Source organism: Caulobacter sp. GW822-FHT07D08 (assembly GCF_058798735.1).
Genome location: NZ_JBXAKU010000007.1, coordinates 167,628 through 225,298 on the forward strand (window position 1 = coordinate 167,628; position 57,671 = coordinate 225,298).

A 57,671-nucleotide genomic window follows, 5' to 3' on the forward strand; every position below is an offset into this window, starting at 1 on the left:
GCTCCTGTTGCATGAGAACCTCTTCCGGGGTCAATTCCGGCGTCGTCAGGGTCGGCGTCGCGGACAAGGCCGCCCAACGCCGCTTCTGGCTGTTCGCCCGGCGAATCGAGTCGCGCAGCGCATTGCGGGCCATGACGAACAGGAACGCGCGCGGATCGGCGATGTCGTCGCGATCGTCCAGCCGGCAGAATTTCAGGAGCGCGCTCTGAATCGCGTCGTCCACGCCGTCTTGATCGGGTCCAAACCGACGCGTCAGGGCTGTCCGGATCTCGACGCCGTACCGCCCGAGCCAGTAGTTCGCGGACCGCCTCGCTGGCGTCTCGTCAGCGTCTCCATCGCCCTTGGCCAAAATCGCCACCACCCAACCCGAAAGGCGGGGCGTTTAGCGGCGGGGTGTGACAATCGTTTAAAACAGTCCTCTGCGCCTTGCGAAAAGCGCTCCCCGCGCCCGACTGGAGAAACGGACGCTGGCTCGCGTCCAGGAACGGGGCGTTCGGCCGCCAACTTGGGCGGTGGCGCGCGCCCGATCCCGAAGCCTCGCGCCTGGGCGACTACCGAGAAAGCCGCGCGGCGATGAAGTCATCGACGGCATCGGTATAGGCGCCGGGCAGTCCCAGCGTGCGATTGACGTCGGCATGGGTCAGATCCAGAGGCAGCACCGGCATGTCGCGCCCCGCCGCTCGCGCCAGGGCCTGGAACCGGCGGGCGTCGGCGCAGGGATCGTCGGGTCGCCTGGTCGAGCAGGCCAGCATCATGGGTACGGCCCTGGGCGTCCATTGGTCCATCGGCGAAGCCTTGGCCCAGTAGGTCGGATCGTCGCCGAACGCCTCGTCGTAAAAGCGGGGATGGCGACCCGCCATGGTCGTGGAGATCCGCATTGCGGCCGAATCCAGCACCACGGTCCCCGCCCAGGCTTTGCCGACCATGTCGGGACGCGAGGAGACCAGCGCCACCAGATGGGCTCCGGCCGAGTGGCCCGTCAGGATTACGCTGTTCGGATCGCCGCCCCAGTCGTCGGCATGTCCCTGCACCCATCGCACGGCCTGGGCGACGTCCTGGGCCTGCTCGTAGGCCATGGCGTCAGGCAGCATCCGGTAGTTGACGCTGACCACGATCCAGCCCTTCGTCAGCCAGTGTTTGAGCTTGTTCTCGACCGATCCCGTATTGGCCTTGTCGCCGATCATCCATGCGCCGCCATGCACCATGATCAGAATCGGCGCGTTGCGGGCGCCCGGTGGCGTGTAGACGTCCAATCGCTGGGCCGCGTCGGTCCCATAGGCGTCGGTCTGTTTGCGCGCGCCGGGCATAATGCCCCGCAGGTCGATGGGCCGCTCCTCCTCGGCCTTCTTCTCCAGCAGGCGCTGACGAAGTTGTCCGCGTATGCCGAGTCCCAGCTGCCGGGCCTCGACGACGCCGGCGCCCATCACGGCCAAAGCCGCCACGGCGATCGCCGCGGTAGTCAGGGGTTTGATCTTCATTTCAGGGCCTCGAGCTGGTCGCGGGCGGCGGCGATCTCGTCTCGGGACAGACGCCCATCGTGGTCGAGGTCCGCGCGGTCGAACAATGGAGCCGGTCCGTCCACGAACTCGGAGCGGGTCACGCGCCCGTCGCCGTTGCGGTCGGCGTGGGTGATGACCGTCTTCAGCGCCTTGGCCTTGGGGCGGTTCGACTTGGCCAGGCGGGGGAACTCCGACAGCGTCACCAGGTCATCGCCGTTGCGATCGAGACGATCGAACTGGGCTGATCGAGCGGCCTTGAACTCCTCGGGGGTGACATAGCCGTCGTGGTTGGCGTCGGCCTTCTCCAGCCCGCCGCCGAACGTGCGGGGGGCCGCGTGAGCTCCCGAGACGGCCAGGGCCAGGGCGGCCGACAGGATCAAGATCTTCACTTTCAAACTCCGGAAAGAGCGGCCCGCCGCGCGGTTTGGGGGCAATGGCGCGGCGGGCCGGGACGCGTTCGGTCAGGGACGGGTGATCAGGGGCGGTTCACCGTTCCGCTGACCGACCGCGTGGCGCCGTCATAGCCGGTGCGCGAATGGTCGTAGCTCACCGTGCCGTCATGGTTGTCGACGACATGGGTGCTGCGGCTGGCCGAGGCGCCATTGTTGAAGGTGCGGGTCGCCCCGCCCTGATAGGCGCCCTCGCCCCAGCTGGCGCTGCGATGGCTGGCGACGCCGCGGCCCGAATTGGTCTGGGTTCCGCGTGACACCGCGATCGCGCCCGGTTCGCGACTGACGTCGCGGCTGTGGAGATAGCCGTGGCCCCGCGCGCCCTGGACGTTGACGAAGCGGCCGTGCTGACCGGCCTGGGCGGGCGCGGCGATCATCGCGGCCAGCACGGAAAGGGTCGAGAGGCCTGCCGCCAGGATGGAAGTCTTGCGCATGATAGCTCCGTGGATTGTGTCGTTGTCCCTCGACGCCGCCACCTGACCATGGTCGTGCAATCGTCTGTTTGCGCCTGTCCGACGAACTGTATCGAAGTGTAAACGGGCCTGGTCGCGACTTCCGCCGAACCCGGGCTTGGGGCATTGGCTTGTCATGGCCGACAACACGCTGATCGCGGTCGTGGAAGACGACGCCGAAATTCGGGACCTGACCTTGGGGCTGCTGCGCCGCGAGGGCTACGAGGCGGTCGGCTGCGAGGACGCGTCCGCCTTCGACCGCCTGGCCGCCCGTCGCCGGGTTGACCTGGTCCTGCTGGATATCATGATGCCGGGCGAGGATGGCCTGTCGGTGTGCCGCCGGCTGCGGGCGGGCGGCGAGGTCGCGATCCTCATGGTCACCGCCAAGGGCGATGATATCGACCGGGTGATCGGGCTCGAGATCGGGGCCGACGACTATCTGGCCAAGCCCTACAATCCGCGCGAGCTGCTGGCGCGGGTGAAGGCGATCCTGCGCCGCACGCGCGAGGTTCACCGGGTGGCCAGCGCCCCGTCCGGCGAGGTGCTGGCCTTCGCGGGCTGGCGGCTGGACACCGCAAGCCGCGACCTGACCGATCCACAAGGCCAGGCCGTCGTGCTGACCGGGGGCGAGCATGACCTTCTGATGGCCTTCCTGCGCCATCCCCAGCGGGTGCTCAGCCGCGACCAGTTGCTGGACTGGACGCGAGGCCGCAGCGCCGAGCCTTTCGATCGCGCCATCGACGTCCTGCTCAGCCGCCTGCGCCGCAAGCTGGGCGCGGGCGCCGGCGGATCGGCCTTGATCAAGACCGTGCGGGGCGGCGGCTACCTGTTCAGCGCCCCGGCCGAGCGGGTCTGATCATGCTGCTGGTCGACAATCTCTCGACCCGGATGACGGCGATCCTGCTGACCGGTCTGGCGGTGATGCTGTTGATCGGCGCGGCGCTTCTGGTGTGGCCGCAAGGCGGCGGCGAAGGCGGCGTGCGCTTCTATCAGCTGCCCCGTCCCTCAGAGGCGCGGGCCATTGTCGAGGCGGTGGAAGCCAGCCCGCCGGCGGCCAGGGCCAAGGTGATCGCGGCCCTCGACACCGGGGTGATCCGCACGACCCTGCAGCCCGACTTCCCCCCTCTAAGGCTTCGCGCCCGGATCGCCGACGACCGCGACCCCGGCTACCAGGCCTATCGAAGCGCCCTGGGCGGTCGCGCGCTGCGCATCGACATCCGTCGCGGCGGCCGGCTGAGGGACGGCGCCCTGCCCGGCCGCCATGCGCTGCTGCTCTCGGTTCGGCTGACCGACGGCGAGGTGCTGGTCCTGCGCCGCCGCGCGCCCGAGACAGCCCGCCTGTTCTTCGGTCGCGTCTCGCTGGCGGCCGCCGCCCTGCTGGCGGTCACCTTGCTGATGCTGGCCCTGGCCGTGCGCCAGACCACCCGTCCCGTCAGCCTGCTGGCTCACGACGTGGCCCGGTTCGGTGACGACCTGAACGCCAAGGTCCTGCCGCTGCGCGGTCCGCGCGAGCTTCGCGAACTGTCGGCGGCGTTCAACACCATGCGCGACCAGATCCGCGGGCTGATGGACGAGCGCACCCGGATGCTGGCCGCCATCGCTCACGACCTGCGCACCTACCTGACCCGCCTGACGCTGCGGGCCGAGTTCATCGCCGACGAGACCCAGCGGGCCAAGGCCGGCGCCGATCTGACCGAGATGGCCCAACTGCTGGACGACACCCTGATGTTCGCTCGCCAGGACGCGGGTCGCGGCGACGGGGCTCGATCGATCGACCTGCGTCGCGAACTGGAAGCCCTGGTCGCCCTGCGCCGAGAGATGGGCCAGACGATCGTGCTCGCGCCAGACATTGCCGGCAAGGCCTGGTCCTCGCCCCTGGCTCTGCGGCGGATGCTGGACAACCTGATCGACAACGCCGTCCGCTATGGCGGCGCGGTCACGCTCGACGTTCGCCGCCTGGAAGGCCAGGTCGAGATCATGGTGCTGGACGATGGTCCGGGCCTGCCAACCGAGGCGCTGGCGACCCTTACGGCCCCATTCGAACGCGGCGAGGCCTCCCGCAACCGCCGCACCGGCGGCGCCGGCCTGGGTCTTTCCATCGTCCAAGCCCTCGCCAAGGGACAAGGCGGCCAGTTGGTCCTGAGCAACCGCTCAAAGGGCGGCTTGGCCGCGACAATCACCCTCCCGGCCGACGCGGCCTGATCCGCGGGTCGGCCTTGGGCGGTCAAGCCGCGCCCGGCCAGGAAGCGCTGCCGCGCCTCGAATATCAGTGGGCGTCACCAGCTCATTGGCCGTGCAGCAGCGCATCGAGCCGATAGGCCGAGACCGTCACCTCGCCGCGCGTCGCGACCAGGGCGCTTTGCGCGGCCAAGGCCTCGCGCTCGGCGTCGAGGAGATCCAGAACGGGCTTTTGGCCCACCCGCACTTCATTGCGGACACTGTCGAGCGCGCTGGTCGCGGCGCTGGCCTGATCGGTGGCGGCCAGCATCACCGCGCGCGCGGTGACCACATCGCCCCAGGCGCCGATCACAGCTTCGCGCACCTGAGCCCGCGCCACGTCCACGCCCGCCTGGGCGCGGCGAAGCTCCGCATTGGCCTCGTCGACGCGGCCGCTCACCGCGCCGCCCGAAAACAACGTCCATCGCCCCTGCACCCCGACGGTCACCCCGTCGGCGGCATAGCCGGGAAAGAACTGGTCGCGCGCCGTACTGGCGGTCGCGGTCAAGGCCAGGCTTGGCAGGCGTTCGGCGCGGGCGTAGCGGACCCCGGCCTGGGCCGCGCGCTCGGCCGCCTGGGCGGCCAGCAGAATGGGGCTGGATTGGGAAGCCATAGCGATCGCCTCATCGAGCGAGGCGGGCGTCGCGGGAGGCACGATCGCCGTCTCCAGGCCGTCGGGCTCCGCGCCGACCACCGAGACGAAGTGGGCCCGACTTCTGGCCAGCTGGCCTTCGGCCCGGGCCAGCGCCGCACGGCTCTCCGCCTGACGGGCCACGGCCTGGTCGAGCTCGGTGCGGGGGATCTCGCCGCCCTTGAAGCGAAGCTTCGCCTGGGCCGTGATGGTGTCCATCTGGACGACCTGCGCCCGGCTCAGGGCCAACAGGTCCTGGGCGCTGAGGACGCCGACATAGGCGGCCGCGACCTGCGCGCTCAACATGGAGGTCGCGCCGCCAAGCTCGGCCTGGGCGGCGGCCTCACCCTCGCCGGCTCGGGCGATGGCGGCGCTGACGCCGCCCCCGGTGAACAGCGGCTGGCGCAGTTGCAGCGACGCCGCGCGGGGCGACACATCACTCTGACCAAAGCCGAAGAAGCCGCCAAGATCGGTCGTTCCGCTGGCGCTTTCGCCGGACAATGTCAGACTGGGCAGGCGGCCGGCGCGGGCCTGGGCCAGGCGAGCAGAGGCCGCGTCGGACTGGGCCTGCACCTGGGCAAGTCCGGGATTGGAGCGCCGCGCCAGGGCGATGGCCTCGGGCAGACTCATGGCCGACGCGCCCAGGGGCGCGACGACACCGGCCAGCAAGGTCAGGGCGAGGACGGCGCGCATGGTGCTCACCGGAAGGCGACGCCCGGCTTGACGCCGAGCTTCTTGAAGATCATCGCGGCCGGGCAAAAGCCGGTGAAGGCGGCCTGGATCATGTTGAGTCCGGCGAAGATCGACAGGGCGATCCACCAGGGATGAACGAAATGGGCCAATCCGACGCCCAGAAGGACGACAAAGCCGGCGAAAGCCAGAACCATACGGTCGATAGTCATGGTCAACCTCCTCTAACGGCTCAGGCGCTTGCCTGGGCCAGGGCCTGGTGCGTCCAGGCGACGATCTGGGCCGCGGCCCGGCGGACCGGGCGATGACGGCCCCGTCCCACCCTCAGGGCTTGATCTTGTGGATGCCCATGACGTCCAGGGCGAGCTTCTCGTAGAAGGGCTCGCTCTCGCCGCGCTTGACCTTGGCCAGGAAGTATTTCTCGAACCCGACCTTGGCCAAGTGCACCCACTTGCCGCTGGCCGACCAGTTGACGTTGCGCGGCGGGATCTGGGGCTGGGCGACGAAGGCCACGCCGCCGTCGCCGAAATCGGCCAGGCAGATGGCGTTCCAGGTCGCCTCGCGGGTGGCGGGGTGGCCGTCCACGATGTCCTTGAGATTGTGCGCGATGGCCGTGACCATGCTCTCGATCATGAAGCCGGTCTTGGGCACGCCCACGGGCACAGGCGTCTTGCCGGTCGGGGCGATGGCCACGCAGACGCCCAGGGCCATGACGTTCTGATAGGTCGGGTTGCGCTGGTGCTTGTCGACGAGAATGAAGCCGCGCGGATTGGTCAGGCCGTCGACCCCATGGACGGCCGCCACGCCCCGGAACGCCGGCAGCATCATCGAATAGGCGAACGGCAGATCGTGGGTCGCCTTGACCGCGCCGTCCTCGCCGATCTCCTCCACATGCATCACGCCCGCCTCGACCGAAGCGACCTTGGCGTTGGTGATCCACTTGATGTGCCGCTGGCGCATTTCGCTTTCCAGCAGACCCTTGGTGTCGCCGACCCCGTCCAGGCCCAGATGGCCGACATAGGGCTCGGAGGTGACGAAGGTCATGGGAACCTTGTCGCGGATCTTGCGACGCTTGAGCTCGGTGTCGAGGATCATGGCGAACTCGTAGGCCGGCCCAAAGCATGAGGCGCCCTGGACCGCACCGACGATGATCGGCCCGGGGTTTTCGACAAAGCGGTCGAAGGCGGAGGCGGCGGCCTCGGCATGGTCGACATGACACACCGACTGGGTGAAGCCACCGTGCGGGCCAAGCCCCGGAATTTCGTCGAAGGCCAACTCCGGCCCCGTGGCGATCACCAGGTAGTCGTAGTCGAGCAGCACGCCGTCGGTCAGTTCAAGCTGGTTACGATCAGGCATGACCTTGGCCGCCCCAACGCCCCGAAAGCCAATGCCCCTCTTCTGGAACACTGGCGGCAGCTTGACCTCGATGGCCTCGCGCTTGCGCCAATGGACGGCGACCCAGGGGTTCGATGGCACAAAGTGGAAGGTGTCGCCCTGCGACACGACCTCGACCTGGGCCTTGTCGCCGACAGCCTGCTTGATCTCGAAGGCGGCGATCGCGCCGCCTAGTCCAGCGCCCAGAATGACGATGCGGGGCTTGGCCATGATCTCGTTCCTCCGACGCCGTGGTTCGTAGCCGAGATTGGGCTCACTCCACCGGCTCATGTTGATCTGGATCAGGTTTGAGCCCGAACCACCGGGATACCGTCACCCTATCGATGCTTGACTTAATATTCGCAAAGTCGCATATACGCAACTATGAATTTTGAGCCTCACGCCCTCAAGGCCTCCGCGGACGACGCCTGCGCCCTGCTCAAGGCGCTGGCCAATCCGCATCGGCTGATGATCGTCTGCGCGCTCGTCAACGGCGAGCAGTCGGTGGGCGCGCTCGCCCAGGCCCTGGGGGTTCGCGAAACCCTGACCTCGCAACATCTGGGGCTGCTGCGCCGCGACGGCGTCGTCTCGGCCCGGCGCGAGGGCCAGACCGTCTTCTACGATCTTCGCAGCGGTCAGGCCCGCGCCCTGGTCGAGACCCTGTCGCGTCTGTTCTGCGCGGTCCCCGAGACCGCCCCCTCCAAGGAGACCCATTGATGTTCGGATCGCCCAAGACCAAGGACCTCACCGCTCACCAGGTGAAGGCCGCCCTCGACGCCGAGAAGATTCTGCTGGTCGATGTGCGCGAGCCCGCCGAGTTCGCCGCCGAGCGCATTCCCGGCGCGGTTAATGTCCCGCTCTCCAGCTTCGACCCCAAGGCCCTGCCCGACGCCGGCGACAAGGCCGTGGTGTTCAGCTGCGGCTCTGGCAAGCGCTCGGCGACCGCCGTGGGCCACTGCCAGAAGGTCGGCCAGGCGCTCGACACCCACCTGACCGGCGGGATCATGGCCTGGAAGGCCGCGGGCCTGCCGACCGTCCGCTAGTGTGCTGGATTTGAAGTTCGCCCGCACTTGGATCAGGCTCCGAGCGAACTTCAAATCCAAAAAAGCACACTAGAAACATAAACTTACTAGTGTCCCTATCGATTCCGAAGTTCGTCGGAGCTTGCCACGAACGCTTGCGAACTTCGGAATCGGGACACTAGTCGACCATCACAAGAAAAGCTGGAGGGGACGCCATGACGGCGCGGCCATATCTGATCAGCGCCTTGGGAGCGGCCTTGCTGCTCAGCGCCTGTGGCGAGCCCAAGGAGGCGGCGACGCCGACGATCAGGACGGCGCCCGCCGCCGGCCGTCTGACGATCCGCGCCCAGGCCGTGGCGGACCTCAAACCCGTGCCGGGGACCCTGACGACGCGGGACATGGCCGAGGCCCGGGCGCGGATCTCCGGAACCTTGGTGGCCTTGAGCGTCAAGGAGGGCGACGTCGTCCGCCAGGGCCAAGTGATCGGCCGGATCAAGGATGACCGGCTAGCCCTGCAGACCGGGGCGTTCGACGCCCAGGTCGCCGCCGCCGCCGCCGAGGCGGCGCGCGCCCAAGCCGATCTGGCCCGCACGCGCGATCTCTTCTCGCACGGCGTCTACGCCCAGGCCCGCCTGGACCAGGTCGAGGCCCAGGCCAAGGCCGCCAACGCCAATCTGACGGCGGCCCGCGCCCAGCGCGGCGCCAGCGCCGAACTGGGCGCCCAGGGCGCGATCCTGGCTCCGGCCGCCGGCCGGGTCCTGGTCGCGGACGTGCCGGTCGGTTCGGTGGTCATGCCCGGTCAATCGGTCGCCAAGATCACCGCCGGTCCGCTCGTCGTGCGTATCGAACTGCCCGAAGGCCAGGCGCGCGCGCTCAAGGTCGGCGATCCCGTCGATCTGGCGGCCGAGGACCTTCGTGGCGTCGCCACGGGCGGGACCATCACCCAGATCTATCCGGCGATCAGCGGCGGACAGGTCACCGCCGACGTCACCGCCCCCAACCTGCCCGGCGACCTGATCGGCCGTCGCGTGCGCGCCGCCATCAAGATCGGGGAGCGCCAGGCGATCGTCATTCCAAGACGCTATGTCGTCACGCGGTTTGGCGTCGACTATGCGCGACTGGTCAGCGCCAATGGGGCGATCTCGGAATCGCCGATCCAGACCCGCGCGAGCGGCGCGCCCGACACCGTCGAGGTCCTGTCGGGCCTGCGCCTGGGCGACGTCCTCACGCCGGCGGAGACAGCCCGATGAACCTGGGCCTTTCCGGACGCCTGACCAAGGCGTCGATCAAGTCGCCCCTGACGCCGCTGATCCTGCTGGCGGCGATCGCCGTGGGCCTCTTGGCGCTCGTCTCGATCCCCCGCGAGGAGGAACCGCAGATCAGCGTGCCGATGGTCGACATCATGGTCGCGGCCCCCGGCCTGCGCGCGCCCGACGCCATCGAACTGGTCGGCAAGCCTCTGGAGACCATCGTCAAGAGCGTCGCCGAGGTCGAGCACGTCTATACCTTCGCCGACGACAACCAGGTGATGGTCACCGCCCGCTTCAAGGTCGGGGTCGACCCAGACGCCGCGGCCGTGCGCATCCACGAGAAGATCCGGGCCAACTATGATCGCATCCCCGCCGGCATCGCCGAGCCGCTAATCCAGACCCGCGGCATCAATGACGTCCCGAGCCTGGTCCTGACCCTGTCGCCCAAGCCCGGCGCCGCCGGCCAGTGGACCGATCAGGCGCTCTATGAGCTGGCGGGCAAGCTGCGCACCGAAGTCGCCAAGGTCGATGATGTCGGCCTGACCTTCATCGTGGGCGGCCGCCCGGAGGAGATCCGCATCGCGCCCGATCCCACGCGTCTGGCGCAGCACGGCGTGTCGCTGGGCGCGCTGATGGACACCGTGCGCCAGGCCAATCGCGCCTTTCCCGCCGGCCAGGTTCGCGGCGGCGGCCAGGCGATCGACGTCATGGCCGGCCGCAGCCTGACCAGCGCCATCGATATCGGCCTGCTGGCCCTGCCTTCGGCGAGCGGCCAGGCGGTCTATGTTCGCGACGTCGCCGACGTCATTCAGGGGCCTCGCGAGGATCAGGCCCGCGTCTGGCGCTACGCCCGCGTCGACGGCGCCTGGAGCCAGGCCCCCGCCGTCAGCCTGGCGATCGCCAAGCGCAAGGGCGCCAACGCCGTGGTCGTCTCCCAGGCCGTGCTCGCCCGCGTCGAGGCGCTCAAGGGCTCACTGCTACCCGACAGCCTGGACGTGGCCGTCACCCGCGACTACGGGGCCACGGCCAACGAAAAGGCCAATGAGCTGCTCTTCCACCTGGGCCTGGCGACCCTGTCCATCGTGGTGCTGATCGGCCTGGCGATCGGCTGGCGCGAGGCGGCGGTGACCGCCGTGGTCATCCCCACCACCATCCTGCTGACCCTCTTCGCCTCCAATCTGATGGGCTATACGATCAATCGGGTCAGCCTGTTCGCTCTGATCTTCTCGATCGGCATCCTGGTCGACGACGCCATCGTGATGATCGAGAACATCGCCCGCCATTGGGCCATGAACGACGGCCGCAGTCGGATCGACGCGGCGGTCGACGCCGTGGCCGAGGTCGGCAACCCCACGGTAGTGGCCACCCTGACCGTGGTCTCGGCCCTGCTGCCGATGCTGTTCGTCTCGGGTTTGATGGGCCCCTACATGGCCCCGATCCCGGTCAACGCCTCGGCGGCCATGGTGTTCTCGTTCTTCGTGGCGGTCGTCATCGCCCCCTGGCTGATGGTGCGGTTCGCCCGTAAGACCCTGGCCGCCGGCGGTCACGACCACGATGGCGAAGGCAAGCTGGGCGCGCTCTATCGCCAGGTCGCCAGCCGGGTGATCGCCACGCGCAGGAGCGCCTGGACGTTCCTGATCGGCGTGGGCCTGGCCACCCTGCTGGCCTGCGCCATGTTCGCCACTAAGACCGTAACGGTGAAACTGCTGCCGTTCGACAACAAGTCCGAGCTGCAGGTGGTGCTGGACATGCCGGAAGGGACCTCGCTGGAGGCGACCGGCCGGGCGCTGTCCGATGCGGCCGCGATCACCCGCACCCTACCCGAGGTCACGGCGATCGACGCCTATGCCGGAACCGCCTCGCCGTTCAATTTCAATGGCCTGGTGCGCCACTACTATCTGCGTAACCGCCCCGACCAGGGCGATCTGTCCGTCGCCTTGGCCGAGAAGGGCGAGCGCAAGCGCTCGAGCCACCTCATCGCCCTGGACCTGCGCGAGCGGCTGGCCAAGGTCGCCCTGCCCGCCAACGCGTCGATCAAGGTCGTCGAGGCCCCGCCCGGACCGCCGGTGATGGCCACCTTGCTGGCCGAAATCTATGGACCCGACGCCCAGACACGCCGCGCCGTGGCCGAGCGGGTCAAGGCCATCTTCAGATCCGTGCCCTATATTGTCGACATCGACGACAGCTACGGCCAAGCCCGCCCCGGCCTGCGGCTGGTCCCCGATCGCGATCGGCTCGAAGCCCTGAAGGTCGATGACCGGCAGGTGCTGGACTCGATCGGCGCGGCCTTCGGCGGTCAGGTCGTCGGCTACGCCCATCGTGGCGAGGGCCGCGACCCTCTGGAGATTTCGGTGCGCCTGCCGCAATCGGCGCGCAGCTGGGGCGAAGGCCTGGCGGCCCTGCCCGTGGCCCAGAGCCAGAGTGGCCGCCTCGTCGAACTGGGCGAGGTCGTCACCGCTTCCCAGGAGCCCGGATCGACCCACATCTTCCGCCGCGACGGCCGCGACGTCGACATGGTGATGGCCGAGCTGGCCGGCGCCTATGAAGCGCCGATCTACGGCATGATGGCTGTCGACAAGGCCATCAGGACCGCTGACTGGGGCGCCCTGCAGAGGCCCGACATCCGCATGAACGGCCAGCCGACCGACGAGCGCAAGCCCACCGTGCTGTGGGACGGCGAATGGGAGATCACCTGGGTGACCTTCCGCGACATGGGCGCGGCCTTCGGGGTGGCGATCCTGGGCATCTATGTGCTGGTCGTCGCCCAGTTCAAAAGCTTCCGCCTCCCCCTGGTGATCCTGACGCCGATCCCCCTGACCCTGGTCGGGATCGTCATCGGCCACATCCTGTTCAAGGCGCCCTTCACCGCCACCTCGATGATCGGCTTCATCGCCCTGGCCGGGATCATCGTGCGCAACTCGATCCTGCTGGTGGACTTCATCCGCCACAGCCAGACGGGCGGCCGGCCTCTGCGCGAAGTGCTGCTGGAGGCCGGGGCGATCCGCTTCAAGCCGATCGTCCTGACCGCCCTGGCGGCCATGATCGGCGCGGCGGTGATCCTGTTCGACCCGATCTTCCAGGGCCTGGCGATCTCGCTGCTGTTTGGCCTGGCCTCATCGACGGTGCTGACCGTGCTGGTCATCCCGGCGATCTACGTCGTCCTGCGCGACGACGAGCGTCCCGGACGCGCGCAAGCCTCGAAACCTTGACCCAGGATGGCGATCGCGACCTCGAGCCAGGTCGCCTTGAACCTTTATGCGTACCTTCTACATTAGGCAGATGAATAACTTAGCCCTCTCGGCGCCGGCCGACGATATCCAGGATCTGGCCGCCAGCGCCCATTCCGCGGCCAGGCTTCTGAAGCTCCTGGCCAGCGAGCAACGCCTGCTGATCCTGTGTCGCCTGATCGATGGCGAGGCCTCCGTCGGCGATCTTGCGGCTCATGTCGGGCTGGCCCAGTCGGCGACCTCGCAGCATTTGGCCAAGATGCGCGCCGAGGGGCTGGTGGCCACGCGACGCGAGGCCCAGACCATCTTCTACCGGCTGGACGACCCGGCCGCGGTGCGTGTGCTGGAGACGCTTTGCGACGTCTACCGCGGGACGAGCAAGACCTGATCGCGACACCGTCGATCGTCAGTATTGCGCGCGGATCTCGAGAGAGATCGTCCTTGGCCTTTGCGGCGTGCTCTGCCGCGACAGCTTCACGGTGAACGGATTGCCGTAGGCGAACGTATCGCCCGCGCCATCGAAGAGATTGTCGACCGCCAGGCCCAGGCTCAAGCGTTCCGATCGAAGTCGCGCGGCGACGCGGGTCGTGGCGTAGTTCCCCATGGACGGCGCGGTCGCGCCGTCGAAGCTGAGGCGCGAACGGCCGATATAGGCCGCCCGGACGTCAAGGCTCGCACGCCACCCCTCGCCCACGGATCGCTCGTAGTTCGCCCCGAGCGAAGCCGAGCCTCGCGGCACGCCCGCCAGGCCGAGGTCCTTGCGCCCGGGAAAGGCGGCGTTGACGGACTCCAGCTCCGGATGGTTCAGCAGGAAGCTGGCGTCCAGCCGCAGCCCTTCGTGGACATAGCTCCCTTCGAACTCCAGCCCGACGTTGCGGCCGTCGCCCAGGTTCGCCGTGTACGGCAGCCCCGAGGGCAAGAGCTGATCGCTCTGGATGTTCTTCCAAGACGCCAGGAACGCGGCCGCCCGCAGGCGCAAACGGCCGTCCAGCCACACGCCCTTCGCCCCGGCCTCATAGCTCCACAGCTCATCGCCGTCATAGCGGCGCTGCGGCTCGCCGCCGGCGGTGTCGAAGGTCTGGGTCGGGATCACGGCCGTGTTGAAGCCGCCCGAGCGATAGCCTTCGGCCGCCTGGACATAGATCAGCGTCGCGGCGCTTGGCGCGAACGACACCACCACCTTCGGCGCGAAGCCGAGGTAGTTCTGGGCGTCGCGGAACACGGCCTCGGCGCCCGTCGCCGTCGCCCGGCTGGACGCCTCCGACCGCGTCGCGAACAGTCGCCCGCCCAACGTCAGGCTCCAGCCGCCGCCAAGATCGCCGATCGCCTCGCCGAAGAGCGCGCCCTCGCCCAGCACGTCGCGGCGCTGTTCGCGGACCAAGGGCGCGGCCGGCCGATCGGCCAGGAAGATCAGGCCATCGCGCCCCTGTCGGGTGCGGGCGAGGAAGGCGCCGACCTGCCATTGAATCCGCCCCGCCGGCCGTGACGCCAGCGACGCCTCGGCCACGACCGCGCCGACATGGTTGTCGTCATCGAAGGCCATCGCCGCGCCTGGCGTAGCCGCGACGGGCGGCGCTGCGCTGGCGTCGTAGCGGCTGGAGAGATCGTGCCGCACGGCGGCCAGGGTGAACTTCGCGTCCTGTCCGAAAAGAAGGCCCTGGGCGCCGACATGAACCTCGACAAAGTCATTGTCGTGCGGCTCGGCGATCCGATTGCGACGCCCATAGGTCCCGACCCCGCGATCGGCGTACTGCGTGTCTTCGGAATCGATCGCCTGGGCGGCCAGGCCGGCCTCGGCGGTCCAGTCGGCGCCGAGCATCGTCCGAGCGGTCAGGCGGACGCCCGTGCGGCGCGTGACGTTCACATCCGTCCGCCCTTGGCCGAGATCGTCGATATAGCCGCCCTGGCGCTCGGCATAGCCGACCAGCCGAACCGCGGCCCGGCCATGCAGCAGCGGCATGTTGATCATCGCCGACGCCAGTCCTCCGGCCTCACCGCCGTGGGTGGTCGAAGCCGAGACGGAGGCCCAGGCGTCGAAGGCCTCAGGATCCGGGCGGTGCGTCGTCAGGTGCAGGACGCCGCCCAGCGAGCCGGCGCCGTAGAGAGCGCCCTGGGGGCCGCGAAGCACCTCGACCTGCCCGATATCGACCAGCAGCAGATCGGGGTCGGGGGCGTTGTAGGTCAGCCGCACATCGTCGAGATAGATGCCGACCATCGATTGGGTCTGGCCGGTCAGGGGTCCGTCCGAAAGGCCTCGCAGGATGACCTTGTCCCGTCCGGGTCCCAGGTTGGTCACCGTCATGGATGGAACCGTCAGCGCCAGGTCGGTGGCGTCGCGCACGCCCCGCGCCGCCGCGGCGCGCGCGTCGAGGACGCTGACCGAATAGGCCAGACGGTCGGCGACCGCCAGTCGACGGGTGGCGACAATCACCAGCTCGGACAGCGGCGGCGGCGTCTCGGCCGACGCCTGGACCACCGATGCGAGAGGCGTCCGCGTCGCCGTCGGCGTCGGCTGCGAGAGCGTGACCCTATAGACCCTCGGCGCGATCTGGCGAGCGTCGCATCCGGTGCCACGCAACAACGCCCTCAGCGCCGTATCGGGAGACGCGCGTCCCGAAAAGCCCGGCGACGGCCGGCATCCCTCGGCCATGCTCAGATCGATCGAAACACGCGCTTGCAAGGCGAACGCCGTGGCCGCCGCCTTGAAGGGGCCCGCGGGCGCAGAGAAGACCACCTTTTCGCCCGCGTGAGCGCATAGCGGCGGCGCGACGGCCAGGCCGATCGCCGACGCCATCCATAGGCGGCGCCACGCGCGGTTATGCAAAATCACGCCCCTCCAAGACCGTCAGGACGTCACCTTAGGACGATTTCCCCGTTCGCGCGATCGATGCTCAAACCCGCATAGGCGGCGAGCGCGCGGACCGCGGTCTCCTGGTCGTCCAGGGCGATCACGCCGGAGAAGCGCCGGGTCGCCGCCCCTGGCGAGATACGCACCGGCGTCGCGAAACGACGATTGAGGTCGGCGACGATATCGCCCAGCGTCTCGTTGTCGGCGACCAACTGCCCCTGGGTCCAGGCGAACGCGCCATCAGGCTCCACGCGCCGCACCTCCGATCGCGCCGCGCCCTGATCGTGACGCAGTTCCTGACCCACGGTGAGGCGGCTCGGCGGCCCTCCCCGTCCGTCTCGCTGGGCGACCTCGACGACGCCTCGGCGCACGGTGACCCGGACGCCGCCGACATCGTGGCGGATATTGAATTCGGTGCCGACCACCCGCACGCGCTGGTCGCCCACCCCAATCACGAACGGCCGGGAAGGATCCTTGGCGACATCGAAGCTGGCCTGCGCCAAGCCCATTTCGACTCGGCGGGTTCGCCACCCCAGCCGAACGCTGAGCCGGGAACCGCCGTCCAGCGTGATCCGGGTGCCGTCCGAAAGGTCGATGCGCCGCATCTCGCCCGGCTTGGTCTCGTAGGTGACCTGCTCGCCCCGCGCGGATTTCCAGAGCGCCGGGCCGCCAACCAGGACCGCCAGCGAGGCGGCGATCGCGCCGCCGATCCAGGCGCGCCGCGCCGGTCGCGCCGGTCGCGCCGTCCGTTCTGGAAACGCGATGACGTTCGGCCCCGGAGGCGTGAGCCCCGCCGCGATCTCGGCCTTCCTGAGATCGACATCGGCCATGATCAGTTCGGCGTCCTCGAAGGCGGCGAGCCGCGCTTCGGAGCCCTCGAGCCAGTCGGTCAGCGCCATCCAGTCCTCGGCCGTCGCCGTGTCGGACTGGACACGGAGCAGCCATGCGACGGCTTCGTCGCGCAGCGCCTCCTTCGTCTCCGGATCCTGACCGTTCATTCGACTTCGCCGTATCCTGGAAGGCCGTTCGCCTTTCCGTTCGCCCCAAAGACGCCACAAAGCGGCGGGCGCCTCAAAAGAATGTCGCACGCCCCTCTCATGGCCACCGCCCGACCTTAGCGACGATCAGCTTGAGACTGGCCATCATGTATTTCTCGACGCTGGACCGCGACACCCCCATCGCCGCCGCGGTCTCGGCATGGGTCAACCCTTCCAGCTTGTGCAGGCGGAACGCCTCCCGCGCGGCCGGCGGCATCGCCTCGACCGCCTCCAGGACCCGGGAAAGTTGCTGCTTGGCGGCGGTGGCCTCGTCCGCGGGAACCTCGTCAACGACCTGGTCGCCGCCGATGTCCGACACATGCGCTCCGTGCCATTGGGCGTCGCGCGCCTGGGCCCTTCGCCGGACCTTGATCCGGTCCAGCATCAGGTTCGTACCCAGGCGGTAGAGATAGGCTGCGGGATTGTCGATAGCCTCGGCGCGCCGATCCACGATCTTCAGATAGATGTCCTGCACCAGATCCTCGGCCGCCTCGTCCGACCGCAGACGCACGCGGAAATACCGCAACAGATCCTCGCGCCGCTCCATGTAGGCGGAAAGCAGGGGATGGACGTCTGTGTCGTCCAAGGCGCGGTCGCGCTCCTCGAAGGGCCGGCGCCAGAATCCGCGCCTGCGACAATCTTTCCGAAGCGCCGACGCCGCGCAACCGCCGAAAGCATTGAGGCGCCCGTCGGGGGGTGTCGTCCTTGCCGGTCGAAAGCGCTCGTTCATGCGCCGGACAGGAGATCCCCTTGCTGGAAGTGATGATGATGAACGACGGAGCCCGCGTCGGCAGCCTGTGCTTCGACGCCGACCGCGTGCGCCGGTTCACCTCCGTCGAGCCGCGGATCATCTCGATCCACAACCATTTCCGCCCCGAGCGTCTAAGGGTGGAAGCCTATATCGAGGCGACCTACGCCGAGGCGTTCGGGAGCCGCATCCGGTCCCACTATCCGACCCTGATGAGCGTGCAGGACGCCGCGGGCCAGATTCACGCCGCCGTCGGCTTTCGCCTCGCGAACGAGGCGCCGTTGTTCCTCGAACGCTATCTGGATGAGCCGATCGAGACTGCGCTTCGCACGGCGACCGGCGAGGTCGTCCGTCGCGGCGAGGTGGCGGAGATCGGCAGCCTGGCGTCCCAGAGCGCGGGCGCGTCCCTGTTTCTCTTCATGGCCCTGGCGCGCCATCTGCATCATCTGGGCTGCAAGCACGCCGTGGCCACCGCGACGCGGCAGCTGCGCCGGACCTTCAATCGCGTCGGCTTTCCAACCCGGCGGCTGACGCCGGCCGATCCGGCGCGACTGGGCCCGGAGGTGAAGGACTGGGGCGGCTACTACGAACGTGACCCCGAGGTGCTGGCCGGCGCCATCGCCCCCACCCTCGAACCCCTGTCTGAGCTGCTGATGACCCAGCCGCCGCCGATCCAAGGCGCCTGCTCCCGTTTGCATCCCCACCTGGGAGATCGCCCATGAGCCTCGTCCTCGCCGCCATCGCTCAGCGCGCGCGTCTCGATGACGGCGCCATCGCGCTCAGCGACCAGACCAGCAGCTTCACCTATTGCGCGCTCGAAACCGCCATCGCGGCGGCGGCGCGGGACCTCTTCCTTTGGGCCCCGCTCGTCAGACCAGGCTCACCGATCGCCGTGCGCCTGCCCAACGGGCCGGCCTGGGTCATTCTGGATCTCGCCCTGACCCGCCTGGGCTGGGCCAGCCTTCCTCTCCCCGGCTTCTTCACCGACGCCCAGCGCCAGCACGCCATGGCCGATTCAGGCGCCAGCCTGATGGTCGAACTCTCCGACGCCGCCAATTGCGATCTGCGCATCGCCGGCGCGCCGCTGCGGGTGACGCCGCTGTCCCTGCCGGACCGGCGACTGCCCGCCGGAACCGCCAAGATCACCTACACATCTGGTTCCACGGGCCAGCCGAAGGGCGTCTGTCTGTCGCGCCAGCACATGGAGGCGGTCGCGAGCTCTCTGGTTAAGGCCATCGGCGCGAACTATGCCGGCCTGCACCTGCCTCTGCTGCCGCTGTCGATCCTGCTGGAGAACGTGGCCGGCCTCTACACCACCCTGCTGGCCGGCGGCCGCTATCACATATTGCCGCCCGACCAACTGGGCCTGGCCGACCCCTTCCGTCCGGACCTGCCCAAGCTGGCCGGCGCGATCGCCGAGCAACGGGCCAGCAGCCTGATCCTCGTGCCCGAACTGCTGCGCGCCCTGATGATGGTCATGACCTTCACCGGCGTACGCCTGCCCGACCTGACCCTGGTCGCCGTCGGCGGCGCCAAGGTCGCGCCCTCGTTGCTGGCCCAGGCCGATGAGCTGGGCCTGCCGGTCCACGAGGGCTACGGCCTCAGCGAATGCGCCTCCGTCGTCGCGCTCAATACACCGTCGGCGCGCAAGGCGGGAACGGTCGGACGCCCGCTTCCGCACCTGGGCGTCGCCATCCGCGAGGGCGAGATCGTCGTCGAGAACTCCGGCTTCCTCGGCTATGCGGGCGGCCAGACGCACGACGGCCCGGTCTTCACGGGCGATCTCGGCGAGATCGACGAAGACGGCTTCCTGCGCATTTCCGGCCGACGCCTGAACACGATCATCACCAGCCACGGCCGCAACGTCGCGCCCGAATGGGTCGAGAGCGAGCTGACCGCCCAGCCCGAGATCCGCCAGGCCGTGGTGCTGGGCGAGGCCCAGGCCGAGCTCTCGGCGCTGATCGTGCCCCTCATCCCAGGCATGGACGAAGCGGCGATCGCGGGCGCCGTCGCCCGCGCCAACGCCAACCTTCCGCCCTACGCCCGGATCGGCCGCTGGCTCGCGCGCGACGCCTTCGACCCCGCCGCCGGCGAACTGACCAACAACGGACGTCCTCGACGCGCGGTGCTCGGCGCCCGCTACCGGGACTTCATGGAAGCTTCCACGACAGGAGATCTCGCGTGAATTTCTATCAACGCCTCGTGGCCGAAACGGTCGACGGACAGATGGAGCTCGCCTCGACGCCGCAGATTCAGGACGGCCTGACGGGCCGCATCTCGCGCGAGACCTACATCGCCTACCTGACCGAGGCCTATCATCACGTGAAGCACACCGTGCCGCTGATGGGCGAGGCGCGCGCCGGCATGGACGAGGCTCACCGGCGCTTCGTCGAGGCCCTGGACGAGTACATCGTCGAGGAGACCGGTCACGAACACTGGATCCTCAGCGACATCAAGAACTGCGGCGGCGATCCGGAAGCCGTTCGCGCCGGCGCGCCACGCCCGGCGACGCTGGCGATGACCGACTACGCCTACGACTATGTCCGCAACGCCAACCCGATGGGCTTCTTCGGCATGGTCTTCGTGCTCGAAGGCACCAGCGTGCGCCTGGCGACACAGGGGGCCGAGGCGGTCGCCAAGAACCTTGGCCTTGGTCCGGAGTGCTTCAGCTACCTCACCTCCCATGGAGCGCTGGACATCGAGCACCTGACCTTCTTCGAGACGCTGATGAACCAGGTCGACGATCCCGCCGACCAGGCCGCGATCATCGAGGTCGCCAAGGCCATCTTCCAGCGCTTCGCCGCGGTGTTCCGCTCGATCCCGCACGTCCGGGAAACGGCCCATGCTTAAGAACAAGACCGTTCTCGTCACCGGGGCCTCGGGCGGACTCGGCGCCTTGGTGGCCCGGCAACTGGTCGACGAAGGCGCCCGTGTCACGGCGCTCGGCCGGAACCGCCCGGACGCCGACGTGGACTTTCTGCCCCATGACCTTTCGACGCCCGCCGGCATCGAAGCGGCGGCCAAGGACGTTGGCCAGCGGCGTTGGGACATCCTCGTGAACCTCGCCGGCGTGCAGCATTTCGGCCCGGTCGAGACGGAGGATTCCCAGAGCCTGGTGGCCGGCTACATGGTCAACCTGGTCGCGCCGGTCCGACTGACCCAGGCCGTACTGCCCGGCATGAAGGCGCGCGGGGCGGGACAGATCGTCAACATCGGCTCGATCTTCGGCTCGATCAACTTCGCCCATTTCGCCACCTATTCCAGCGCCAAGGCCGGCCTGCGCGGGTTCAGCCAGGCTCTTCGGCGCGAGGTGGCCGGGACGGGCGTGGATGTGACCTACATCGCGCCCCGCGCGGTACGGACGGCGATGGTGTCGGATCGGGTGCTGGAGTTCGCCAAGCTCACCCAGATGCAGATCGACCGGCCCGAAGCCACGGCCAGACGGATCGTCTCGGCCATCCGGGCGCGACGCCGCGACGTGTATCTCGGCTTCCCCGAAGCCTTCTTCGTTCGCCTGAACGCCCTGCTGCCCGGTCTCGTCGACCGCGCCCTCTCCGCCAACGACCGCAAGGCCGCGCGGCTGTTCGCGCGCTGATCACCCAGGACATCATCATGATTCAGAAATCTCTCGTCGCCCTCGGCCTGGCCCTTTCGCTGGCGGCCGGAGCCGCCCGGGCCGATGCGCTCGATCCCCGCCTGGACAGCCTCGCCCGCGCCTGGGCCCACGCGAACTATGAGATCCCCGACAAGGCCGCTCAGGGCCAGGCGGCGGCGCAGGTGGCCGCCGAAGCCGACGCCCTGGCCAAGCAGAATCCCGGCCGCGCCGAGCCCCTCGTCTGGGAAGCCATCGCCAAGGCCACGCAGGCCGGCGCCAAGGGCGGTCTCGGCGGCCTGGCCCTGGCCAAGGAGTCGAGGTCGCTGCTGGAACGCGCCGAGAAGATCAATCCCAATGCGCTGGGGGACGGCTCCGTCTACACCAGCCTGGGATCGCTCTACGCCCAGGTGCCGGGCTTCCCGATCGGCTTCGGCGATCCCGGCAAGGCGCGGGGTTATCTGCAGAAGGCCCTCGCGGCCAATCCCAACGGCGTGGACTCCAACTTCTTCTACGGCGACTTCCTGATGCGCCAGAACGATTACGCCGGCGCCAGCAAGGCGCTTCAGAAGGCGCTGGCCGCGCCGCCGCGTCCGGGTCGGGAGATCGCCGACAAGGGCCGCAAGGCCCAGGCGTCGGCCCTTCTCAGCCAGGCCCAGGCCAAGCTGCGCTAGGTAGCGTTGGGGGTGGCGATCAGATCGCCGCCCCCACGAAGCGGCCGATGACGGCCGTCACGGCCATCGCCACCGCCCCCCAGAGCGTGACACGGACGACGCCCCGCCAAGGCGACGCATCGCCGGCCTTGGCCCCCACGTAACCGAGGATCGCCAGGCCACAGAGCGAGGCGGCCGTCACCGCCCCGCTCAGCATCTCGCGGGGCGCCATCACCGCGACCACCAGGGGCAGCGCGGCCCCGGCGGCGAAACTGGCGGCGGACGAGAACGCCGCCTGGACCGGCCGGGCCCCGGTCAGCTCCGAAAGACCCAGCTCGTCCCGGGCATGCGCCGCGAGCGCGTCCTTGGCCATCAGTTGCGTCGCGACCAGGCGCGCGGTCTCCGGCTCGACGCCCCGGCTGACATAGATCTGGGCCAGTTCCTCATGCTCGGCTTCGGGAAGATCACGGAGTTCGGCGACCTCACGCGCCAGCTCCGCCTTTTCCGTATCGGCCTGCGAGCTCACCGACACATACTCGCCGGCGGCCATCGACATCGCGCCGGCCACGACAGCGGCGACGCCCGCGACGACCACCTCGCCCGGAGACTTCGCGGCCGAGGCCACGCCGACGATAAGGCTCGCCGTGGAAACCAGGCCGTCGTTGGCGCCGAGCACGGCGGCGCGCAGCCAGCCGATCCGCGAAACGCGGTGACGCTCGATATGGCGATAGACAGCGCGCATTGAAGGCCTCCTGGCCCGGCCCCTCCGGGGGGTGTCGACTCGCCGGATGGCCGAGCCTGATCCCGACACTCACCGACGTCATGACGAAGGTCAAAGCGCACCCGCGCCGTGCGGCTCGTTTTCCGGGAGCGCGGGTGATCTTCGTCCTCGCCAGGAGACGCCGCTACGCTGGCGGCTAAAGGGTTCGCAGGCCTGGCCTTGTCCGTTCGACGGCGAACCGCGCGACGGTGGACAGCGCCCCGCCGGGCGTGGTCACGCGATCAACGACCTTGACGTCCGTGCGCCAGACGTCGCGGCCGATGTCGAAGAGCTGGTAGCCGCGCCGGGCGTCGAACAGCTTGCAGTGCGGATTGTCGGCCGGCACGCCCTTCCACTCGTCCGAGATCGCCACGCCATCGCCACCCGAACTGATCGAGGTCGAGACGAACTCCGTCGCGACCGCCGGGCTGTCCCACGCGCCTTCGCGCGACGGCAGGACGCCGGCATGGTGCTGGTGCACGTCGCCCGTGGAGATCACGACATTGGTCAGCTTCCGGGCCTGGATCGCCGCGACCAGACGCTCGCGGCTGGCGGCATAGCCGCTCCAGCTGTCGAGATTGGCGCGCCCCGCGCCGCGCGTGGCGGGATAGAGGAACGGCATCACCATCACCTGCTGGGCCAGCAGGTTCCAGCGCAGGTCGCCGCTCAATCCCTGTTCCAGCCAGGCCGCCTGGGCCTCGCCCAGAATGGTCGGGCGCGGGGTCGAGTCCCGCGGCAGGCAGCGATCCAGCGCCTTGGCGCCGCAGATCTGGCCGCTGCGGAACTGGCGCGTGTCGAGCACCTGGACGCGCAGCAGGTCGCCATAGTCGATCCGCCGGTGCATGCGCACGGCGCCGGCGACCGGGAACGACGACCGGCGCACCGGCATGTTCTCGTACCAGGCCTGCATGGCCGCGGCCCGCCGCAGGCGGAAGATCTCGCGTGGTGTGGCGTCCTGGTCCTCGTCGCCGGCCCAGTTGTTGTCGACCTCGTGGTCGTCATAGGAGGACAGGAAGGCCGCCGCCGCGTGGGCGGCCTGCAGGTCCGGGTCGGTCTTGTACTGGGCGTAGCGACGGCGGTAGTCGTCCAGCGAATAGAGCTCGCCGCCGGCATGCTCGCGGAAGCAGACACGGCCCTTGTCGGCCGCGTCCTTGCTAACCGGACAGCCCTTGCCGCCCGCGCCCTCGTAGATGTAGTCGCCATAGTGAAAGATGACGTCGAGGTCCGGCTCCTGGCTCAGGCGCCTATAGGCCGTATACAGCCCCGCCTCATAGTGCTGACAGCCGGCCACGCCGATGCGCAGGCGGTCGAGGCGGGCGCCGGCGACGGGGGTCGTCCGCGCCGTGCCGACCCGGCTGGTCTCGCCGGCGGCCGAGAAGCGATACCAGTACCGCGCGCCGGGTTTCAGGCCCTCGACCTCGACATGGACCGAATGGCCCAGTTCCGGTCGCGCCGGCGCCTTGCCGGACGCGACGATGCGGGAAAAGCCCTCGTCCTCGGCGACTTCCCAGCCCACCGGCACGATGCGCGACGGCATGCCGCCGCCCAGTTCCAGCGGCCGGGTGGCCAGCCGCGTCCAGATGACGAAGCCGTCGGGCGCGGGGTCGCCCGAGGCCACGCCCAGGGTGAAGGGATCCGCGCCCAGCCCCTGCGACCAGACGGGCCCGGAGGCGCCGCCGGCCAGCAGGACGAGGCCGCCAGCCTGGATCAGGCGTCTGCGTTGAATGGTCATGTCGACGCTCACGGACGATAGATGACGTTGAGGAAGAAGGAGCGGCCCTTCTTCATTTCGGCCCGACGCTCCTTCAGGTTCGCGTCGTAGCCCAGGTAGAGATCCTCGTTGAGGATGTTCTTGGCCTGCAGCTTGACGATCCAGTCGCCGGCCACCCGATAGCGCACGGTGGCGTCCATCTGCCCTCGGGCCTCGGGCCCCCTGTTCAGCCAGGGATTAGCGCCGATGCCGTCATAGTAGGCGTCGCCCCAGTTATAGCCGACCCGGGCCTCGCCATCGCGCGGCAGCTTGTAGAACACCGCCGCGTTGGCCATCCAGTTGCGCTGGTAGAGCAGACGATCGATGTGCAGCACCTTGCCGTCGACGATGTAGTCCATGTCGCCCCAGGTGCGCGTGGCGTTCAGCGCGACGCCGACCTTGTCCTTCAGCAGCCCGGGCAGGCCCGGCAAGGCGTTGTTGATGTACTGGACCTCGACGCCACGCAGCTTGGACTTGTTGGCGTTCATCGGAGTGCTGATCGTGTAGCGGAAGCCGTCGATCAGCTGTTCTTCCTTCAGCGCGTAGATGTCGTCCTTGATCGACTTGGCGAAGGCGCCGATGCTGGCCAGTCCCTTGGCGCCGTTGAAATAGGCCTCCAGCGTCAGGTCGAAATTGTCGGCCCGGCGCGGCTTCAGGTCGGGATTGCCGCGCGAGATCGTGAAGCTGGTGTCGTTGCGCGTCTCGGCCTGGGCGATGTCCTCGGGCGCCGGGCGGCCCAGGGTGCGGCTGTAGCCGGCCTTCAGGCGAAGGTGGTCGCTGAAGTCGTGGACAGCGTTCAACGATGGGAGAAGGTGCGTGTAATCGCCCTTGTAGCGGGTCGCGCCCGGCTTGAAGACGCCGCCGACCGACACCGGCACGTCGGCCTTGTAGTCGGCGGCGTCCAGGCGCAGGCCGCCGATGAAGCGAGTGCGCGACAGAGCGTAGAGCGCCGAGACGTAACCGTACGAGATCGTCTCGTCATAGCGGTAATCCGAGGCCAGCGAGGCCCTGGCCGACGAGGCGGCGTTGGTCGCCAGGGTCGGCAGGATGTCCTGGCGGAACCTGGCGTAGTTGATCCACACCACCGGATAGTTCCAGAGCCACGGCAGGTAGCCGGTCGGTGAGTAGTCATAGCCGGTCAGGGCGACCTTGCTCGGCGTGTAGACGGTCTGGTCCAGGTTGCGCCGGATTTCGAACCGGCGGGCGCCGATCCCGGCCTTGTAGCCGAAGCCCAGGGCGTCGGAGTCGAAGTTGCGCGAGAAGTCGAGCTTGACCTCGGTGGCCGCGCCCTTGGCCTTGGTCAGCGTGTCGCCGGCGGTGAGCAGCGAATATTTGCTGGGGTCGGTCAGGCCGTCCGCGCCACCCAGCGTGAACTTCACCGAGGGGTTGGACATGTCGTAGTTGATCGACAGGTTCGTCGGCTTGGCCTGGTAGGCGCTGGCCCACTCCAGATCGTAGAAGGTGTTGGTGTTGTAGCCGGCCCGCAGCTCGATATTGGTTCGCTCGTCGATGTCGTAGCGGGTCTTGAACAACGCGCCCCGGGTCTCGTTCTCGAACCGGTCGTAGTTGAAGGCCGTCCGCACGTCCGGGACCTTCAGCGTGCCGGTGTGCTGGGTCTGGTTGCTGAGATTGGCGAAGGCCCGCAGGGTGAAGACGTTGTTGGTCTGGTCCTCGGTCTGCTTGTAGTCATAGACCATCAGCGAGCTGTACCAGCGATCCGCCGGCTTGAACTCGAAGGTCGCCGAGCCGCCGTAGGTCTTGATGTAGCTGGTGAATTCGTAGTCGACCAGCGCCTGGGGCGCGGGGTCGAAACCGTTCCAGTTGGGCTGGTCGGGCGTCGTGGCCGCCCCCGACGCCGTATAGTAGGTGCGGGCGTTGGGGTTGCGCTTGACGTCGTCGTACGAGCGCTGCTGGTAGGTGCCGCTGAGCACCAGGCCGAATTTCTCGTCCGGACCCAGGCGGTGGCTCCACAGCGCCTTGATCCCGCCGCTCCACGGTGAGTCCTTGTAACCGCCCAGGCTATTGCCGCCGGGCACGTCGTTGTTGGTGACGTAGTTGACGAAGGTGTCGACGTAGAACTTGTCCTTGCCCCGGCCATAGGCGCTGTAGGGCACGATGTTGATCACCCCGCCGATCGCGCCGGCGTCCTGGTCGGCGGTGAAGGTCTTGAAGATCTCGGTCTTGCGGGCCGCCTGGCTGGGGATGAGGGCCAGGTCCACCCGGCGCTGGCCCGCGCCCTGGTTGGCGACGGAGATCATGCCGATGCCGTCGACCGAAACGTAGTTCAGGTCCGGCGTTATGCCGCGCACGGCGACGTACTGGCTCTCCTGCTCGCCGTAGAGCACCTGCATGGTGCTGACGGCGGGAACGCGGCTGAGGGCCTCGGCCAGCGACTGGTCGGCCAGATCGCCGGTGTCGTCCTGGGTCAGGGCGTCGACGATCGTCAGCGAATTGCGGCGGGTGGCGATGGCTTCCTGGTTCTGGAGCGCGGTGCCGGTGACGACGAGAGCCTCGACGGCGGCCGCGTCTTCAGGCGCGGCGGCGGCGGCGGCGGCGGGAAATCGCGCCGCCTGGGCCGCATCGAGGGTGATCACGGCGCCATCCTGCGAGGCGACGCGCAGACCGGCGCCGGCCAGCAGCAGATCGAGACCGACGCGCGCTTCCATGGAGCCCGACACGGCCTGGGTGCGAACGCCGCGCGTCAGCGGCTCGGCGACCAGGATCTGCAGCCCGGCCTGGCGCGCGAACTGGGGGATGCCGGTCGCCGCGGCCTGCGCCGGCACGTCGAAGCGCCGAACCTCGGCGTGGGCCATCAATGGAATTGCGATCGCCGAGGCCGCAACCGAGGATAGAATAAGACTATTTCCGCGACCAAGGAACATCAGGACCCCTCCAAGCATCATGTGCGAGGAGAAGATGCGCGAGCGCCTCGTTTTCCTTCAGGGAAGGCCCGCTTTTTGTTGTGAATGTTCTATGACGATCCCAGTTTTATCTTCGCGAATCTCGCCGCCCGTCATGCGCGCGACCGCCAGAGCGAACTGTTGGGGTTGATCGATCAGGAAATAGCCGACGATGGTGCGCCGCCCCGCCTCGGGATCGCGCAGGGTGATCTTGCGCTCATTGTAGCGATTGAACTCGGCGACGGCGCTCGCGATGGTCTCGCCGCCCAGAACGATCTCGCCGCGCCGCCAGGCCAGGACGTCGTCGGTCCGCACCGGCTGGGCCGTTGGCGGCAGGGGCGCGGCGTCGGCGATGAACGCCTCCTGCCCCGCCGAGATCGCTAGCAAGGTCGCCGACGCGCCATCCCGCCAGGCCACGACGCGTCCCTCGGTGACCACGACCCGGGCGCCCTGCTCCTCCCGCCGCACGGCGAAGGCCGTGCCTGTGGCGCGCACATGCACCGCGCCGGCGTCGACAACGAAGGGATGGGCGCGGTCCTTGGCGACCTGGAACCATGCCTCGCCCCGGCGCAGCGCGACGCGCCGCTCGCGTCCGACGAAGTTCACGCCCACCCGGCTGTCGGTATTGATGATCGCCACCGACCCGTCCCGCAGCGCCACGCGCCGCTGCTCGCCGGTCTCGGTGCGGAAGTCGTGGAACGGCGACAGCAGCCAGGCCACGGCGATCACACCGGCCGCCGCCAGCACCCATCCAGTCCCCTGGACCAGGCGCGCGGGGGTCCTGATCAGGCGCGACCCGGGCCGGCTGGGGATAGGCAACACCTTGCTGACCACGCGGCCGTGATCCAGCAGCCGCAGGCCGGCCTGGGCGCGCAGGAAGGCGCCGCGATGGCGGGCGTCGGCGGCCAGCCAGAGCTCCAGCGCGTCCCGTTCGGCCTGATCGATCGCGCCGGCGTCGACACGCACCGCCCATTCGGCGGCCTGGGCGTCAATGTCGGACATGGACGGAGGAACGCTCATAGGAAGCCGGCGCATCCTGGACATCGCCGGGGTCGCTTTCGAGCGCTTTCAGGATAGCCTTCAACCCCCGGACGGAATGGTTCTCGACGACCGACTCCGTGACGCCCAGGCGTCGCGCGGTCTCCTTCTGCGAAAACCCGTGGATGCGCCGCAGCTCGACCACCTGACGGCATACCGGCGGCAACATCGCGATCAACCCCAGCACCCGTTCCAGTTCGCGCCGCGCGCCGATCACCTGCTCGGGCGAAGGATCCTGGTCCATCACCCGCAGGGTTTCCATATCGGTGACGGTCTCGATTCTGACCACCCGTTCGCGGCGCAGGCGCTGCAGCAGAATGGATCGGGCGGCGGCCAGGAAATAGGCCCGCCCATTGCGAATGTGCCCGATCGTGTCGAGCTCGGCGAGCTGACAATAGGTTTCCTGGATGACGTCATCCACGTCGCTTGAGCGCCGCATCGCCCGCATCAGCCAGGCCCGGACGTAGGCTTCGTGCGGCAGGATATGCAACGCGACCCAATCGATGATCGCTTCACGACTCTGGTTCACGTCCGCCTCGACCCCGCGCTCTGCGGGCGGGAAGAGCACCATCGCGTGACAAGTTCATGACGTGGGCCGATCCATGCGCCCCCGGCGGTGCGCCCGAGACGCAATCATTTGCCCGTCGCACGGCTGTCCGTGCTACGAGTTCCCCGAGGCGCGCAATCACGCCATTCGGACAGGTTCCCGAGCGAACGGTCCCAAGGTCCCGAAGCGGGAACGCCCTACGCCATCAGCAAATTGCCGGGCGCCCCAAGGGTTCGGACCGACGATCTCCGCGGGTTCTCCGCCTCCGTTAGAATTGGAACGTCGACGTGGTCAGCCGAAAGCTTCTGATGGCGCTGTGCGCGATCGCCTATGTCGGCGCCGTCGGCTTTTCGGTCGCGGACCTTCTGCGCGACCCGCCCTTGAAGTCCTATGCCATCGCCCCTGGAGGCGATTGGACGCGATGCGTCGAAGTGCGCGCCACCAGCGAGCGCCTGGCCCGTCGAGAAGCCTTGAAACGCCCGTCACCCGTGAAGGCGGAAGGCCACTGCACCACCCTCCCCGTCCTCAAGGCGGTGGACCAGCGCCTGGTGTGGGAGCGGGGCTTCAACGCCCTGCTCGTCGTCTCGGCGATCCTGGCGGCGCTGTGGAGCGCCGAGTTCGCGACCCGCGCCTGGCGCCAAAGCGCCGCGCAGTCGACCTGAGCGCCCGATAGCTCGCAAGCCCGGCGGCGGCCCTTAGGCGACCACGACCTCCGCATGGGAAAAGGCGTCCTGGAACGCCGGGCTCAGCGCGGCGTCGGTGACCAGGATGTCGACGTCCTTCAACGACGCGGTGTGGACCAGGCCGATGCGGCCGAACTTGCCCTCGTCCACCGCCAGCAGCACCCGGCTGGCCGTCGAATAGGCGATGCGGCTCATGATCGCCTCGCTGGGCGAATGGTCCATAAGGCCATGCTCCAGGTTCACCGCGCCGACGGTGAGGACCGACAGGCTTGGCCGGAAGCCCGCCAGGAAGTCCTGGGCGTGGCGGTCGGAGAACGACTGGTAGGCCGCGTTCAGCTCGCCGCCGGCCAGGAACAGGGTGTGGCCCCGATCCTTGCGCACCGCCTGCGCCACGGCCAGGGAGTTGGTGATGATCTTCAGCTGGCGGTGCTCGCCCAGGGCCTTGGCCACGAAGCAGGACGTCGAGCCGCTGTCGAGGAACAGGGTGTCGCCGTCCGAGATGAACTTGACCACCGCCTCGGCGATCCGGGTCTTGCCGGCGACATTCTTCTGCATGCGCAGGTCGAACGGGCCTTCGATCTCCTGCGGCGGCAGGCGGACGGCGCCGTGCAGGCGCACGATCGTCCCGGCCTCCTCCATCACCCGCAGCTCGCGCCGGATCGTCTCTTCCGAGACCGACAGCGCCTTGGCGATGTCGGCGATGGCGCGCGTCTGGTTCGGTTCCAGCAGGTTCAGGATATCGCGCTGACGATCGTAGCGTTTGAGCATTCTCTGTCCGTCTCCGCGGGGCGCGCGACACTATGCCGTGAGTCCCGATAGATGAAGTGCGCCCCCGGCCGGCGGGGAAAGGGGGGACCGGCCGGGGACGCGCGCGTCCTAGAAGGCGACGCGCAACTGGATCCGCGCGTAGCGCGGGGTCTGGTAGTCGACCGGCTTGCGGAAGTTGGTGTCCGCCACGCCGCTGCCGCCCACGTCGCCGAACTCGTGATAGGCCGTCACCGCGTGCGAATTGAACAGGTTGAAGACGTCCAGCCGCAGCGAGGCGTCGAACCGGTCGCCCGGCGTCGGCAGGGTCACCACCGCCGAGGCGTTGAACTGCGTCACCCAGTCGCCCTCGAAGGCCGAGCCGCGCTCGACGACCTTGCCCCGGCAGTAAAAGCCGTAGCCCTGGTAGCCGTGGGCGACCGGATCGACGCCCTCGGGCACGATGCCGATGCAGCTGTACTTGCGTGGCGACTGGATCTGGCCGTTGCCGCCCAGGGTCAGCCAGTCGTTGACCTTGTAGCTGCCATAGGCCTTGAACGTGTGGCGGCGATGGTTGGGCAGGTAGCCGTCGGCGCCGTTCAGGAAGCCCGGCGAGTCGAAGTCGGCCGTGGTGTTGATCGCCAGCTGGCCGTTCTCCGAGCGCACGCCGCCCTCGTAGTTCCCCTTCAGGCTGGCCCAGGTGTACGACCCCGAGACCGACCACTGACCGTCGAACGCCCGGTCGAAGGTGAAGGTCATGGCGTTGTAGTCGCGCTTGGGCTTGGGATAGGTCAGGTCCGCCGCTGACAGGGTGACGACCGGCTTGGAGCCGTCCGGCAGGCTGTTGAGGCGGATCTTCACGTCCTCGCCCGGATTGACGATCACCCACTGGCGACCGCCGCCGAAGCTCGACTGGCACTGAGCGGCGGAGAAGCCGGCCTTCACGCAATAGGCGCGCGCGCCGGTGTCGATGGCCACGTCCTCGACGATGTTGTTCAGCTCGCGGTGGGTGAAATAGGCGCCCACCTTGATCAGGTCGCCGACGCGGCGCTCATAGCCCAGCACGAACTCGTCGGCCGACTGCGGCTTGAGATTGTGGGCGATGGACTCGGCGGTGTCCGCGACGAGGCCCGAGGCCGAGACCAGGCAGTTCGACACCTTGGTGTCCGGACAGGCCGAGACGCCGTTGGCAGTGGTGATCGCCGCGCCGATCGTCGGGTCGCCGTTGGCGCCGACGCCGTTCAGCAGGTTGTAGCGAGTGTAGGTCACCAGCGAGCCGGCGAACTTCAGCGACAGGTCGCTGGGCAGCGGCAGGTAGTAGCGACCGAAGAAGCCGTAGAGCTTGGACTTGCCGTCGCCGAAGGGGTCGCCGGAGACCGACAGGCGCGGCGCCCACTGGTTGCCCGGGTCGTAGAAGGTCGAGCCATCGGCGTTGCGGCTGTCGAAGCGATCGTTGCGCACGCCGGCCTCGACCTGCAGGCGATCGTTGAACAGCGACCATTGGTCCTGGGCGTAGAAGGCCTGGTTGACCGTGCTGAAGCTGCCGCTGTTGCGGTAGACGCGCGTGGTCACATAGTCGATTCCGGCCGGCAGATTGCTTTGGTCCTTGCCGTTCGAACGAAACAGCGTGAAGCCGCCCCGGCCGATCGTCTCGAAGAACTGGGTCGCCGTGTTCTCCTCATGGTCATAGCCCACGCGCAGGTGGTGCGCGCCGAGGAGGTCGAAATTGAAGTCGGCGTCGGCGCGGTAGAACGTTCGTTCATCGTCATTGAAAGAAATGGCGTCGGTCACCCGGTTGACGCCAATGTCGACGCCTTCGTCTTTCGTGCGACGGTCCACGACGCGCTCGTGGGTCGTGTCCAGCGGCAACTGGCCGTCGCGGAACCTGTTGACGCCGTAGGCCGCCGACAGGGTGAACCAGGGCGTGAAGGTCCCGGTGTAGCGGCCGATATAGTTCTCGCCGCCCGCGCGCTGGTCGGTGCCGCCTGCCTCGACGCCCTGCAAGATGGTCCTGTTGCGAACATCCTTGGTGGTGTCGAAATAGGTGAACTCCAGGTGCTGCTTGCTGGTCAGCCAGCCGTCCAGCTTGCCGCCCCAGAACGGCGCGTCGTCGCTTACGCGCGTGACATTGCCCTGGACGTTGGACGCGTTGACGGCCTTCAGGCTGCGTTGGTTGTAGAGGCCGTAGAAGAACAGCCGATCCTTGATGATCGGCCCGCCGAGCTCGGCCGTCCATTCCTTGCGGCTGGCGGCGGCGTCCGAGAACACGTTCTTGAAGGTGTTGGGCGAATGGTCGCGCAGATCTCCCGGCTCCCAGGTCGCCGTCACGCCGCCGTGGAAGACGTTCGTGCCTGACTTGGTGATGGCGTTGACGAAGCCGCCGGTCGAGCGGCCGAACTCGGCCGGATAGCCGCCGGTCTTCACTTCCACCGACTTGTAGAAGTCGAACGGCACTTCCACGGGCAGCAGGCCCATGCGGAAGTTGGTGATGTTCAGGCCATTCACGAAAAAGGCGTTCTCGATGAAGCTGGCGCCCGAGATCGAGATCTGGTTGGCGAAGGTCCCGTTGGCCGAGGACGAGCCCTGCACGACCCCCGGCGACATCAGGGCGATGTCGCGCAGCGAGCGGCCGACCGGCACGCGCTCGACCAGTTCGCCGATCTCGATCGCCGCGCCGGTCGTGGTGATCTCGAAGTCCGGCGTGCGCATGCGGCCGGCCTTGACCACGATGGCCTCGACCGAGCCGACCGGCGCCAGGGTAAAGAGGTTCGACGCCCCCGCGCGGCTGATCAGCACGCCCGCTTCCGTGTAGGCGTCATAGCCGTCGGCGGACACCGACACCGCATAGGCCCCCGGGGCCAGTTGCGGAATAAAATAGGCGCCGCTGGCGTTGGTGGTCGCCGAGCGCCTCACGCCCAGGGCTTCCGAGGTCAGCTGGACCACCGCCCCGGCGATCGGCTTGCCTTCCGCCGACTGCACGCGGCCCGAGGCCTGGACGTTGGTGTAGTCCTCGGCGAAGGCCGGCGCCGTCATCAGCGCCACCGCCGTAATGCTGGTGCTGACCAGGGCCAGCGCCCGCAACGCCAGGACGCCGCTCAGGCGCCGCCCGGCTCGAGTTTGTTGCCTCACGACCGACTCTCCCAAAGAGAAATTTGTGCCCGACGAGCGTTGCGACCGTCCTGCCGGCCGCTGCCCCCTCGCCACGGTCTCTCTTAGGCGCGATTTGTGGATGTGATGTGACATTTGTTGATTTCATGTTCATGTCACGCGAGATTGGCTTGCGCTTTGTGAGTATATTGACCACAAAACCCTCAAACCCCCACACCGAAGCCTTCCGATGGCGGTCAGATCGACATCATCGCGCGGGCTTCATCGGGATGTGTCAGACGTCCGCCAAACAGGGGCGTCTTCAGCCAAGAGGCCTGTCGTGACCAAGACTTCCCTGCCGTTCGCCCTGCTGTGCGCGATGATCCTCGGCGGATGCGCCAGCGCCGCCCTGGCCGCGCCGGCCAGCCCGACGACGCCCTATTTCGCCGACATCGACGTGCGTCGCGACGCGCGGCCGGACGACAGGACGATCGCCGGCGTGGTGTTTGACGACGTCAACCGCAACGGCCGCCTGGATGCGGGCGAGCACGGCGTGGCCGGGGTGAGGGTCTCCAACAGCCGAGAGGTGGCGCTGACCGACAAGGCCGGCCGCTACGTTCTCCCGGTCCGCCCGGACATGGCGGTGTTCGTGATCCAGCCCAGCGGCTGGCGCGTGCCCACCGACACGCGCTGGGTCCCGCGCTTCGCCTACCAGCACAAGCCGGCCGGCACGCCCAAGGCCCTGCGCTACGGCGGCCTGCCGCCGACCGGCCCCCTGCCCTCGGCGATCAATTTTCCGATCATTCCCACAGAAACCGGTCAGACCTTCGACTGCGCGGTGCTGGGCGACGTGCAGCCGGCGTCCAATATCGAGGTCGGCTATGTCCGCGACTCGCTGGTCCGCGAACTGGTGAACGCGCCCAAGAAGCCGGCCTGCCTGCTGGCCCTGGGCGACATCGTCAGCGACGACCTTCACCTGATCCCGCGCACGGCCGAGGTGATGGGCGCGATCGGCGTTCCGCAATGGTGGGTGCAGGGCAATCACGACTACGACCACGACGCCGACCACGACATCGACAGCTCCGACACCTGGCGGCGGCTGTATGGCCCCAACAACTACGCGTTCGAGATGGGCCAGGCGGTGTTCATCGTGCTGGACAACGTCTCTTTCCCCTGCGGCGAGGATCCCCGCGAGGCGCGCGAGCGGCCGTTCTGCAAGCAGTACTGGAAGACCTATGCCGGCCGCCTGCTGCCCGACCAGATGGCCTTCATCGAGAACGTGCTGAAGACCACCGATCCGAAGAAGCTGGTCGTGTTCGCCGCCCACATCCCGTTCGTCGGTTTCGACAACAGCGAGTCACAGCCCCACCAGACGGCCAATCTCGACGAGCTCTACGCCCTGGTCAAAGGCCGTCCGGCCCTGTCGCTGACCGGTCATAGCCACACGCTGGAGAACATGGCGCCCGGCGACTCGATGGCCGGCTGGAAGGAGAATGTCGGCGTCTCGACCATCCCGTTCCGCCACCTGGTGGCCGGCGCCGTGGCCGGCGACTGGTGGGGCGGCGACTACGACATCGACGGCGCGCCGATGAGCATCCAGGGCGACGGCTCGCCGCGCGGCTATGTCGATTTCGCGGTCAAAGGGACGAACTACACGCTCGACTACCGCGCCAGCGGCCTGCCGCGCGACCGGGCCATGTGGCTGTCGGTCAGCACCCCGGCCTTCCGCGACTGGGCCGAGAAGATCTTCGCCTGGCGCGACGCGCCGGAGGACAAGCGCGATCCCGTGCCGCCGCTCAGCGTCCAGGACCTGCCGGACGTCAAGCTGCTGACCCCGACCGACCTGGCCGGCCAGAGCTGGCTGACCGCCGACGTGTGGATGGGCGACTCCACGACCAAGGTCCTGGTCGCCATCGACGGCGGCGCGTCCCGGCCAATGACCCGCACCCAGGACATGAAGGGCGAAACCGTCCACAGCGGCGCGACCTGGTCGGATCCGTTCGCCCTGCAGCGCCAGCTGACCATGGCTCGCGCCGCGATCCAGAGCCGCTCGGGCGATCCGGAAGCGCAAGGCTACGTCCAGGGTCGCCAGAAGCGCCTGCCGCCGATGCCGCCTCAGCCGCGGGGCTCACGCGCCGACCATTCGCCGCACATCTGGCGCTACGACCTGCCCAAGGACATGGCCGAAGGGATGCACACGGCGGTCGTCACGGTCACCCGCGACCAGGGCGCGCCGTCCCGCGACACCCTGGTGTTCGAGGTCCGACCGACCCGTCCGAAACCGACCTTCGACTTCGAACACTGGGACAAGTTCAAGAACCAGTAGCGAGCCGCCGCCGGACTGTCGTCCGACTGTCATACCCGCTCGCTAAGGAGGCCTCGGCTTCGAGCCGCGCGCCCTCCCGCTTGGCATGTCCCCAACCTTACTCCCTTGCACGATCGGGCTCGCCCTGCTGGCCGCGTCGAGTGGGGCGCAGGCCGCGCAGAGCGGGCTTGGCGACAGCCTGAACACGCTGGCCGCCGAAAGGAACGTGCAGATCCTCTTCCCGCCCGACCTCGTCGTCGACCGATCGGGGCGAAAGCCGCCGCGTTTCGTCTCGACACGCCGGGCGATCGAGCTCCTGTTGGCGGACGCGCCGGCCCATGTGCGCGAGGTCCGTCGCGGCGTCTTCGTGGTCGAGCGCTCGGGGACCGTCGACACCGCCCGCCCGCCGCTCCCGGAGCCTCCGACGCGGACTGAGGTCGAGCCCGTAACCGTGATCGCGGCGTATGCGGCCAGTCTCGACCGGTCGCTGGCCCTCAAGCGGACCGCCGTCCACGGGCTGGACGCCGTCAGCGCCGAGGACATCGCCCGCCTGCCCGCCGGCAACGCCGCCGAAGCCCTGCAGCTGGCGCCCGGCGTCAGCCTGGAGCGCCATCGCGGCGTGGGCCTCTATGTCAGCGTCCGAGGCCTGGGGCCGCAGTTCCAGAACGTGCTGCTGAACGGTCGTCCCATCGCGCTGAACGATCTGGTCGAGAACGGCGGCTTCCGGGGGCGTCAGTTCCGCTTCGAGGTGCTGCCCGCCGACGTCATCGACCAGATCGAGGTGGTCAAGACCACCACCGCCGACATGGACGAAGGCGCGCTGGGCGGCGACATCGACGTGCGCACCTTCAAGCCCCTGGATCGCGGCAAGCGCTCGGTGATGTCGGTGCGCGCCTCCGAGGGACGCGTCGGCCAGGTCGATCCGTCGGTGTCGGGGGTCTGGAGCTGGGTCGACGCCAGCGGCCGCCTGGGCGTGCTGGCCAGCGGCGTGGTCGATCGACGGCGGATCCGCAACGACCGCCTCTACCAGACCGGCTGGAACCTGGACCGCTTCAGGTCGGTGCTGGGACCGGGGCTCTACACCCCGACCCGGACGCGGCCGACGGTGGAGCTGGAGGACCGACGCATGGCGTCCGGCGATTTCGCCCTGCAGTGGCGGCCGACGAACCGTCTCGGCCTCGACTTCGACCTCCTGGCCACGCGGCTGGACGCCCATTACGACGAGTACGGCCTGGACATCTATCCGGACGATCCGTCGGTCTCGAGCCCGCGCTTCGTGGCGGGCACGCAGCGCGTCAAGGGCGACACCGTCCAGGCCGGGACCATCGACAATGTCCGCTGGATGGCCTCGCACGAGATCAGCCTGAACCGCCACGACCTGGTCGCCCTGGGCGGTCATCTGCGCTGGACGCCCGGCGCCTGGACGGTCGATGGCGACTGGGGCTATTCGCGGGCGCGCAGCTACCATCCCGACGGTCGCGGCACCGTCCGCGCGCGCGTCGCCTTCTTCGCGCCCCTGACCTACGATTTCAGCCACGGCCTCGCCGGCGGCCCGGATCTGCGCACCACGGTCGACTACGCCAATCCGGCCAACTTCGTCGGCCAGTCGTTCGACTACACCTTCAAGGACTCCCGCGACGTCGACGAGACCGTCAAGCTGGACCTCGCTCGGCCCATCGGCGCTCTCGACCTCACCCTAGGCGTCGAGCGCCACCGGCGGGCCCGCGACTATCGCCGACGCGACTGGACCCTGGACACCCTGATGGGCCAGCCGCTGATCAGCCTGGGCCCCTCGGCCTACGGCCCGACGCCGTTCGCGGACTTCCTGTCGGGCGTCGGCTCGGACCTGCCGCGCAACTGGGTCGCGCCGAACGCCCAGGCCTTCTACGCGCTGCTCTACACGCCGGACGTCGCCGCGCGTCCGCCGTCCACCGCCGACCTGCGCAACTCCTTCGTGGTCGAGGAGAACATCCGCTCGGCCTATGCCCGCCTCGACTTTCAGGCTTCCGCGTTCGGCTGGCCGATCGATGGCAATCTGGGCGTTCGCTACGCCGCCACGCGCCAGGTCTCCCGGGGCGTGCTGTCCAGCGGCTCCGATCCCCTGCCCGCCGAATGGCGCAAGGCCTATGGCGACTGGCTGCCCAGCGCCAATCTGAAGATCGAACTGTCGCCGCGCGTCTATCTGCGCCTGGCCGCCTCGCGCGTGGTCAGCCGGCCCAACGTCATCGACAACGCCCCGCGCATCTCCGTCGCCCGCGACACCCCGACAGCCAACGGCGGCAATCCCGAGCTGGATCCGTTCCTGGCCACCCAGCTGGACGCCTCGGCCGAGTGGTATTTCCCGACAGGCGGGGCCCTGGCCCTCGCGATCTTCGATCGAAGATTGGACGACTACATCACCGCTCAGAACACCTTCATCGAGGTGCCCGGACGCGGCCCGGTGCTGCTGTCGACCAACGTCAATGGCGGGCAGGCGCGGATCCAGGGTCTGGAGCTGACATTCAGCCGGGTGTTTCGCGACCTGCCCGCGCCGTGGGACGGCCTGGGCGTCCAGGGCGCGGCGACGCTGGTGCGCAGCCAGGCCAACTACTTCGCCGGCGACCGGGTGATCCGCAACGCGTTGCTCGGCCTGTCGCGCGCCACCTACAGCGCCCTGGTGTTCTACGAGAAGGGTCGGGGCTCGGTGCGACTCGGCTACAACTGGCGCGGCTCCTATCTGACCTCGATCGGCAGTTCGATCACGGCGCCGGCCACCACCGCGCCGTTCGGATCGCTGGACGGGGCGGCCTCGTGGCGGCTGAACCGCCGCGCCACCCTTTCCCTGGAGGGCGTCAACCTGACCGACGCCCGCCGCTACGTCTATGGCGAGACCCGCGACCAGCCGATGGAGATCCATCACTGGGGCCGGTACCTGTCCGCGAGGATGAGATGGGCGTTCTGACCTTCCGTGGCGCCGGGACGCGCGCCGATCCGCCCGACGGGCCCAGCGAGTCGGCCCCGGCCAATCCGCCGCTGGAGGCGCCGCGCTTCGAGGCGCTGGTGTCGCGCTATCGTCGCCCGTTGCTGCGTTTCTTCCAGCGACGGTCGGTCGGGGTCGAGGACGCCGAGGACCTGACGCAGGAGGTCTTCATGCGACTGTCGCAGCGGTTCTCGCGCCTGCATTGGGGCAATCCGGACGGACTGGTGTTCACGGTCGCCGCCAACGCCCTGGTCGACCACGAGCGGCATCAGCGCTCGCGCCAGCGGGGACGCCACGTCGAGGTCGACCCCGCCCTCCCCGCCGACGAGCCCACGGCCGAGGCGACCCTGGCCGGACGCGAGCGGCTGGCCAAGCTGGTGGCGGCCCTGGACGACCTGCACCCGAACGCGCGCGCGGTCTTCGTGCTGTGCCGCTTCGAGAACCTGACCCAAGCCGAGGCGGCGGCGCGGCTGAACCTGTCGCTCAGCGCCGTCGAGAAGCACATGATGAACGCCCTGACGCGCCTGCGCGAAGCCATCGAGACCGCGCATGACGCCTGACGACGACATGGATCCCCGCCGCCTGATGGCGGCCAGTCTGACCCGTCCGCTGAGCGCCGCCGAACAGGCCGCGCTGGACGCCTGGTCGGCTTCCTCCGCCGAGGCGCGCGAGGAGATCGCCCGGACGCGCGAGGTGTGGCTGGCCATGGGTCTGGCCGCCGAGGATCCGACCGTGCGCGCCCTGCGCCGCGAGGTCCGTCGAGAGGCGCGCCTGGACCGCCCGGCCGCGCCGGACCGTCGCCCGCTGATCGCCGGCCTGGCCCTGCTGGCCGCCGCCCTGGTCGTCGGCGTGGTCCTGAAGGTGCAGCCGCGGGTCGATACCTATGTCGCGCCGGCCCACGCCCCGGCCCGCCTGACCCTCGCCGACGGCAGCCACGTGGTGCTCAGTCCGGGCGGCCGCCTGACCACGCGCTTCAAGGCGCGCGCCAGAGATGTTTCGCTGGACGCTGGCGACGCCTTCTTCGAGGTCGCGCACGACAAGACCCGGCCATTCGAGGTGGCGACGGCGGGCCGGACGCTCACGGTGCTGGGCACCCGCTTCAACGTGGCCGGCGGCGGGCGGCTGACCGTGTCGCTGGTCGAGGGCTCGCTGCGCGTCAGCCAGCCGGGCGCGGCCAGCGTGCTGCTGCGTCCCGGCCAGCGCTATGTCGGGACATCCGGGGTGGGCGGCGGCGCCCAGGCCGGCGACGTGAAGGGTGATGCGGCGTGGACCGACGGCCGCGTCGTGCTGGCCGATGTCAGCCTGTCCGAAGCGGCCGAGCGGCTGTCGCGCGCCTCGGGCCGTCGCGTCGCGCTGACGGATCCCGCCCTGGCCCGCCTGCGCCTCTCGGGTTCGCTGGACATCGGCCGGATGGACGACGTCGGCGCGGCCCTGGAGGCCCTGCTGCCGGTGTGCGCGCGCCTCACGCCCGAGGGAGACCTGACGCTGTCTCCGGTCGCCGGTTCGTCTCGGCACGGATAAAATCGAGACTTTTCAACAGGATCGTCGCAAATATTTCACCGATGCCGGACTGAGGTTCGGCGTCGCCCCCTCCGTTCTTCTGCCCTGACCCGCGCCTCCCCGCGGGCCCAGCAAAGACCGGGGGATACCATGTCCAACTCGAAGTTCCTGTCCGCGCCCTGCGCGGGCGCCGTCGCCGTCCTCGCCTTCGCCGCCCTCGGCGCGGGCCAGGCCCAGGCCGCCGACACCGCCGCGGCCGCGCCAGCCGCCGCCGAAACGGCCGACGCGGTCGACGCCGTCGTCATCACCTCGTATGGCAAGAGCCTGCAGGCCGCCGCCGCCCTGAAGCGCTCGGCCGCGTACGGCCTCGACGCCGTCAACGCCGAGGACATCGGCAAATTCCCGACCCGCAACGCCGCCGAGGCGCTGCAACTGGTCACGGGCGTCACCATCGACCGCCAGCGCGGCGCGGGCCTCTATGTCAGCGTCCGGGGCCTGGGCCCGCAGTTCCAGTACACCGAGCTGAACGGCCGCTCGATCGCCGTCAACGACCTGATCGAGAACGGCGGCGCCAAGGGCCGTCAGTTCCGCTTCGAGGTGCTGCCCGCCGAACTGATCTCGCAGATCGAGGTCGTGAAGACCCCGACCGCCGACATGGACGAAGGCGCCCTGGGCGGCAATATCAACATCAAGACCTTCAAGCCGTTCGACCTGGGCAAGAAGGCCGCCTTCTCGGTGCGCGAAACCTATAGCGACGTGCGCAAGAAGGCCGACCCGTCGGTCTCGGGCCTGGGCAGCTGGACCAACGCCGACAAGACCATCGGTGTGCTGGCCTCGGGCCTCTATGACGAGCGCCACGTGCGCAACGACCGCCTGTACATGGTCGGCTGGAACCTCGATCGGTTCAAATCGGTGCTGGGCTCGGGCCTCTACACGCCCACCCGCACGCGTCCGACCGTCGAGACCGAGCACCGCAAGCTCTATTCGGGCGCCATCTCGGGTCAGTGGAAGCCCAACAGCGACTTCCAGACCGACGTCGACCTGCTGGTGACCCGGCTGGACGTCGACTACGACGAGTTCGGCCTCGACATCTATCCGGACGACGCCACCTTCGCGACGCCGCAGTTCGTGGCCGGCAGCCAGAAGGTCGTCGGCGACACCGTCGTGGCCGGCACGATCAACAACGTGCGCTGGATGGCCTCGCGCGAGACCAGCATGAACCGCCACGACCTGACGATCTTCGGCATCAAGCAGGCCTGGACGCCGGGCGCCTGGGCGTTCAACGCCGAGTACGGCTATTCGCGCGCCCGCAGCTACCATCCGGACGGCAAGGCCACGACCCGCGACCGCATCGCGTTCTTCGCGCCGCTCAGCTTCGACTTCTCGCGCGGCTCGACGTCGATCCCGCAGCTGACCACCACCGTCGACTACACCAACCCGGCCAACTTCGTGGGCCAAGCGTTCGACTACACCTGGAAGGACTCGCGCGACAGCGACGAGACGTTCCGCCTGGACGGCGCGCGCGTCTTCTCGGGCTGGTTCACCAAGATCGCGTTCGGCGCCGAACAGCACAACATGAACCGCACGTACCTGCGTCGCGACTGGGTGCTGAACGACATCCTGAACACGCCGCTGACCACCCTGGGCGCCAGCTTCTACGAGACCATGCCCTATAAGGGCTTCCTCAAGGACTTCGCCGGCGACACGCCGCGCACCTGGGTCACCCCGACCAGCGACGCCTACTACAACAAGATGTTCACCTCGGCCGTGGCGGCTCAGCCGTGGTCGGCGGCCGACCTGCGCAACTCGTTCATCGTCGACCAGAAGATCCACAGCGCCTATGTGCGCGGCGACTTCAAGTTCGACCTGGGCGGCGTGCCGGTCAGCGGCAATCTGGGCGTCCGCTACGCCGAGACCAAGCAGTTGGCCAGCGGCACGCTGACCAGCGGCTCGACGCCGGTGCCGGTCGGCTATCTGAAGGAGTACAAGAACTGGCTGCCCAGCCTGAACGTCAAGCTCGACCTGCGTGACGACCTGGTCGGCCGCCTGTCGGCCTCGCGCGTCGTCAACCGTCCCAACGTCACCGACAGCGCCCCGCGCATCAGCGTCAGCCGCGACTCGCCGACGGCCTCGGGCGGCAATCCGGACCTGGATCCGTTCCTGGCCGACCAGTACGACGCCTCGCTGGAATGGTACCCGGCCCCGACCACGGCCGTGACCGCCGCGGTGTTCATCAAGACGATGGACAACTACATCACCGCCCAGAACACCACGATCCAGGTGCCTGGCCGCGGCGACGTGCTGCTGTCGGCCAGCGTCAACGGCGGCGACGCCGAGGTGCGCGGCTTCGAAGCCGCCTACAACCAGTCGCTGTCGTTCCTGCCCGCCCCCTTCGACGGCTTCGGCGTGCAGGCCTCGGTGACCCTGGTGGACAGCAAGGCGAACTATTTCGCCGGCAACCGTCAGATCAAGGACGACCTCGTGGGCCTGTCCAAGCAGAGCTACAACCTGGTCGGCTACTACGAGAAGGGCCCGATCAGCGCCCGCCTCGGCTGGTTCTGGCGCTCGCGGTATCTGCAGTCGATCGGCAGCACCACCACCGCCCAGTCCTATATCGCCCCCTACGGCTCGCTGGACGGTTCGCTCTCCTACCAGATCACCCCGCGATACGCGGTGACCCTGGAAGGTTCGAACCTGACCGACGAGGTCCGCTTCACCTATGGCAAGACCAAGGACCAGCCGATGGAGATCTATCACTGGGGCCGCACGGTCTCGCTGACGCTCCGCGGCAAGTTCTGATCCCTCCCCTGAACGCCCTCTCTTTTTAGAGGTCGTCACCTCGCGCGGACCGGTCCAACACCGGCCGGTCCGCGCCTTTTCCGTCCCAGGAGGTCGCCATGCGCCCGCTGTTTCTCGCCGCCGCCCTGTCGGTCGTCGCCTTCGCAACCCAGGCGGCCGAAGCGCCGCGGATCAACGGCCTGCATTGGTTGGGCTCGCACAACAGCTACCGTCCCGAACTCGATCCCGCCGCCCTCGCGCACCAGCGCCAGGTGATGGGCGAGCACTCGCGCGGCGTCGAATACGGCCATCCGCCGATCGCCGCCCAGCTGGACCTGGGCGTCCGGCAGCTGGAATTCGATCCCTACGCCGACACCGCCGGCGGCCTCTACGCCGCCCCCTACGCCAAAGACCCGGCCAAGCTCGCGATCATGCAGGCGCCCGGCGCCAAAGTGCTGCACGCCCCGGTCGTCGACGCCCGCACCCTGTGCCTGCGCCTCTCGGACTGCTTCGCCGAGGTGGCGACCTGGTCCAAGGCCCACCCCGATCACCAGCCGATCGTGATCTTCGTCAACACCAAGGAAGAGCCGTTCAACAACCCGGCCATTCCCAACCCGCCGCTGTGGACCGAGGCTGACTTCGCCGGCCTTGACGCCGACGCGATCAAGGCGTTCGGCCGCGACCGGATCATCGCGCCGGACGACGTCCGAGGCGCGCGCGCCACCCTGCGCGACGGCGTGACGGGCGGCGGCTGGCCCACGGTGGACGGCGCGCGCGGCAAGGTGCTGCTGGTGCTGGACGCCAATCCCCGCATCGAGGAGGCCTACCGCGCGGGCCATCCGTCCCTGAAGAACCGGATGCTGTTCGGCCTCTATGCCGACGACCAGGCCGAGGCGGCGGTGTTCAACATCCAGGACCCGCGCCCCGCTCAGGCGATGATCAAGGCCCTGGTCGCTCAAGGCTTCCTGGTGCGCACCCGCAGCGACGCCGACACGACCGAGGCCCGCAACCACGACCTGGGCCGCCTCGAGGCTTCGGTCAACTCGGGCGCGCAGATCATCAGCACCGACTACTATCCCGGCGCGCCGGACCCGCTGGGCCTGGGCTTCGTCATCCGCCCGGCTTGGTTCGACGCCGCGCATTGAGGGCTGCTCCGGCCCTCGCGTTGAGGAAAACGTCGGCGGCAAGCGTTCGCCGCCGACGTGATACGGGGCCTCAGGTCGCCGTCGAGGGCGTGTTGAGGAAGCTCTTGCGACGGCCGTAGAGCAGGTAGACGACGATGCCGACCAGGTTCCACACCAGGAACCGGCCCAGCGTCGCCGGCGGCAGGCTGATCATGAAGTAGAGGCAGCCGACCACCGCCAGCGGGCCGACGACCCACACCGCCGGACAGCGGAACAGGCGCGGCAGGTCGGGCTTGGTCACCCGCAGCACCATCACGCAGACGGCCACGCAGATGAAGGCCAGCAGGGTGCCGGCGTTCGACAGCTCGGCGATCTCGTCCAGTCGGAACAGGCCCGCGACCACCGCCACGAAGGCGCCGACCATCAGGGTCAGCATCACCGGCGTGCCGCGACGGGGATGCAGCTTGCTGAGACTGTGCGGCAGCAGGCCGTCGCGCGACATCACGAAGAACACCCGCGTCTGGCCGAACATCATCACCAGGATGACGCTGGGCAGGGCGATGACCGCCGCCGCCGCGATGGCGACCGCCGCCCAGGGGTGGTTCAGGCTGCGCAGGATGAAGGCCAGCGGCTCGCCGCTGCGGGCGAACTCGCTGTACGCCCACGCCCCGACCGCGCAGGTGGCGACCAGCATGTAGATCAGGGTGCTGACGATCATCGAGCCGACGATGCCGATGGTCAGGTCGCGCTTGGGGTTCTTGACCTCCTCGGCCGAGGTCGAGACCGCGTCGAAACCGAAGAAGGCGAAGAACACGATCGCGGCCGCCGCCATGACGCCGCGCGTGTGGCCATTCACGGTCTCGGAGGCGAAGCCGTAGGGCATGAACGGCGTGAAGTTCTCGGGCTTCAGCGCCGTGATGGTCAGGAACACGAACACGGCCAGGGCCAGGATCTTGATGGCCACCAGGGCGATGTTGACCACCGCGCTCTCCTTGGCGCCGCGGATCAGCAGGGCGGTGACCGCCAGCACGATCAGCACCGCCGGCAGGTTGACGATGCCGCCCCCATGCGGTCCGGCCAGCAGGGCCGCCGGCAGGGTGATGCCGGCGCTCTTCAGCAGGCCGACCATATAGCCCGACCAGCCCACCGCCACGGCGCTGCAGGTCACCGAATATTCCAGGACGAGGCTCCAGCCGACGATCCAGGCCAGGCCTTCGCCCAGCACGGCGTAGGCATAGGTGTAGGCGCTGCCGGCCGCCGGGATCATGGTGGCCATCTCGGCATAGGTCAGGGCGGCGAACACGCAGAGCACGCCGCAGGCCGCGAAGGCCAGGATCACGGCGGGGCCGGCCCGCTCGGCGCCGATGCCGGTCAGGGTGTAGATGCCCGTACCGATGATCGCGCCGATGCCCAGGGCGATCAGGTGCGGCCAACTGAGCGTCGGCTTGAGGCGGCGGCTTTCCTCGACGCGGAGCACCGCATCCAGCGCCTTGCGGCGCGTCCAGAAGGTCATCAGTCCCAGTCCCCTGTTGCTGTCGCGCCCGGCCCCCTCGCCGGTCCGCGCTTTACGAAAATGGCCTGTCGATCGAGGCCGAAGGCTTGGTGAACCAGGCCGCGCCGTCGGGCGTGACATGGAAATGGTCTTCGAGCCGGACGCCGAACTGGTCGGGCAGCACGATCATCGGCTCGTTGGAAAAGCACATGCCGACCGCCAGCGGGGTCGTGTCGCCGCGCACCAGATACGGCCCTTCATGGATGGAGAGGCCGATGCCGTGGCCGGTGCGATGGGGCAATCCTGGCAGGGCGTAGTCGGGCCCCAGGCCATGGCGTTGCAGCACGTCGCGCGCCACCTGGTCGACGACCTCGCAAGGCACGCCCGGCTTCACCGCCGCGAAGGCGGCGGCCTGGGCCTCGTGTTCGATCGCCCAGATCCGGCGGTGCTCGGCGCTGGGCGTTCCGAAGACGTAGGTGCGGGTGATGTCGGAGTGGTAGCCGTCGATCTGACAGCCGGTGTCGATCAGCACGAGGTCGTCCTCGTCCAGGCTCTGCTCGCCCGGCACGCCGTGCGGATAGGCGCTGGCGACGCCGAACTGCACCGCGCAGAAGGTCGAGCCGTTGTCGGCCCCGCAGGCGCGATGCGCCGCGTCGATGAAGCGCTTGACCTCGCCGGTGGTGATGCCGGGGCGCAGGATCGCGGCGGCGCGGCGATGGACCTCCAGGGTCAGGCTCTTGGCGTATTGCAGCAAAGCCAGCTCGGCCGGCGACTTGATCCCCCGGCAGCCGTCGACGACCGGCGCGGCGTTGAGGACGGCGAGGTTGGGCGCGGCGCGGCGGACATCGTCGAAGGCCTGGAAGGACAGGGCCGGGTCGAAGGCCAGGGTGGTGACGCCCAGCGCCTTCAGGGTCTCGGCGACCAGTGCGCCAGGCGGTTCATCCTCCTGCCAGAGGCGGATCTCGGCCTCGACGCTCAAGCTGGCCTGCAGCGAACCCAGCTCGAAGGCCGGGCAGATCATGATCGGCTCGCCCTCGACGGGCAGCAGCATGGCGACCAGCCGCTCGGTCGCGCCCCAGGCGACGCCGGTGAAATAGCGCAGGCTGGCGCCGGCTCCGATCAGCAGCGCCTGGGCGCCGAGCCCCCGTGTCAGGTCCCGCGCTCTGGCCAGGCGCGCCTGGCGCTCGGCGGCGTCGATCGGCGCGGGCCGGCCGGGCGGCGGCGCGAGGCCCGCGAGTTCCTGTTCAGCGGAGGATCCGCCGATGTCGGTCGTCATGCCGCGATCTCCTTGGCGCGCCGCGTGGCGCCGGGGGCGAAACGGTCGAGGTCGAAGGGCGTCAGGTCAACCGACGCCGCGGCGCCGCCGGCCAGGGCGGTGACGATCTCGCCGGTCGTCGCCGCCAGGGTCAGGCCCAGATGCTGATGGCCGAAGGCGTAGATCAGGTTCGGCGCGCGGCGGCTGACGCCGATGGCCGGCAGGTAGTCGGGCAAGGTCGGACGCGCGCCCATCCACTGGCTGCGCGGCTTGGCCATGGGCAGGCCCAGCTCATCGACGTGCTTATGCAGGCGGGCCCATTTGCGCGGATCGGCCGGGGCGTCATGGCGGGCGAACTCGACGAAGCTGGCGGCTCGCAGCCGGTCGCCGAACCGGGTGACGATCATCGACCGATCCTCGAACACCACCGGCGGCAGGTCGCCCCAGGCTCCAACATCGCCTTCGATATGATAGCCGCGCTCGGCGACGATGGGCGCGACGTGGCCGAGGCCCCGTATCAGGGCCCCACTGCCGACGCCGGCCGCCAGGACGACCTGATCCGGCCGCAGCACCTCGCCGTCGTCCAGCGCGACGACCGCGCGACCGCCCTCGAGCCTGAGCGCCGCGACCTTCGCCGCGCGTGTCGTTCCGCCCAGGGCCGCGAAGGTGTCGCGCAAGGTCCGCAGGGCCAGGCCCGGATCGCTGATCTGGCCGCTGTTCTCGAAACGCAGGCCGCCCGCCGGGGCGACGGCCAGACGGCTGGCGACCTCCAGCAGCTCGACGCCCTGCAGGTCACGCTTCCGCGCAAGACCGATATTGGCGGCGTTCCAAGCGGCCCTGCCCCTTTCGGCGCTGGCCGGGCTCTCCCAGACGACGATGTGGCCACGCTCGCGCAGCAGCTCCGGCCGGCCGACCGCGGCGACGAGACGTCGCCAGGCCGGAACCGCGTCGTCCAGCAAGGCGCCGAGCGCCGCCTTCCCATGATCGAAGGCGCCCGGCGCGCAGGCCTGGACATAACGTCCCGCCCAGGCGCCCCATGAGAGGATGTCGACGAATCTGAAGTCCAGGGCCCCGCCCCGTGGGAACCAGCGCGCCGGCGCCGATTTCAGCGCCTTCATCGAGGCGATCGGTTCGACCTGTTCGATGGCGATATGACCGGCATTGCCCCATGACGCGGACGGACCGGCGCCCTCGTCAATGAGCAGCACCCGCGCGCCCGCGCGTCGTAGATTCAGCGCGCAGGCCAGCCCCACCACGCCTCCGCCGACAACGACGATACTCACCAGGCCTTTACCTCCAGATCTCATATCGTATATGGTAGACGAACATCACAGAGGTGCAAGCGGTATGAATTCGATCTCCTGGCGCGGCGTCTATCCAGCGGCGACCACTCAATTCAATGCGGACTCGTCCATCGATTTCGAGGCGAGCCAGGGCGTCCTCGACGCTCTGATCAAGGACGGCGTCCACGGGCTTATCGTGCTCGGCACCTGCGGCGAAAACAACTCGCTTGACGCCGATGAGAAGCGCGCGGCGCTGAAAGCCGCCGTGGAAGTCGTCGCGGGGCGCGTTCCGGTGGTGGTTGGTGTCTCGGAAATGACCACCGAACGCGCCGCCAAGTTCGCCAAGGACGCCGAGGCCATCGGCGCCGACGCCCTGATGGTGCTGCCGGCCATGGTCTATGTTCCGACCGAACTGGAGCTGGAGCACCACTTCCGCACGGTCGCGGCCGCCACCAGCCTGCCGCTCATGCTCTACAACAACCCGCCGGCCTATCGCGTCTCGATCACCACCAGCGTGCTGCAGCGACTGGCCGACGTGCCCAACATCGTCGCGGTCAAGGAAAGCGCGCCCGACACCCGCCGCTTCACCGATCTGCTCAACGTCTTCGGCGATCGCTACATCCTGATGGCCGGCCTCGACGATGTCGCGCTGGAAGGCCTGCTGCTGGGCGCCCACGGCTGGGTCTCGGGCCTGACCAGCGCCTTCCCGCAAGAATCGGTGGCCCTTGTGGCCGCCATCGACCGCGGCGACCTGGCCGAGGCCCTGCGGATCTACCGCTGGTTCATGCCGCTGCTGCACCTCGACGCTGAACATGATCTCGTCCAGTCCATCAAGCTGGCCGAGCAGATCATGGGCCGGGGCTCCGAGCGGGTCCGCGCGCCGCGCCTGCCGCTGGCCGGCGCCCGTCGCGCCGAGGTGACCGCCATGGTCGAGAAGGCCGCGGCGACCCGTCCCGTCGGCTAGATCATTGTTCGATCCAACCGGATCGGACAATGATCCAGGCTTCTGTTTGACGCATTTTCCGACGACCGGCCGGCGGCCGCTTCGTCGGAAAATGCTCTAGGACCACCGATCAGCCATGCGTCACACCTTCTTCTGTATTGACGGCCACACCGCCGGCAATCCCGTACGGCTGATCGTCGGCGGCGCGCCCCTGCTCCGGGGCGCGTCGATGAGCGAGCGCCGCCAGGACTTCCTGGAGCGCTTCGACTGGATCCGCACGGGCCTGATGTTCGAGCCGCGCGGCCACGACATGATGTCCGGCGGCTTCCTCTATCCCCCCACCCGCGACGACACCGAGGCCGGCATCCTGTTCGTCGAGACCAGCGGCTGCCTGCCAATGTGCGGCCATGGCACGATCGGGATGGTCACCTTCGCCCTGGAGAACGGCCTGATCACCCCACGCGTCCCGGGCCGCCTGAAGCTGGAAGTGCCGGCCGGCGTCATCGACATCGAATACAAGACGGCCGGCGACAAGGTCACGGCGGTGAAGATCGTCAACGTACCGGCCTATCTGGCGGTGACCGACATCGAAATCGACGTTCCGGGCCTGGGCCCGCTGAAGCTGGACGTCGCCTACGGCGGCAACTTCTACGCCATCGTCGAACCGCAGGGCGCGTACAAGGGCCTGGACGCGTTCAGCGCCCAGGACATTCTGCACTACAGCCCTATCGTCCGCGAACTCGTCCGCGAGAAGACCACGCCGGTCCACCCGCTGGATCCGACCATCCGCGGGGTCAGCCACGTGCTGTGGGCCGACGGCCCCAGCGCCGAAGACGCCGATGGGCGCAACGCGGTGTTCTATGGCGACAAGGCCATCGACCGCAGTCCCTGCGGCACCGGCACCTCGGCCCGCCTGGCCCACCTTCACGCCAAGAACAGGCTCCAGGTCGGCGAGACCTTCGTGCACGAGAGCTTCATTCGCAGCCGCTTCATCGGCAAGGTCGAGGCGGAAACCGCGATCGGTGACCAGGCCGCGATCATTCCGTCCGTCGAAGGCTCGGCGATCTCGACAGGCTTCAATACGATCTGGATCGATCAGGCCGACCAGTTCTGGCGAGGTTTTCAAGTCGTTTAGGGCGTGGTCGACGATTTCTTGTTTGCACTGGCCGGTTACAGGGACCTATGACCGTTAAGGGCGCGCTTCGCGTCGCCAAGCCTTTGCGCTTCTTGAAAGACACGCCCACCCGATGACCATCGTCGTCCGCACCCTCTCCGACCAGACCTACGAACTGGTCCGCAAGCGCATCCTGCTGGGCCAGATGGGTCCAGGGACGCCGGTGCGACAGGACACGATCGCCGAGGAGCTGGGGGTCAGCAAGATCCCGCTGCGCGAGGCCCTGAGCCGGCTGGAGCAGGACGGCCTGCTCAGTTCGTACCCGAACCGCGGCTACGTGGTGCGGCCGCTGTCGGCCGACGAGGCCAACGAGGTGTTCGAGCTGCGCCTGAAGCTGGAGCCCAGCGCGGCGGCCGCGGGCTGCAAGAAGGCCACGCCCGAGGACCAGCAGAAGGTCAAGACCGCCCTGGCCGCGCTCGAGACGGCTCAACAGACCGGCGCGCCGGGCGACCACGTGTCGATGAACCGCGCCTTCCACATGGCGATGATCCGCCCCTCCGGCGGTCTGGTCACCTACCAGTTGCTCGAGCGTCTCCAGGTCCTGGCCGAGCGCTACGTGCGCGTCCACCTGGAGCCGTATGGCCGCGAGGCCCGCGCCGCCGAGGAGCATCGCGAACTGCTGGACGTCTGGCTGAAGGGCGACGCCGCCAAGGTCGAGTCCCTGACCGCCGCCCACATCCGCGGCACGATGAAGGATCTGCAGCAGCAGCTGTCGGCTTAATCTTCCAGGATCAGCGTCGTCGCGCCGTGATGATGGTGTCGATCTCGTCGGTGCGGGGGTTGATGAACTCCAGCTGGACGCGGCCGTCGGCCAGGGTCTTGACCGTGGCGGGGACCGAGCTGTTGGTCAGCACCCAGCCGGCGGGCAGCACCACGGTGTTCAGCGGCCGGCCGAACGACCGGCGCCAGACCAGCTCGTCGCCGACCAGCTTGTAGCGCTCGGCGTCGGTATAGGTCTCGCTGAAGCGCAGGCGCGCGCTCTGGCCCCGCTTCACGGAATCGAAGTGGAACACGATAGCCTCGGTCTCGGGGGTGACGCCCTTCTGGTCGGGCGCGGCCTTCAGGATGTCGGCGCCCTTCAGCATCTCCCACTTCAGGGCCGCGCCGGTGTCGAGGTTGCGCGCCGATGGCTTGGAGGCGGCGCTGCCGGCCCGGACGATGTTGACATAGACCCCCACGCCCGGCCGGGTCTCGGTGTAGTCGTGATAGAGATCGAAGCTGTGGGTTTCCGGCGGCTGCAGGAAATACATGATCTCGCGGTTCTGGTAGGCGCGCTCGTCCAGCGCCTTGGCCAGGGAGGAGACCGCCGGCTTCAGGTTTGGCGACGGCCGCGCCTTGATCACCAGCGGCGCCTGGGCCGGGGTGTTGTTCCAGAAGGCGATCTTGATGCGGCCGTCGGTCTCCTGCAGCACCTGGGCCGGATAGTTGCAGGACACCAGTTCGTAGCCGACCGGCAGGACCACCGCGTTGCGCTTCACGCCCAGCGGCCGGTCGAAGACGATCAGGTCGCCCTCCTGATAGTAGCTCTTGGCGTCCTCGTAGGTCTTGTCGATCTGCACCCGGCCCTCGCCGCCGTCGGCCGGCACGGGATGGGCCAGCTCGACGCGGATATAGCTGCCGTCGGGGCTCGCGCCGCGCACGCCGCCGGCCTTGGCGACATCGCCGGGCACGACATCGAACTTCAGCGGCTTGCCGGTGGCGCGGTCGTTGACGCGCTCGTCGGTGGCCACGCTGCCTTGCCGGATCGGGTTGTAGTAGGCGGTCGCCCCGGCGGTGCTGGCGGTGATCTCGTAGACGATCCGGAACTTGTGGCTGCCCGGGCCAAGCAGTTCGTAACGGGTATAGCCATCGGACTCGGTCTGTTGAGGCGGCTGCGGGGGCGCGGCCGAAGACGCCACCTGTGCGTAGAGCGGTCCCACCAGCAGCAGCGTCAGGGCCGTCCCGGCCAGCGTCTTGCGAAATACCGACATGCTTCCCTCCCCTTTTGGCTTCACCTCGCCAAGTGTCACCGTATACATAATACGATAACTCGACGAGCGTCCCGGGGACTGTACATGCGGACTGGCGGAATGATCCTATTGGCGTTGGCCGTGCAGGCGACGCCGGCCCTGAGCCAAGTCACCGCTCAGGACATGACGCGCTCGCTGCGGCTGCGCGAGACGCAGATGTACCTGACCCGCGACGTCGCCGATCCGGCCGCCTGGTCGGACGATGGCAAGCTCTTCTACCGCAAGACGGTCGAGGGCGGCTTCGCGTTCGTCACCTACGACGTCAAGACCGGGACCAAGACGCCCAGCTTCGACCAGGCCCGTATCGCAGCTGGCCTGGGCAAGGCCGCCAACACAACCTTCGACCCGCTGCGGCTGCCGTTCGAGACCTTCACCTTCGCCGACAAGGGCGCGGCGATCCGCTTCTCGTTCAACGAGGCCGGCTGGCGCTGCACGCTGAGCGACTTCACGTGCGCCGAGGCGCCCCGGCCGGGCCGGCCCAGCGGTTTCGGTGTGGTGCGCGACCTCTCCGTCCCCGCCGACAACCACCCGCGCCGCTCGCCCGACGGCCAGTGGGAGGCCCATGTCGAGAACTTCAACATCGCCGTACGCCCGGTCGGCGGCGCCTGGAAACGGATCAGCACCGACGGCTCGGAGGCCAACTTCTACGATCCGGAATCGATCGTCTGGTCGCCGGACTCGGCCAAGCTGGCCGCCTACCGCGTACGCCCCGGCCTCCGGCGCATCGTCTATCGCGTCGAGGCCCGCCCCGCCGACCAGGTGCAGCCCAAGCTCCAGACCCAGCTCTATCCCAAGCCCGGCGACGCGGTGGACATCGAGCAGCCGGTCGTCTTCCTGCCGGCCGAGGGCAAGCAGCTGCCGACGCCCGGCGATCTGTTCGCCAACCCTTACGACCTCTCCAAGCTGGAATGGCGCAAGGACAGCGCCACGGTGTCCTTCATCTACGAGCAGCGCGGCCACCAGTTGGCGCGCGTGATCGAGATCGACGCCCGGACCGGCCAGCCGCGCGCCGTGGTCACCGAGACGGCCAAGACCTTCATCAACGAGGGCCGTCGCTTCCGGCGGGACATCGACAACGGCCGCGAAGTCCTGTGGATGTCCGAGCGCGACGGCTGGAACCATCTCTACCTGTTCGACGGCAAGACCGGCGCGGTGAAGACCCAGATCACCAAGGGCCCTTGGGTGGTGCGCCAGGTGCTGAAGGTCGACGAGGCCAGGCGCCAGATCTACTTCGCCGCCAGCGGCATGGTCGCCGGTCAGGATCCCTACTTCCAGCACGTCTACCGCATCGGCTTCGACGGCAAGGGCCTGACGGCCCTGACCACCGCCGACGCCTATCACGACGTGGCCCTTTCGCCGGACGCCAGCCTCTATGTGGACACCTATTCGCGCGTCGACCTGGCGCCGGTCTCGGAGCTGCGCCGCGTCAGCGACGGCGGCCTGATCGCCACGCTCGAGAAACCGGACATCAGCCAGTTGGTCGCCGCCGGCTTCAAGCCGCCCGAGCCGTTCGTCGCCAAGGGCCGCGACGGCAAGACCGACATCTACGGCCTGATCGTCCGCCCACGGAATTTCGATCCAACCAAGCGCTATCCGGTGATCGAGAACATCTATGCCGGCCCGCACGCCAGCTTCGTGCCCAAGACCTGGTGGCCGTTCGGCTATCACGCGGGCGGCGACAAGGTGGTGGGCATGCAGTCGCTGGCGGACCTGGGCTTCATCGTCGTGCAGATCGACGGCATGGGCACGCTGAACCGCTCGAAGGCCTTCCACGACGTGGCCTGGAAGAACCTGGCCGACTCCGGTTTCCCCGACCGCATCCTCTGGCACAAGGCCGTGGCGGCCAAGTATCCCTGGTATGACACAAGCCGCGTCGGCATCTACGGCGGCTCGGCCGGCGGCCAGTCGACGGCCCTGGCCCTGCTCTACCATCCGGAATTCTACAAGGTCGGGGTGGCCTTCGCCGGCTGCTTCGACAACCGCATGGACAAGATCAGCTGGAACGAGCAGTGGCTGGGCTGGCCCGTCGACCAGAGCTATTCGGCCGCCTCGGCGATCGACAACGCCTGGCGCCTGCAGGGCAAGCTGCTGATGATCGTCGGCGAGCAGGACAAGAACGTCGATCCCGCCTCGACCCTGCAGTTCGCCGACGCCTTGATCAAGGCCGACAAGGAATTCGACCTGCTCGTCGTGCCGGGCGAAGGCCACTCGGTCGGCCGCTCCACCGGCCCGATCGACTACGGCCAGCGCAAGGAGTTCGAGTTCTTCCTGCGCCACCTGGCCGGCCAGGAGCCGCCGAACTGGAACGCCCGCGCGATGGTCACCCCGGTGGCGGCGCGCTGAAACGAAAAACGCTCCCGATCGGTGTGATCGGGAGCGTCTTCAGTCAGCCGAGTGGCCCGTTCAGTTGCCTTGGGTCGCGCTGTCGTAGAAGGCGTCGAGGTCCTTCTTGAACTGCGTGGTGACCGCCGGGTTGATGTAAACCATGTGCCCGGACTCGTAGTACTTGTAGGTCAGGTTCTTCTGCAGGCTCGGATCGATCTGCATGTGCTTCAGGTCATACTCCGCCCCGAAGAACGGCGTGGCCATGTCGTAATAGCCGTTCTGCGACAGCACCTTCAGCTTCGGGTTCTGGCGCATGGCCATCGACAGGTCGAGCGCGGTGTCGGCCAGGGCCATCTGAGCGCCGCCTCCGCGTCCGCCCGGCGCCCTGTGCTTCTGGTCCCACTTTCCGCCGCCGATCTGGGCGTAGTAGTTCGGGCGGTAGCTGAGCTTGGTCTTATAGCCCAGGGTGCCGAACAGGTACTTGTTCAGCGCGCCGATATAGGCCCCGCTGATCGAGGTGTCGGTGGCGTCGAACTCGGGACCGTCGCCGCCATCATCGACGTCGATGCCCTTGAAGCGCGAGTCCAGACGGCCAACGGTGCGCGACTGGTCACGCAACAGCTCCTTGCGGAACCGGCCGAGCTCGACGCGCAGGTCGACGCTGAGCAGGAACTTCTCGGACAGGCCGGTATAGGCGCTCATCTGCTTGGCGATGGCGGCGCGTTCGGCGTCGCTGAGGTCCGAACCCTTGGCCATGGCCGTGGCGTAGGGCCCGCGGGCCCATTCGCGCACCTCGGTCAGGAACGGCTCCAGCGCCGCCGGGCGGTTTTGCAGGCGGTTGTGGTACCAGGCCGTGGCCGCGTAGCTGGGCAGGTAGGTGACGAAGATCTGGTCGAAGCCCGGCTGGCGCACGCCGTAGTTCAGGATCGACGACAGCAGGACGACGCCGTTCATCTGCACGCCGCGCTCCTGCAGGGCGTGGACCAGGCCGGCCGAGCGCAGGGTGCCGTAGCTCTCGCCGAACAGGAACTTAGGGCTGTCCCAGCGGTCGTTGATCGTCAGGTAACGCATGACGCCGCGCGCGAAGGCGTCGATGTCCTGGTCGACGCCATAGAATTCCGGCCCCTTCGACTTGCCGATCGGCCGCGACAGGCCGGTGCCGATGGCGTCGATGAAGACGATGTCGGTCTTGTCCAGCATCGTCTCGTGGTTCTCGGTGATCTTGTAGGGCGCGGGCGCGGCGACATCGACCAGCGGCGTCTCGACATGCACCGGACCGATCGAGCCCATGTGCAGCCACATGCTCGAGGAGCCCGGGCCGCCGTTGTAAGTGAAGGTCACCGGGCGCGGCGCCGAGCCCTTGGGGCGGTCGGCCACGTAGGCGACGTAGAACATCGAGGCCACCGCCTCGCCGTCGTCGTTGCGGATGACGAGGGTTCCGGGGGTCACGGTATAACCGATGACCTTGCCGGCGACCGTGACCGAGCCGCGCTTGGGCTGGGCGTCTTCCTCGGCGGTGGCCTGGGCCAGGTCGGGGGCGTCGGCCTTGGCGGCCTTTTCGGAACCCTTGGCCGGGGCCTCGACGGCCGGCGGTTTCTCTTGGGCCAGGACGGGCTGCGCCGCGAGGGCGGCCAAGCCCAGGGCGGCTATGAGGGGGTACGCACGCATGGAAATCTCCGGATGGAAGTCTTGTTTTCTGGGTCCGCGGGGAGGTCTTAGGAGGCCGGCGTCGTCGGGCTCGCGCCGCCGTCGGCGATGTACTTGTCGATCCGCGCCTCCAGGACCGGCAGCGGCACGGAGCCGAGCGCCAGGATGACGTCGTGGAACTTGCGCTGGTCGAACTTGGGACCCAGCTTGGCCTCGGCCTCGGCGCGCTTCTTGCGGATGCTCAGTTCGCCCAGCTTGTAAGCCAGGGCCTGACCCGGCCAGCTGATATAGCGGTCGACCTCGGTCTCGATGTCGTGCTGGGCCAACGCCGTGTGGCTGGCCAGGTAGTCGATGGCCTGCTGGCGGGTCCAGCCGTCGTGATGGATGCCGGTGTCGATCACCAGGCGCGCGGCGCGCCACATCTCGAACGACAGGCGGCCGAAGTCCTCATAGGGCGTGCGGTAGATGCCCATCTTGGTCCCCAGCCACTCCATGTAGAGGGCCCAGCCCTCGCCATAGCCCGAGAAGTAGGTCTGCTTGCGGAAGGCCGGCCGACCGGTCTGCTCCAGCGCCACGGCGGCCTGGAAGCTGTGGCCCGGATTGCACTCGTGCAGGGTCAGGGCCGGGATCTGGTACAGCGGCCGCGACGGCAGGTCGTAGGTGTTCATCTGGCAGGATTCCAACCCGCCCCGGCCGGACGTGTAGTAGGGCGCGATGGCGGCAGGCACCGGCACGATGGTGAAGCGGTAGCGCGGCAGAAGACCGATGGTGTCCTTCAGCTTGCCGTCCACGCGCTTGGCCACATAGGCCGACACGCCCAGCAGTTCGTCGGGGGTCTTGGCGTAGAACTGCGGGTCCGTGCGCAGGAACTTGAGGAAGGCGGGCATGTCGCCCTTGAAGCCGCTCTGGTCCTTGACCTTCTCCATCTCGGCCGAGATCCGCGCCACCTCCGACAGGCCGATCTGGTGGATCTGTTCGGCGGTCAGGTCGGTGGTCGTGAACTCCTTGATCTGCGCCTGGTAGTAGGCCTTGCCGTCCGGCAGGGCCTCGGCGGCGATCGTCTTGCGGGCCTTGGGCAGGTACTCGTTGCGATAATAGGCCAGCAGTCTCTGGTAGGCCGGCGCCACCGACTGGGCGATCACCTGCCTGGCCTCGGCGCGCAGCTTCTCCTGCTCCTCGGCCGGGATCGACGAGGGCATGTTGGCGAAGGCCTCGTAGAAGCCGTTCTTGGCCGGGTCGGGATCGGTGAAGGCGGCGATCGTGGCGTCTCGGCCGCTCAGGGCCTCGCGCGGGACGGTGAAACCGCGCGCCACGCCGGCCTTCATGTTGGCGATCTGCTCGTCGAAATAGCGCGGGACATCGCGCATGCGGCCGATGTAGCGGCGGTAGCCTTCGGCGCTGGAATAGCCGCTGCGCGCGGACAGGCCGGACCAGAACTGGCTGTCGGCGTTGAACGGCGCTTCCCAGGTCCGGTACTTGCCTTGGGCGACGAAGGCCTCGAGGCTGGTGCGGAACACCGCCGCGTTGATCTTCTCCTCGGGCGACAGCTGATCGACCGGGATCTTGTTCAGCTCGGCCAGGGTCTTGGTCCAGTAGGCCAGGCGGGTCTCCTGGGTGGCCGCATCGACATGCTGCAGTTGGGCGGCGCCGCCGCTGAACGGCGCGTCGCTGGCCAGTCG

General features: G+C 68.6%; 46 protein-coding genes (2 of these 46 cut by a window edge). 23 read left to right on the top strand and 23 right to left on the bottom strand.

Features of this window, described 5'->3' with window-relative positions; genetic code table 11:
• From AC1RJ9_RS15145 to AC1RJ9_RS15160, 4 genes are all read right to left on the bottom strand, one after another.
• Positions 1–361, bottom strand: the 5' portion of a protein-coding gene (locus tag AC1RJ9_RS15145) for an RNA polymerase sigma factor (protein ID WP_492853389.1). It extends 203 nt beyond the left edge of the window; only the first 361 of its 564 coding nucleotides appear in the window; it begins with the start codon at positions 359–361; its stop codon lies beyond the left edge, outside the window.
• A 190-nt stretch (positions 362–551) separates the two neighbouring features.
• Positions 552–1,478 carry a carboxylesterase family protein gene (locus AC1RJ9_RS15150; protein WP_492839553.1) on the bottom strand — a complete coding sequence of 309 codons (927 nt, stop codon included), beginning with the start codon at positions 1,476–1,478 and terminating at the stop codon, positions 552–554.
• Positions 1,475–1,888: an EF-hand domain-containing protein gene (locus AC1RJ9_RS15155; RefSeq protein WP_492839552.1), complete on the bottom strand. Its 414-nt coding sequence runs from the start codon at positions 1,886–1,888 to the stop codon at positions 1,475–1,477. Before AC1RJ9_RS15155 ends, AC1RJ9_RS15150 begins: the two co-directional genes overlap by 4 nt.
• A gap of 86 nt (positions 1,889–1,974) precedes the next feature.
• Positions 1,975–2,382, bottom strand: a complete 408-nt coding sequence (locus AC1RJ9_RS15160) for a hypothetical protein (RefSeq protein ID WP_492839551.1) — start codon at positions 2,380–2,382, stop codon at positions 1,975–1,977.
• A 154-nt stretch (positions 2,383–2,536) separates the two neighbouring features.
• Between AC1RJ9_RS15160 and AC1RJ9_RS15165 the strand changes: the two genes are divergently transcribed.
• The gene (locus tag AC1RJ9_RS15165) at positions 2,537–3,256 is read left to right on the top strand and encodes a response regulator (protein ID WP_492839550.1); all 720 of its coding nucleotides are present in this window, start codon (positions 2,537–2,539) and stop codon (positions 3,254–3,256) included.
• Positions 3,257–3,258: 2 nt separating this feature from the next.
• Entirely contained in the window at positions 3,259–4,602 is a 1,344-nt protein-coding gene (locus AC1RJ9_RS15170) for an ATP-binding protein (RefSeq protein WP_492839549.1), read from the top strand.
• An 82-nt stretch (positions 4,603–4,684) separates the two neighbouring features.
• On the opposite strand, the gene AC1RJ9_RS15175 is transcribed toward AC1RJ9_RS15170, so the two are convergent.
• The 3 genes from AC1RJ9_RS15175 to AC1RJ9_RS15185 all read right to left on the bottom strand — a co-directional run bounded on the left by AC1RJ9_RS15175 (position 4,685) and on the right by AC1RJ9_RS15185 (position 7,543).
• Entirely contained in the window at positions 4,685–5,941 is a 1,257-nt protein-coding gene (locus tag AC1RJ9_RS15175; RefSeq protein WP_492839548.1) for a TolC family outer membrane protein, read from the bottom strand.
• 5 nt (positions 5,942–5,946) lie between these two features.
• Complete coding sequence (locus AC1RJ9_RS15180; RefSeq protein WP_125158031.1) at positions 5,947–6,150, bottom strand: YgaP family membrane protein; 204 nt, start codon at positions 6,148–6,150, stop codon at positions 5,947–5,949.
• Positions 6,151–6,262: 112 nt separating this feature from the next.
• The gene (locus tag AC1RJ9_RS15185) at positions 6,263–7,543 is read right to left on the bottom strand and encodes an NAD(P)/FAD-dependent oxidoreductase (protein ID WP_492839547.1); all 1,281 of its coding nucleotides are present in this window, start codon (positions 7,541–7,543) and stop codon (positions 6,263–6,265) included.
• A 153-nt stretch (positions 7,544–7,696) separates the two neighbouring features.
• Between AC1RJ9_RS15185 and AC1RJ9_RS15190 the strand changes: the two genes are divergently transcribed.
• The 5 genes from AC1RJ9_RS15190 to AC1RJ9_RS15210 all read left to right on the top strand — a co-directional run bounded on the left by AC1RJ9_RS15190 (position 7,697) and on the right by AC1RJ9_RS15210 (position 13,199).
• Positions 7,697–8,029, top strand: a complete 333-nt coding sequence (locus AC1RJ9_RS15190; RefSeq protein WP_492839546.1) for an ArsR/SmtB family transcription factor — start codon at positions 7,697–7,699, stop codon at positions 8,027–8,029.
• On the top strand, positions 8,029–8,355 hold the full coding sequence (locus AC1RJ9_RS15195; RefSeq protein WP_492839545.1) for a rhodanese-like domain-containing protein: 327 nt from the start codon (positions 8,029–8,031) through the stop codon (positions 8,353–8,355). Before AC1RJ9_RS15190 ends, AC1RJ9_RS15195 begins: the two co-directional genes overlap by 1 nt.
• Before the next feature lie 194 nt (positions 8,356–8,549).
• The gene (locus AC1RJ9_RS15200) at positions 8,550–9,584 is read left to right on the top strand and encodes an efflux RND transporter periplasmic adaptor subunit (RefSeq protein ID WP_492839544.1); all 1,035 of its coding nucleotides are present in this window, start codon (positions 8,550–8,552) and stop codon (positions 9,582–9,584) included.
• Positions 9,581–12,793: an efflux RND transporter permease subunit gene (locus AC1RJ9_RS15205; protein ID WP_492839543.1), complete on the top strand. Its 3,213-nt coding sequence runs from the start codon at positions 9,581–9,583 to the stop codon at positions 12,791–12,793. Before AC1RJ9_RS15200 ends, AC1RJ9_RS15205 begins: the two co-directional genes overlap by 4 nt.
• Before the next feature lie 70 nt (positions 12,794–12,863).
• Positions 12,864–13,199, top strand: a complete 336-nt coding sequence (locus AC1RJ9_RS15210) for an ArsR/SmtB family transcription factor (RefSeq protein ID WP_492839542.1) — start codon at positions 12,864–12,866, stop codon at positions 13,197–13,199.
• 18 nt (positions 13,200–13,217) lie between these two features.
• Here the strand turns inward: AC1RJ9_RS15210 and AC1RJ9_RS15215 are convergent, their stop codons facing one another.
• From AC1RJ9_RS15215 to AC1RJ9_RS15225, 3 genes are all read right to left on the bottom strand, one after another.
• Positions 13,218–15,605, bottom strand: coding sequence for a TonB-dependent receptor (locus tag AC1RJ9_RS15215; protein ID WP_492839541.1), 2,388 nt, complete (start codon positions 15,603–15,605; stop codon positions 13,218–13,220).
• A 59-nt stretch (positions 15,606–15,664) separates the two neighbouring features.
• The gene (locus AC1RJ9_RS15220) at positions 15,665–16,657 is read right to left on the bottom strand and encodes a FecR family protein (protein ID WP_492839540.1); all 993 of its coding nucleotides are present in this window, start codon (positions 16,655–16,657) and stop codon (positions 15,665–15,667) included.
• A 97-nt stretch (positions 16,658–16,754) separates the two neighbouring features.
• Positions 16,755–17,282: an RNA polymerase sigma factor gene (locus tag AC1RJ9_RS15225; RefSeq protein WP_492839539.1), complete on the bottom strand. Its 528-nt coding sequence runs from the start codon at positions 17,280–17,282 to the stop codon at positions 16,755–16,757.
• 173 nt (positions 17,283–17,455) lie between these two features.
• Between AC1RJ9_RS15225 and AC1RJ9_RS15230 the strand changes: the two genes are divergently transcribed.
• Genes AC1RJ9_RS15230 through AC1RJ9_RS15250 form a run of 5 tightly spaced genes read left to right on the top strand, consistent with a single transcriptional unit; the run spans position 17,456 to position 21,710 of the window.
• The gene (locus tag AC1RJ9_RS15230) at positions 17,456–18,166 is read left to right on the top strand and encodes a thermostable hemolysin (RefSeq protein ID WP_492839564.1); all 711 of its coding nucleotides are present in this window, start codon (positions 17,456–17,458) and stop codon (positions 18,164–18,166) included.
• Positions 18,163–19,629, top strand: coding sequence for an AMP-binding protein (locus AC1RJ9_RS15235; protein ID WP_492839538.1), 1,467 nt, complete (start codon positions 18,163–18,165; stop codon positions 19,627–19,629). The genes AC1RJ9_RS15230 and AC1RJ9_RS15235 overlap by 4 nt, the downstream gene beginning before the upstream one ends.
• Entirely contained in the window at positions 19,626–20,294 is a 669-nt protein-coding gene (locus tag AC1RJ9_RS15240) for an iron-containing redox enzyme family protein (protein WP_492839537.1), read from the top strand. Before AC1RJ9_RS15235 ends, AC1RJ9_RS15240 begins: the two co-directional genes overlap by 4 nt.
• Complete coding sequence (locus AC1RJ9_RS15245) at positions 20,287–21,039, top strand: SDR family NAD(P)-dependent oxidoreductase (protein ID WP_492839536.1); 753 nt, start codon at positions 20,287–20,289, stop codon at positions 21,037–21,039. Before AC1RJ9_RS15240 ends, AC1RJ9_RS15245 begins: the two co-directional genes overlap by 8 nt.
• A gap of 17 nt (positions 21,040–21,056) precedes the next feature.
• Positions 21,057–21,710, top strand: coding sequence for a tetratricopeptide repeat protein (locus tag AC1RJ9_RS15250; protein ID WP_492839535.1), 654 nt, complete (start codon positions 21,057–21,059; stop codon positions 21,708–21,710).
• Between the two features lie 19 nt (positions 21,711–21,729).
• Here AC1RJ9_RS15250 and AC1RJ9_RS15255 read toward each other — a convergent pair whose 3' ends face one another.
• The 5 genes from AC1RJ9_RS15255 to AC1RJ9_RS15275 form a co-directional block, all read right to left on the bottom strand.
• Complete coding sequence (locus AC1RJ9_RS15255) at positions 21,730–22,431, bottom strand: VIT1/CCC1 transporter family protein (RefSeq protein ID WP_492839534.1); 702 nt, start codon at positions 22,429–22,431, stop codon at positions 21,730–21,732.
• A 175-nt stretch (positions 22,432–22,606) separates the two neighbouring features.
• Positions 22,607–24,181, bottom strand: coding sequence for an alkaline phosphatase D family protein (locus tag AC1RJ9_RS15260; protein ID WP_492839533.1), 1,575 nt, complete (start codon positions 24,179–24,181; stop codon positions 22,607–22,609).
• Positions 24,182–24,189: 8 nt separating this feature from the next.
• The gene (locus tag AC1RJ9_RS15265; RefSeq protein ID WP_492839532.1) at positions 24,190–27,012 is read right to left on the bottom strand and encodes a TonB-dependent receptor; all 2,823 of its coding nucleotides are present in this window, start codon (positions 27,010–27,012) and stop codon (positions 24,190–24,192) included.
• Between the two features lie 126 nt (positions 27,013–27,138).
• Complete coding sequence (locus tag AC1RJ9_RS15270) at positions 27,139–28,101, bottom strand: FecR family protein (protein WP_492839531.1); 963 nt, start codon at positions 28,099–28,101, stop codon at positions 27,139–27,141.
• On the bottom strand, positions 28,088–28,708 hold the full coding sequence (locus tag AC1RJ9_RS15275; protein ID WP_492839530.1) for an RNA polymerase sigma factor: 621 nt from the start codon (positions 28,706–28,708) through the stop codon (positions 28,088–28,090). Before AC1RJ9_RS15275 ends, AC1RJ9_RS15270 begins: the two co-directional genes overlap by 14 nt.
• A gap of 263 nt (positions 28,709–28,971) precedes the next feature.
• On the opposite strand from AC1RJ9_RS15275, the gene AC1RJ9_RS15280 reads away from it, so the two are divergent.
• Positions 28,972–29,346 (top strand): hypothetical protein, encoded by a 375-nt coding sequence (locus AC1RJ9_RS15280; RefSeq protein WP_492839529.1) that lies wholly within the window; start codon positions 28,972–28,974, stop codon positions 29,344–29,346.
• Positions 29,347–29,379: 33 nt separating this feature from the next.
• Here AC1RJ9_RS15280 and AC1RJ9_RS15285 read toward each other — a convergent pair whose 3' ends face one another.
• Positions 29,380–30,135, bottom strand: a complete 756-nt coding sequence (locus AC1RJ9_RS15285) for a DeoR/GlpR family DNA-binding transcription regulator (protein ID WP_492839528.1) — start codon at positions 30,133–30,135, stop codon at positions 29,380–29,382.
• Between the two features lie 108 nt (positions 30,136–30,243).
• On the bottom strand, positions 30,244–33,240 hold the full coding sequence (locus tag AC1RJ9_RS15290; protein ID WP_492839527.1) for a TonB-dependent receptor: 2,997 nt from the start codon (positions 33,238–33,240) through the stop codon (positions 30,244–30,246).
• 298 nt (positions 33,241–33,538) lie between these two features.
• On the opposite strand from AC1RJ9_RS15290, the gene AC1RJ9_RS15295 reads away from it, so the two are divergent.
• The 6 genes from AC1RJ9_RS15295 to AC1RJ9_RS15320 all read left to right on the top strand — a co-directional run bounded on the left by AC1RJ9_RS15295 (position 33,539) and on the right by AC1RJ9_RS15320 (position 43,885).
• On the top strand, positions 33,539–35,524 hold the full coding sequence (locus tag AC1RJ9_RS15295) for a calcineurin-like phosphoesterase C-terminal domain-containing protein (protein WP_492839526.1): 1,986 nt from the start codon (positions 33,539–33,541) through the stop codon (positions 35,522–35,524).
• Positions 35,525–35,729: 205 nt separating this feature from the next.
• Positions 35,730–38,444: a TonB-dependent receptor gene (locus tag AC1RJ9_RS15300; RefSeq protein ID WP_492839524.1), complete on the top strand. Its 2,715-nt coding sequence runs from the start codon at positions 35,730–35,732 to the stop codon at positions 38,442–38,444.
• Positions 38,432–39,022, top strand: a complete 591-nt coding sequence (locus AC1RJ9_RS15305) for an RNA polymerase sigma factor (protein ID WP_492839522.1) — start codon at positions 38,432–38,434, stop codon at positions 39,020–39,022. The genes AC1RJ9_RS15300 and AC1RJ9_RS15305 overlap by 13 nt, the downstream gene beginning before the upstream one ends.
• Positions 39,012–39,983, top strand: coding sequence for a FecR family protein (locus tag AC1RJ9_RS15310; protein WP_492839521.1), 972 nt, complete (start codon positions 39,012–39,014; stop codon positions 39,981–39,983). Before AC1RJ9_RS15305 ends, AC1RJ9_RS15310 begins: the two co-directional genes overlap by 11 nt.
• Positions 39,984–40,112: 129 nt before the next feature.
• Entirely contained in the window at positions 40,113–42,761 is a 2,649-nt protein-coding gene (locus AC1RJ9_RS15315; protein ID WP_492839520.1) for a TonB-dependent receptor, read from the top strand.
• A 98-nt stretch (positions 42,762–42,859) separates the two neighbouring features.
• A complete protein-coding gene (locus AC1RJ9_RS15320; RefSeq protein ID WP_492839519.1) occupies positions 42,860–43,885 on the top strand; it encodes a phosphatidylinositol-specific phospholipase C domain-containing protein in 1,026 nt (341 codons plus the stop codon).
• Positions 43,886–43,955: 70 nt separating this feature from the next.
• Here the strand turns inward: AC1RJ9_RS15320 and AC1RJ9_RS15325 are convergent, their stop codons facing one another.
• Genes AC1RJ9_RS15325 through AC1RJ9_RS15335 form a run of 3 tightly spaced genes read right to left on the bottom strand, consistent with a single transcriptional unit; the run spans position 43,956 to position 47,894 of the window.
• Positions 43,956–45,377, bottom strand: coding sequence for an amino acid permease (locus AC1RJ9_RS15325; RefSeq protein ID WP_492839518.1), 1,422 nt, complete (start codon positions 45,375–45,377; stop codon positions 43,956–43,958).
• 52 nt (positions 45,378–45,429) lie between these two features.
• Complete coding sequence (locus AC1RJ9_RS15330; RefSeq protein ID WP_492839517.1) at positions 45,430–46,632, bottom strand: M24 family metallopeptidase; 1,203 nt, start codon at positions 46,630–46,632, stop codon at positions 45,430–45,432.
• Complete coding sequence (locus tag AC1RJ9_RS15335) at positions 46,629–47,894, bottom strand: NAD(P)/FAD-dependent oxidoreductase (protein ID WP_492839515.1); 1,266 nt, start codon at positions 47,892–47,894, stop codon at positions 46,629–46,631. The genes AC1RJ9_RS15330 and AC1RJ9_RS15335 overlap by 4 nt, the downstream gene beginning before the upstream one ends.
• A gap of 64 nt (positions 47,895–47,958) precedes the next feature.
• Here AC1RJ9_RS15335 and AC1RJ9_RS15340 point away from each other — a divergent pair, with 64 nt between their 5' ends.
• The 3 genes from AC1RJ9_RS15340 (at position 47,959) to AC1RJ9_RS15350 (ending at position 50,732) form a co-directional block, all read left to right on the top strand.
• Complete coding sequence (locus AC1RJ9_RS15340; RefSeq protein ID WP_492839514.1) at positions 47,959–48,858, top strand: dihydrodipicolinate synthase family protein; 900 nt, start codon at positions 47,959–47,961, stop codon at positions 48,856–48,858.
• Positions 48,859–48,973: 115 nt separating this feature from the next.
• Entirely contained in the window at positions 48,974–49,972 is a 999-nt protein-coding gene (locus AC1RJ9_RS15345; RefSeq protein WP_492839513.1) for a 4-hydroxyproline epimerase, read from the top strand.
• 112 nt (positions 49,973–50,084) lie between these two features.
• Positions 50,085–50,732: a GntR family transcriptional regulator gene (locus AC1RJ9_RS15350; protein ID WP_492839512.1), complete on the top strand. Its 648-nt coding sequence runs from the start codon at positions 50,085–50,087 to the stop codon at positions 50,730–50,732.
• A 10-nt stretch (positions 50,733–50,742) separates the two neighbouring features.
• Here AC1RJ9_RS15350 and AC1RJ9_RS15355 read toward each other — a convergent pair whose 3' ends face one another.
• On the bottom strand, positions 50,743–51,981 hold the full coding sequence (locus AC1RJ9_RS15355) for a hypothetical protein (protein ID WP_492839510.1): 1,239 nt from the start codon (positions 51,979–51,981) through the stop codon (positions 50,743–50,745).
• Between the two features lie 99 nt (positions 51,982–52,080).
• Here AC1RJ9_RS15355 and AC1RJ9_RS15360 point away from each other — a divergent pair, with 99 nt between their 5' ends.
• Complete coding sequence (locus AC1RJ9_RS15360; RefSeq protein WP_492839509.1) at positions 52,081–54,363, top strand: S9 family peptidase; 2,283 nt, start codon at positions 52,081–52,083, stop codon at positions 54,361–54,363.
• A 60-nt stretch (positions 54,364–54,423) separates the two neighbouring features.
• On the opposite strand, the gene AC1RJ9_RS15365 is transcribed toward AC1RJ9_RS15360, so the two are convergent.
• Both AC1RJ9_RS15365 and AC1RJ9_RS15370 read right to left on the bottom strand, forming a co-directional pair.
• Entirely contained in the window at positions 54,424–56,013 is a 1,590-nt protein-coding gene (locus AC1RJ9_RS15365) for a S10 family peptidase (protein WP_492839508.1), read from the bottom strand.
• 47 nt (positions 56,014–56,060) lie between these two features.
• Positions 56,061–57,671 carry the 3' portion of a DUF885 domain-containing protein gene (locus AC1RJ9_RS15370; RefSeq protein ID WP_492839506.1) on the bottom strand. The gene runs 171 nt beyond the window's last position, so only the last 1,611 of its 1,782 coding nucleotides appear in the window; its start codon lies off the right edge, out of view; the stop codon is at positions 56,061–56,063.

Coding starts and splice junctions, on each gene's coding strand:
- AC1RJ9_RS15150 (WP_492839553.1), bottom strand. CDS start 1,478: ATGAAGATCAAACCCCTGACTACCGCGGCGATCGCCGTGGCGGCTTTG.
- AC1RJ9_RS15160 (WP_492839551.1), bottom strand. CDS start 2,382: ATGCGCAAGACTTCCATCCTGGCGGCAGGCCTCTCGACCCTTTCCGTG.
- AC1RJ9_RS15165 (WP_492839550.1), top strand. CDS start 2,537: ATGGCCGACAACACGCTGATCGCGGTCGTGGAAGACGACGCCGAAATT.
- AC1RJ9_RS15170 (WP_492839549.1), top strand. CDS start 3,259: ATGCTGCTGGTCGACAATCTCTCGACCCGGATGACGGCGATCCTGCTG.
- AC1RJ9_RS15175 (WP_492839548.1), bottom strand. CDS start 5,941: ATGCGCGCCGTCCTCGCCCTGACCTTGCTGGCCGGTGTCGTCGCGCCC.
- AC1RJ9_RS15180 (WP_125158031.1), bottom strand. CDS start 6,150: ATGACTATCGACCGTATGGTTCTGGCTTTCGCCGGCTTTGTCGTCCTT.
- AC1RJ9_RS15185 (WP_492839547.1), bottom strand. CDS start 7,543: ATGGCCAAGCCCCGCATCGTCATTCTGGGCGCTGGACTAGGCGGCGCG.
- AC1RJ9_RS15190 (WP_492839546.1), top strand. CDS start 7,697: ATGAATTTTGAGCCTCACGCCCTCAAGGCCTCCGCGGACGACGCCTGC.
- AC1RJ9_RS15195 (WP_492839545.1), top strand. CDS start 8,029: ATGTTCGGATCGCCCAAGACCAAGGACCTCACCGCTCACCAGGTGAAG.
- AC1RJ9_RS15200 (WP_492839544.1), top strand. CDS start 8,550: ATGACGGCGCGGCCATATCTGATCAGCGCCTTGGGAGCGGCCTTGCTG.
- AC1RJ9_RS15205 (WP_492839543.1), top strand. CDS start 9,581: ATGAACCTGGGCCTTTCCGGACGCCTGACCAAGGCGTCGATCAAGTCG.
- AC1RJ9_RS15210 (WP_492839542.1), top strand. CDS start 12,864: ATGAATAACTTAGCCCTCTCGGCGCCGGCCGACGATATCCAGGATCTG.
- AC1RJ9_RS15215 (WP_492839541.1), bottom strand. CDS start 15,605: ATGGCGTCGGCGATCGGCCTGGCCGTCGCGCCGCCGCTATGCGCTCAC.
- AC1RJ9_RS15220 (WP_492839540.1), bottom strand. CDS start 16,657: ATGAACGGTCAGGATCCGGAGACGAAGGAGGCGCTGCGCGACGAAGCC.
- AC1RJ9_RS15235 (WP_492839538.1), top strand. CDS start 18,163: ATGAGCCTCGTCCTCGCCGCCATCGCTCAGCGCGCGCGTCTCGATGAC.
- AC1RJ9_RS15245 (WP_492839536.1), top strand. CDS start 20,287: ATGCTTAAGAACAAGACCGTTCTCGTCACCGGGGCCTCGGGCGGACTC.
- AC1RJ9_RS15250 (WP_492839535.1), top strand. CDS start 21,057: ATGATTCAGAAATCTCTCGTCGCCCTCGGCCTGGCCCTTTCGCTGGCG.
- AC1RJ9_RS15255 (WP_492839534.1), bottom strand. CDS start 22,431: ATGCGCGCTGTCTATCGCCATATCGAGCGTCACCGCGTTTCGCGGATC.
- AC1RJ9_RS15260 (WP_492839533.1), bottom strand. CDS start 24,181: ATGACCATTCAACGCAGACGCCTGATCCAGGCTGGCGGCCTCGTCCTG.
- AC1RJ9_RS15265 (WP_492839532.1), bottom strand. CDS start 27,012: ATGGCCCACGCCGAGGTTCGGCGCTTCGACGTGCCGGCGCAGGCCGCG.
- AC1RJ9_RS15270 (WP_492839531.1), bottom strand. CDS start 28,101: ATGTCCGACATTGACGCCCAGGCCGCCGAATGGGCGGTGCGTGTCGAC.
- AC1RJ9_RS15275 (WP_492839530.1), bottom strand. CDS start 28,708: ATGGTGCTCTTCCCGCCCGCAGAGCGCGGGGTCGAGGCGGACGTGAAC.
- AC1RJ9_RS15285 (WP_492839528.1), bottom strand. CDS start 30,135: ATGCTCAAACGCTACGATCGTCAGCGCGATATCCTGAACCTGCTGGAA.
- AC1RJ9_RS15305 (WP_492839522.1), top strand. CDS start 38,432: ATGGGCGTTCTGACCTTCCGTGGCGCCGGGACGCGCGCCGATCCGCCC.
- AC1RJ9_RS15310 (WP_492839521.1), top strand. CDS start 39,012: ATGACGCCTGACGACGACATGGATCCCCGCCGCCTGATGGCGGCCAGT.
- AC1RJ9_RS15315 (WP_492839520.1), top strand. CDS start 40,113: ATGTCCAACTCGAAGTTCCTGTCCGCGCCCTGCGCGGGCGCCGTCGCC.
- AC1RJ9_RS15320 (WP_492839519.1), top strand. CDS start 42,860: ATGCGCCCGCTGTTTCTCGCCGCCGCCCTGTCGGTCGTCGCCTTCGCA.
- AC1RJ9_RS15325 (WP_492839518.1), bottom strand. CDS start 45,377: ATGACCTTCTGGACGCGCCGCAAGGCGCTGGATGCGGTGCTCCGCGTC.
- AC1RJ9_RS15330 (WP_492839517.1), bottom strand. CDS start 46,632: ATGACGACCGACATCGGCGGATCCTCCGCTGAACAGGAACTCGCGGGC.
- AC1RJ9_RS15340 (WP_492839514.1), top strand. CDS start 47,959: ATGAATTCGATCTCCTGGCGCGGCGTCTATCCAGCGGCGACCACTCAA.
- AC1RJ9_RS15345 (WP_492839513.1), top strand. CDS start 48,974: ATGCGTCACACCTTCTTCTGTATTGACGGCCACACCGCCGGCAATCCC.
- AC1RJ9_RS15350 (WP_492839512.1), top strand. CDS start 50,085: ATGACCATCGTCGTCCGCACCCTCTCCGACCAGACCTACGAACTGGTC.
- AC1RJ9_RS15355 (WP_492839510.1), bottom strand. CDS start 51,981: ATGTCGGTATTTCGCAAGACGCTGGCCGGGACGGCCCTGACGCTGCTG.
- AC1RJ9_RS15360 (WP_492839509.1), top strand. CDS start 52,081: ATGATCCTATTGGCGTTGGCCGTGCAGGCGACGCCGGCCCTGAGCCAA.
- AC1RJ9_RS15365 (WP_492839508.1), bottom strand. CDS start 56,013: ATGCGTGCGTACCCCCTCATAGCCGCCCTGGGCTTGGCCGCCCTCGCG.